The sequence below is a fragment of the Novosphingobium olei genome (assembly GCF_012927405.1).
Taxonomy (GTDB): Bacteria; Pseudomonadota; Alphaproteobacteria; order Sphingomonadales; family Sphingomonadaceae; genus Novosphingobium; species Novosphingobium olei.
Window position 1 is genome coordinate 55,131 of the sequence record NZ_JABBGM010000013.1, and the last position, 52,320, is coordinate 107,450.

At 67.6% G+C, this 52,320-nt stretch carries 48 protein-coding genes, 1 tRNA gene and 1 pseudogene (1 of these 50 cut by a window edge); 27 read left to right on the forward strand and 23 right to left on the reverse strand.

Features of this window, described 5'->3' with window-relative positions; genetic code table 11:
• From HHL27_RS19310 to glnE, 4 genes are all read right to left on the reverse strand, one after another.
• Positions 1–437: the 5' portion of a M23 family metallopeptidase gene (locus HHL27_RS19310; protein WP_169495030.1), read on the reverse strand. Its footprint begins 289 nt before the window's first position; the window shows 437 of its 726 coding nt (coding positions 1–437); the start codon lies at positions 435–437; its stop codon lies beyond the left edge, outside the window.
• A 172-nt stretch (positions 438–609) separates the two neighbouring features.
• Positions 610–1,413, reverse strand: coding sequence for a ferritin-like domain-containing protein (locus HHL27_RS19315; protein ID WP_169495031.1), 804 nt, complete (start codon positions 1,411–1,413; stop codon positions 610–612).
• Between the two features lie 28 nt (positions 1,414–1,441).
• Complete coding sequence (locus HHL27_RS19320) at positions 1,442–1,915, reverse strand: peroxiredoxin (RefSeq protein ID WP_169495032.1); 474 nt, start codon at positions 1,913–1,915, stop codon at positions 1,442–1,444.
• Positions 1,912–4,629, reverse strand: coding sequence for a bifunctional [glutamate--ammonia ligase]-adenylyl-L-tyrosine phosphorylase/[glutamate--ammonia-ligase] adenylyltransferase (glnE, locus tag HHL27_RS19325; RefSeq protein ID WP_420874083.1), 2,718 nt, complete (start codon positions 4,627–4,629; stop codon positions 1,912–1,914). Before glnE ends, HHL27_RS19320 begins: the two co-directional genes overlap by 4 nt.
• A gap of 135 nt (positions 4,630–4,764) precedes the next feature.
• On the opposite strand from glnE, the gene HHL27_RS19330 reads away from it, so the two are divergent.
• Both HHL27_RS19330 and HHL27_RS19335 read left to right on the forward strand, forming a co-directional pair.
• Positions 4,765–6,459, forward strand: a complete 1,695-nt coding sequence (locus tag HHL27_RS19330) for a M28 family metallopeptidase (protein ID WP_169495033.1) — start codon at positions 4,765–4,767, stop codon at positions 6,457–6,459.
• Positions 6,460–6,470: 11 nt separating this feature from the next.
• Positions 6,471–7,460, forward strand: coding sequence for an agmatine deiminase family protein (locus tag HHL27_RS19335; RefSeq protein WP_169495034.1), 990 nt, complete (start codon positions 6,471–6,473; stop codon positions 7,458–7,460).
• Positions 7,461–7,481: 21 nt separating this feature from the next.
• Here HHL27_RS19335 and HHL27_RS19340 read toward each other — a convergent pair whose 3' ends face one another.
• From HHL27_RS19340 to HHL27_RS19355, 4 genes are read right to left on the reverse strand one after another with little or no spacing between them, the layout of a single operon-like run.
• Positions 7,482–8,057: an ABC-type transport auxiliary lipoprotein family protein gene (locus HHL27_RS19340; RefSeq protein WP_169495035.1), complete on the reverse strand. Its 576-nt coding sequence runs from the start codon at positions 8,055–8,057 to the stop codon at positions 7,482–7,484.
• 18 nt (positions 8,058–8,075) lie between these two features.
• A complete protein-coding gene (locus tag HHL27_RS19345; protein WP_169495036.1) occupies positions 8,076–9,014 on the reverse strand; it encodes an MlaD family protein in 939 nt (312 codons plus the stop codon).
• 2 nt (positions 9,015–9,016) lie between these two features.
• Positions 9,017–9,877 (reverse strand): ABC transporter ATP-binding protein, encoded by an 861-nt coding sequence (locus HHL27_RS19350; RefSeq protein ID WP_169495037.1) that lies wholly within the window; start codon positions 9,875–9,877, stop codon positions 9,017–9,019.
• On the reverse strand, positions 9,874–11,004 hold the full coding sequence (locus HHL27_RS19355) for an ABC transporter permease (protein ID WP_169495038.1): 1,131 nt from the start codon (positions 11,002–11,004) through the stop codon (positions 9,874–9,876). Before HHL27_RS19355 ends, HHL27_RS19350 begins: the two co-directional genes overlap by 4 nt.
• 127 nt (positions 11,005–11,131) lie before the next feature.
• On the opposite strand from HHL27_RS19355, the gene HHL27_RS19360 reads away from it, so the two are divergent.
• Positions 11,132–13,858 carry a valine--tRNA ligase gene (locus tag HHL27_RS19360; RefSeq protein ID WP_169495039.1) on the forward strand — a complete coding sequence of 909 codons (2,727 nt, stop codon included), beginning with the start codon at positions 11,132–11,134 and terminating at the stop codon, positions 13,856–13,858.
• Positions 13,859–13,982: 124 nt separating this feature from the next.
• Positions 13,983–14,732 (forward strand): 7-carboxy-7-deazaguanine synthase QueE, encoded by a 750-nt coding sequence (locus HHL27_RS19365; protein WP_169495040.1) that lies wholly within the window; start codon positions 13,983–13,985, stop codon positions 14,730–14,732.
• 74 nt (positions 14,733–14,806) lie between these two features.
• Here HHL27_RS19365 and ssb read toward each other — a convergent pair whose 3' ends face one another.
• From ssb to HHL27_RS19390, 5 genes are all read right to left on the reverse strand, one after another.
• Positions 14,807–15,343 carry a single-stranded DNA-binding protein gene (ssb, locus tag HHL27_RS19370; protein ID WP_169495041.1) on the reverse strand — a complete coding sequence of 179 codons (537 nt, stop codon included), beginning with the start codon at positions 15,341–15,343 and terminating at the stop codon, positions 14,807–14,809.
• Positions 15,344–15,436: 93 nt separating this feature from the next.
• On the reverse strand, positions 15,437–17,293 hold the full coding sequence (gene feoB / locus HHL27_RS19375; RefSeq protein ID WP_169495042.1) for a ferrous iron transporter B: 1,857 nt from the start codon (positions 17,291–17,293) through the stop codon (positions 15,437–15,439).
• Positions 17,294–17,297: 4 nt separating this feature from the next.
• Positions 17,298–17,555 (reverse strand): FeoA domain-containing protein, encoded by a 258-nt coding sequence (locus HHL27_RS19380; protein WP_169495043.1) that lies wholly within the window; start codon positions 17,553–17,555, stop codon positions 17,298–17,300.
• An 80-nt stretch (positions 17,556–17,635) separates the two neighbouring features.
• On the reverse strand, positions 17,636–18,301 hold the full coding sequence (locus HHL27_RS19385; RefSeq protein ID WP_169495044.1) for a COQ9 family protein: 666 nt from the start codon (positions 18,299–18,301) through the stop codon (positions 17,636–17,638).
• Between the two features lie 25 nt (positions 18,302–18,326).
• Positions 18,327–18,923, reverse strand: a complete 597-nt coding sequence (locus HHL27_RS19390; protein WP_206069730.1) for an ankyrin repeat domain-containing protein — start codon at positions 18,921–18,923, stop codon at positions 18,327–18,329.
• Positions 18,924–19,043: 120 nt separating this feature from the next.
• Between HHL27_RS19390 and HHL27_RS19395 the strand changes: the two genes are divergently transcribed.
• The 7 genes from HHL27_RS19395 (at position 19,044) to HHL27_RS19425 (ending at position 26,072) form a co-directional block, all read left to right on the forward strand.
• Entirely contained in the window at positions 19,044–19,664 is a 621-nt protein-coding gene (locus HHL27_RS19395) for an SCO family protein (protein ID WP_240960053.1), read from the forward strand.
• A gap of 1 nt (position 19,665) precedes the next feature.
• Entirely contained in the window at positions 19,666–20,133 is a 468-nt protein-coding gene (locus HHL27_RS19400; RefSeq protein WP_338114960.1) for a YcgN family cysteine cluster protein, read from the forward strand.
• On the forward strand, positions 20,130–20,879 hold the full coding sequence (locus HHL27_RS19405; protein WP_338114961.1) for a M48 family metallopeptidase: 750 nt from the start codon (positions 20,130–20,132) through the stop codon (positions 20,877–20,879). The genes HHL27_RS19400 and HHL27_RS19405 overlap by 4 nt, the downstream gene beginning before the upstream one ends.
• Before the next feature lie 62 nt (positions 20,880–20,941).
• Positions 20,942–23,941 carry an L-glutamate gamma-semialdehyde dehydrogenase gene (locus HHL27_RS19410; protein ID WP_240960054.1) on the forward strand — a complete coding sequence of 1,000 codons (3,000 nt, stop codon included), beginning with the start codon at positions 20,942–20,944 and terminating at the stop codon, positions 23,939–23,941.
• Between the two features lie 45 nt (positions 23,942–23,986).
• A complete protein-coding gene (locus HHL27_RS19415) occupies positions 23,987–24,454 on the forward strand; it encodes a hypothetical protein (RefSeq protein ID WP_169495047.1) in 468 nt (155 codons plus the stop codon).
• Between the two features lie 9 nt (positions 24,455–24,463).
• The gene (gene ribD / locus HHL27_RS19420) at positions 24,464–25,435 is read left to right on the forward strand and encodes a bifunctional diaminohydroxyphosphoribosylaminopyrimidine deaminase/5-amino-6-(5-phosphoribosylamino)uracil reductase RibD (RefSeq protein WP_169495048.1); all 972 of its coding nucleotides are present in this window, start codon (positions 24,464–24,466) and stop codon (positions 25,433–25,435) included.
• 13 nt (positions 25,436–25,448) lie between these two features.
• Complete coding sequence (locus tag HHL27_RS19425) at positions 25,449–26,072, forward strand: riboflavin synthase (protein WP_169495049.1); 624 nt, start codon at positions 25,449–25,451, stop codon at positions 26,070–26,072.
• 75 nt (positions 26,073–26,147) lie between these two features.
• Here the strand turns inward: HHL27_RS19425 and HHL27_RS19430 are convergent, their stop codons facing one another.
• Together HHL27_RS19430 and HHL27_RS19435 are read right to left on the reverse strand one after the other, a co-directional pair.
• Complete coding sequence (locus HHL27_RS19430; RefSeq protein ID WP_169495050.1) at positions 26,148–27,320, reverse strand: amino acid aminotransferase; 1,173 nt, start codon at positions 27,318–27,320, stop codon at positions 26,148–26,150.
• Between the two features lie 127 nt (positions 27,321–27,447).
• On the reverse strand, positions 27,448–28,248 hold the full coding sequence (locus tag HHL27_RS19435; RefSeq protein ID WP_240960058.1) for a DUF1134 domain-containing protein: 801 nt from the start codon (positions 28,246–28,248) through the stop codon (positions 27,448–27,450).
• A gap of 235 nt (positions 28,249–28,483) precedes the next feature.
• Between HHL27_RS19435 and HHL27_RS19440 the strand changes: the two genes are divergently transcribed.
• The 3 genes from HHL27_RS19440 to HHL27_RS19450 all read left to right on the forward strand — a co-directional run bounded on the left by HHL27_RS19440 (position 28,484) and on the right by HHL27_RS19450 (position 31,244).
• Positions 28,484–28,576 (forward strand) — tRNA-Ser (locus HHL27_RS19440).
• Between the two features lie 119 nt (positions 28,577–28,695).
• Positions 28,696–30,186, forward strand: a complete 1,491-nt coding sequence (locus tag HHL27_RS19445) for a hypothetical protein (RefSeq protein WP_169495052.1) — start codon at positions 28,696–28,698, stop codon at positions 30,184–30,186.
• Between the two features lie 14 nt (positions 30,187–30,200).
• Positions 30,201–31,244 (forward strand): oxidoreductase, encoded by a 1,044-nt coding sequence (locus tag HHL27_RS19450; RefSeq protein ID WP_169495053.1) that lies wholly within the window; start codon positions 30,201–30,203, stop codon positions 31,242–31,244.
• Here the strand turns inward: HHL27_RS19450 and HHL27_RS19455 are convergent.
• Entirely contained in the window at positions 31,236–31,823 is a 588-nt protein-coding gene (locus HHL27_RS19455; RefSeq protein ID WP_169495054.1) for a VOC family protein, read from the reverse strand. The two genes, HHL27_RS19450 and HHL27_RS19455, sit on opposite strands and share 9 nt — an antisense overlap.
• On the reverse strand, positions 31,820–32,479 hold the full coding sequence (locus HHL27_RS19460; RefSeq protein ID WP_169495055.1) for a carboxymuconolactone decarboxylase family protein: 660 nt from the start codon (positions 32,477–32,479) through the stop codon (positions 31,820–31,822). The genes HHL27_RS19455 and HHL27_RS19460 overlap by 4 nt, the downstream gene beginning before the upstream one ends.
• 161 nt (positions 32,480–32,640) lie before the next feature.
• On the opposite strand from HHL27_RS19460, the gene HHL27_RS19465 reads away from it, so the two are divergent.
• From HHL27_RS19465 to HHL27_RS19505, 9 genes and pseudogenes are all read left to right on the forward strand, one after another.
• Positions 32,641–32,928, forward strand: a complete 288-nt coding sequence (locus tag HHL27_RS19465) for a DUF1330 domain-containing protein (RefSeq protein ID WP_169495056.1) — start codon at positions 32,641–32,643, stop codon at positions 32,926–32,928.
• Between the two features lie 84 nt (positions 32,929–33,012).
• A complete protein-coding gene (modA, locus tag HHL27_RS19470; RefSeq protein WP_169495057.1) occupies positions 33,013–33,780 on the forward strand; it encodes a molybdate ABC transporter substrate-binding protein in 768 nt (255 codons plus the stop codon).
• Positions 33,781–33,794: 14 nt separating this feature from the next.
• Entirely contained in the window at positions 33,795–34,487 is a 693-nt protein-coding gene (modB, locus tag HHL27_RS19475) for a molybdate ABC transporter permease subunit (RefSeq protein ID WP_206069724.1), read from the forward strand.
• Positions 34,477–35,130, forward strand: a complete 654-nt coding sequence (locus tag HHL27_RS19480) for an ATP-binding cassette domain-containing protein (RefSeq protein WP_169495058.1) — start codon at positions 34,477–34,479, stop codon at positions 35,128–35,130. Before modB ends, HHL27_RS19480 begins: the two co-directional genes overlap by 11 nt.
• A 222-nt stretch (positions 35,131–35,352) precedes the next feature.
• The gene (locus HHL27_RS19485; protein ID WP_240960061.1) at positions 35,353–36,144 is read left to right on the forward strand and encodes a thioesterase family protein; all 792 of its coding nucleotides are present in this window, start codon (positions 35,353–35,355) and stop codon (positions 36,142–36,144) included.
• A gap of 34 nt (positions 36,145–36,178) precedes the next feature.
• On the forward strand, positions 36,179–37,417 hold the full coding sequence (locus tag HHL27_RS19490) for a serine hydrolase domain-containing protein (RefSeq protein ID WP_169495060.1): 1,239 nt from the start codon (positions 36,179–36,181) through the stop codon (positions 37,415–37,417).
• Between the two features lie 77 nt (positions 37,418–37,494).
• Positions 37,495–38,730, forward strand: a pseudogene (locus tag HHL27_RS19495) (3-hydroxyacyl-CoA dehydrogenase); the annotation flags it as partial.
• Positions 38,731–38,752: 22 nt separating this feature from the next.
• The gene (locus HHL27_RS19500; protein ID WP_169495082.1) at positions 38,753–40,327 is read left to right on the forward strand and encodes an AMP-binding protein; all 1,575 of its coding nucleotides are present in this window, start codon (positions 38,753–38,755) and stop codon (positions 40,325–40,327) included.
• A 69-nt stretch (positions 40,328–40,396) separates the two neighbouring features.
• Entirely contained in the window at positions 40,397–41,572 is a 1,176-nt protein-coding gene (locus HHL27_RS19505; RefSeq protein ID WP_169495062.1) for an acetyl-CoA C-acyltransferase, read from the forward strand.
• Positions 41,573–41,609: 37 nt separating this feature from the next.
• Here the strand turns inward: HHL27_RS19505 and HHL27_RS19510 are convergent, their stop codons facing one another.
• Together HHL27_RS19510 and HHL27_RS19515 are read right to left on the reverse strand one after the other, a co-directional pair.
• The gene (locus HHL27_RS19510; protein WP_169495063.1) at positions 41,610–42,284 is read right to left on the reverse strand and encodes a Fe2+-dependent dioxygenase; all 675 of its coding nucleotides are present in this window, start codon (positions 42,282–42,284) and stop codon (positions 41,610–41,612) included.
• 18 nt (positions 42,285–42,302) lie between these two features.
• Positions 42,303–44,555: a TonB-dependent receptor gene (locus tag HHL27_RS19515; RefSeq protein ID WP_169495064.1), complete on the reverse strand. Its 2,253-nt coding sequence runs from the start codon at positions 44,553–44,555 to the stop codon at positions 42,303–42,305.
• Positions 44,556–44,756: 201 nt separating this feature from the next.
• Between HHL27_RS19515 and HHL27_RS19520 the strand changes: the two genes are divergently transcribed.
• Complete coding sequence (locus HHL27_RS19520; RefSeq protein WP_169495065.1) at positions 44,757–45,161, forward strand: VOC family protein; 405 nt, start codon at positions 44,757–44,759, stop codon at positions 45,159–45,161.
• Here the strand turns inward: HHL27_RS19520 and HHL27_RS19525 are convergent.
• The 3 genes from HHL27_RS19525 to HHL27_RS19535 all read right to left on the reverse strand — a co-directional run bounded on the left by HHL27_RS19525 (position 45,139) and on the right by HHL27_RS19535 (position 48,718).
• Positions 45,139–45,633: a protein tyrosine phosphatase family protein gene (locus HHL27_RS19525; protein ID WP_240960065.1), complete on the reverse strand. Its 495-nt coding sequence runs from the start codon at positions 45,631–45,633 to the stop codon at positions 45,139–45,141. The two genes, HHL27_RS19520 and HHL27_RS19525, sit on opposite strands and share 23 nt — an antisense overlap.
• 25 nt (positions 45,634–45,658) lie before the next feature.
• Positions 45,659–47,794: a PQQ-dependent dehydrogenase, methanol/ethanol family gene (locus tag HHL27_RS19530; protein WP_338114962.1), complete on the reverse strand. Its 2,136-nt coding sequence runs from the start codon at positions 47,792–47,794 to the stop codon at positions 45,659–45,661.
• An 87-nt stretch (positions 47,795–47,881) separates the two neighbouring features.
• Positions 47,882–48,718 carry an SDR family NAD(P)-dependent oxidoreductase gene (locus HHL27_RS19535; protein ID WP_169495067.1) on the reverse strand — a complete coding sequence of 279 codons (837 nt, stop codon included), beginning with the start codon at positions 48,716–48,718 and terminating at the stop codon, positions 47,882–47,884.
• 152 nt (positions 48,719–48,870) lie between these two features.
• Between HHL27_RS19535 and HHL27_RS19540 the strand changes: the two genes are divergently transcribed.
• Positions 48,871–49,797 carry a dienelactone hydrolase family protein gene (locus HHL27_RS19540; RefSeq protein WP_169495068.1) on the forward strand — a complete coding sequence of 309 codons (927 nt, stop codon included), beginning with the start codon at positions 48,871–48,873 and terminating at the stop codon, positions 49,795–49,797.
• On the opposite strand, the gene HHL27_RS19545 is transcribed toward HHL27_RS19540, so the two are convergent.
• Positions 49,789–50,319 carry an alpha-ketoglutarate-dependent dioxygenase AlkB gene (locus tag HHL27_RS19545; RefSeq protein ID WP_206069726.1) on the reverse strand — a complete coding sequence of 177 codons (531 nt, stop codon included), beginning with the start codon at positions 50,317–50,319 and terminating at the stop codon, positions 49,789–49,791. The genes HHL27_RS19540 and HHL27_RS19545 overlap by 9 nt on opposite strands.
• A 78-nt stretch (positions 50,320–50,397) precedes the next feature.
• Between HHL27_RS19545 and HHL27_RS19550 the strand changes: the two genes are divergently transcribed.
• Together HHL27_RS19550 and HHL27_RS19555 are read left to right on the forward strand one after the other, a co-directional pair.
• Complete coding sequence (locus HHL27_RS19550) at positions 50,398–50,814, forward strand: secondary thiamine-phosphate synthase enzyme YjbQ (RefSeq protein ID WP_169495084.1); 417 nt, start codon at positions 50,398–50,400, stop codon at positions 50,812–50,814.
• Between the two features lie 69 nt (positions 50,815–50,883).
• Positions 50,884–52,158, forward strand: a complete 1,275-nt coding sequence (locus tag HHL27_RS19555) for a Xaa-Pro dipeptidase (RefSeq protein WP_169495069.1) — start codon at positions 50,884–50,886, stop codon at positions 52,156–52,158.
• The last annotated feature ends 162 nt before the right edge of the window (positions 52,159–52,320 follow it).

Below are 52,320 nucleotides of genomic sequence, written 5' to 3' on the forward strand. Positions count from 1 at the left end.
CCGACAACGCCGTCCGCCGAAGCGTAGATCGGGGTGCCGGTGGCGGCGGGAAGATCGATGCCCTTGTGCTGGCGCAGGCCGCCGAGCACGGGGTGCACGCGCAGGCCGAAGGCGCTCGACATGGCGCGGCTGGAATTCACCGGCATCAGCGAGGGGATCGAGACCGTGCCCGAGCGGGCCGGAGCGACGGTGCCGGTAGCCGATCCACCATCGAGCGCCTGCCACGAAGCGAAGAGATTGCGGAACTGCTGGTCGCCGTTGTCGGTGCTGACGGCCCCGCTGCGGGCAGCTTCAGCGGCGCGGAGCGGCGAAGCGATGTCGGCCGAAGCGGCGCTGTTGGCGAAAGCGGGAACCGAGACCAGCGAGGCGATGGCGGCGATGGCTGCGAACGACTTGCGGCCAAGCGACTGGCGGACAAAGTTGCTGTTTTGCGACATTACGACCCGAACGACCTTCTTTTTAACCCGAAGCCCGCAAGCAGGCGACGGAGACGCGCTGACCCCCAGTGCGTGCCACCCCGGTTCGCAACGAACGGAGCAGATTTTTTTTGAGAAGGATCGGAACCCCCCGCCCAACTCTTGATTGGTGGGGTAACGGCAGGGCGTCAGTTCACGCAACCCCTGCCATCATTTCGCACGACAGACCGGCTGATCGGCGCGCCGAGTCGTTGAACGGCGGCTTAACAGCGCCGCGAAAGTGCCTCTCGACCAAGCTTTTCCAAAGCTGCGGTGGCGATTCACCGCGTTCCTGGCATACCCGCGCGAAGTGGGTTGTGCCGAAACGCACATGGCGGATTTCGTCGTCAAGGATTCGTTGCAGGATGCGCGCCGAACGCAGGTCTCCGGCGGCTTCGAACCGTTCGATCGTAACCGGAGTGACATCCAGCCCGCGCGCCTCGAGCACCATCGGCACGACCGCAAGGCGGGCAGCGATGTCGTGCGCGGTTTCGCGTGCGGCATCCCACAGTCCGTCGTGGGCCGGCAGGTCGCCGTAGAACGTCCCGAGGGTGCGCAGGCGGCGGGCGAGCAGCGCGAAATGCATCGCTTCGTCCGCGGCGACAGCCAGCCAGTCGGACACGAAACTTGGCCCGCGTTCGGCGCCGAAGCGGCCGGCGGCGTCGAGGGCAAGATCGATGGCGACGAATTCGATGTGGCAGAGCGCGTGGAGCAGCGCGATGCGCCCGCGTTCCGAGCCTCCGCGCCCGCGCTTGGGCATGGCGTTGGGCGGCAGCAACTGCGGCGTGTCCGGCCGGGCCGGCGCATCGGGCATGGCTACGTCGAATGCGAAGGCAAGCCGGCCCGCGCGCCAGTCCCTAGCGACCGCGCGGGCTGCCATCGCCTTTGCCTCTGGTTCGGCTGTGAGCATGGCGGCACGGATGGCGTGCGCCACCGATGGCGTTGCGGAAGACGGCATTTCAGAAGGCGAAAGGGGCACGCGCGGCTCAGAGCGCCTTGGCGGCGGCGAGCACGTCCTCGGCGTGGCCTTTGACCTTCACCTTGTTCCACACTTGCGCGATCCGGCCATCGGCGCCGACGAGGTAGGTGGTCCGCTCCATGCCCATGTAGGTGCGGCCGTACATCGACTTTTCGGTCCATATGCCGAGCGCATCGGACAGGCCGCCTTCTTCGGCATCGCTGGCCAGCGGGGCGGCAAGGCCATGCTTCTCGGCGAACTTCTGATGCTTCTTGGGCGGGTCCTTGCTGACGCCCAGAAGCGCGGTGCCTGCCGCGGCGAACTGGTCGGCCAGCGCGGAGAAATCCTTGTTTTCCGTGGTGCAGCCCGGCGTATCGTCCTTGGGATAGAAGAACACGACCAGCTTGCGCCCGGCAAAGTCGGACGGCTTGACGGTGCCGCCGTCCGGCGCAGCCATGGCAATGTCGGGGAAGGCGTCGCCGACGCCGATACGCTCGCTCATGCTAGGATCTCCAGCCTTTCGCCGAAAACGGCGTTCCATGCCTGCCCCACGCGCTGCCGCATGGCGGCGATGGCGTCAAGCAGCTCGCCCCACCGGGCAAGGCCGCAGGCGCGCGCGACGATCTCGCGGCTGGCGGGCGGGGGATATTCGCCATCGGGGGCGACGAGGCGGACCACCACCAGCAGCCGCGCCATCAGGTCGTGCGCTTCGCGCAGGCCCTGCGGCAGCAGCCCTGCATCCTCCAGCGCGGAAACCGCATCGCCAAGACCCGGTTCGAGCGCGACGTGATCGCGCAGCTGGAGGTAGTGGACCATGAATTCGATATCGACGAGCCCGCCGCGCAGCAGCTTGACATCGAGCGGCCCCTTGCCGGGCTTGTGCTTCTGCATTTCGCCCCGCATCGACAGGACATCGGCGCGAAGCTTGGCAGGATCGCGCGGATCGTGGAGCGCGCAGGCGACGATCGTGTCGAGCGCGGCGCGGTCGGGCGCGGTGCCGAACAGGGCGCGGGCGCGACACAGCGCCATGTGCTCCCAGGTCCAGGCTTCCTCCCGCTGGTAGCGCTCGAAGCTGTCGAGGCTGACCGCGATGGGGCCCTGTGCGCCAGATGGACGAAGGCGCGTGTCGACTTCGTAGAGCGCGCCCGCGGCGGTCGGCACCGACAGCGCGGCGATCACCCGCTGGGCGAGGCGGTTGTAGTAAAGCGTGCCGCCCAGCGGACGGCGGCCGTCGCTTTCGGCCATGTGATCGCCGCTGAACAGGAACACGAGATCGAGGTCCGAGGCGTGAGTCAGCGCCGAACCGCCGAGCCGGCCGAGGCCGAGGATGACGAGGCGGCTGTCGGGCACGGTGCCATGGACGCTTTCGAATTCGGCGCACGCGGCTTCGCCAAGGACGAGGATGGCCGCCTCTGCGACGCGGGACAGGGCCGCGGCAATCTCCAGCGGATCGCGCCCCGCTTCGATCAGCTGGACACCCAGGGCAAAGCGCAGTTCGCCGACCTTGCGCCGCACCGCATCGAGCAGGCGCTGGTAATCGTCGCCCGCTTCGTTGCGGCGCAGCTCGCCCGCGATGTCGGCAACGCTGCCGGGCAGGTCGAAGGCGGAGCGGTCGATCAGCGTGTCGAGCAGATCGGCGCGGCGGGCGAGTTCATCCGCCAGCGTGGGCGCGTGGGCGAGCACGCGCATGACGACGGCGAGCAGGCCCGGGCGCGCTTCGAGCAGGCGGAAGACGTTGATCGCCGAAGGGAGCGCGCCGATCAGCTGTTCCCAGCGCAGCAGCGCGCGATCGGGATCGGGCGCTTCCGACAGCGCGCGCAGCAGCTGGGGGCGCAGGCGGGCGAAGGCTGCGCGCGCCTCGTCGCTGCGCAGGGCGCGGAACTGGCCATTTTCCCAGGCTTCGATCCGCGCGGCGAGCTGTTCACAATCGTCGAAGCCGCATTCCGCCAGTTCGCGCACCAGCGGCCGCTCGGCGACCTGTACCGCGCCGGTGGGCGCATAGGTCGCGATCAGTGCATCGAAGCGAGTGCCGACGGCTTCGGATATGCTCGCCAGCTCCGCCACGAGCGCGGCGCCATCGGCAAGCCCATCGAGCCAGGCGACATTGTCGAGCGCGGCGGGATCGGCCGGAAGCGAATGCGTCTGCTGGTCGGCGACCATCTGCAGGCGGTGTTCGATGGTGCGCAGCCGGTCGTAGCTCGTGCCCAGCACTTGCGCGTCCTCGGTCGTGATGATCCCGGCGGTGGCCAGCGCATCGAGGCTCGCCCGGGTGCCGCGCAGGCGCAGCGCGGGGTTGCGGCCGCCGTGGATCAGCTGGTGGGTCTGGGCGAAGAATTCCACCTCGCGGATGCCGCCGCGCCCGCGCTTGAGGTCGTAACCGGGGCCCAGCGCCTGCCCGCCGATGTAATGGTCGCGAATGCGGGTGGTGAGGCGGCCGATCTCGTCAATCGCGCCGAAATCGAGGCTGCGGCGCCACACGAACGGGCGGATCGTATCGAGGAACGCTTGCCCGCGCGGCACATCGCCGGCGGCGGCGCGGGCGCGGATGTAGGCGGCGCGTTCCCAGGCGAGCGCGCTCGATTCGTAATGGGTGGTCGCGCCTTCGAACGGGATCGCCAGCGGGCTGACTTCCGAAGCCGGGCGCAGGCGCAGGTCGACGCGGAAGACGTAGCCTTCGTCGGTGACCTTGCCGAGCAGTTCGACCACGGTGCGAGCCACGCGTTGCGCTGCTTCGCCCGGATCGTCGCGATCGCGCCGGGGCAGGGCATCGGGTTCGTAGAGCAGGATGGGATCGATGTCGGACGAATAGTTGAGTTCGCCCGCGCCATGCTTGCCGAGCGCGATGGCGGCAAAGCCCTGCGGTTCGGCATCCGGCACGCGCTTGCGGATCGCGGCGGCGATGGCGAGGTCGAGCGCGCGGTCGGCGAAGGCGGAAAGCGCGCCGGTCACGGCGGCAAGCGGCATCGCGTCGGCCAGATCGGCGATGCCGACGGCGGTGGCGAGCGCCAGGCGTTCGCGCCGCAGCTGCACGGCAACATCGTCGGTGCCTTCACCGGCGCCGGCAGCCCAGGCCAGCGCTTCGTCCAGCCGGCCTTGGGCGAGCAGCGCTTCAAGCGCGCCCTGCCGGTCGAGCGCGCGGGCAAGAAAGGGCGAGCAGGTGCGGGCGCGGGTCAGCGCATTCTGCCAATCGGTCATGTCCCGGCGATGCCCGGTCATGGCGGGCGAGGCAAGCGCCGCGCGCACCCGGCGGGGCAGTGTTGCGTCGCTCGCCACGCTCTGCCAACGTCGCGGCATGTCCACAGCGACGCCGACACGGCGCTGCGGTGAATTGAGAACATGAAGGGAAATTCAATGCCTTACCGGGTCGATCGCGCCTTTCGCGCCGCGCTTGTCGCGGGCGCTGCCTGTGTCGCGCTGATTTCATCGGCAACTTTCGCCGCCGCGCCGGCGGCGCCCGCGAAGGTGCCCCAGGTCAACGTTCCGCTGATGCGGCAGGTGATCAAGACGCTGTCGTCCGACGAGTTCGAGGGCCGCGCCCCCTCGACCGCCGCAGAGCCCAAGGTGCTCGACGAGATCGTCGCGCGCTTCAAGGCGGCGGGCCTGAAGCCCGGCAACAAGGGGTCGTGGCTGCAGGACGTGCCGACGGTGGAGATCACCGCGAGCCAGTTTTCGCCGATGGTGGTGAAGGGCAAGGGCATTGCGCCGATGAGCTTCACGATCGGCAAGGACTTCGTTGCCGGGTCGTACCGCTTCGTGCCGCAGACCAAGGTGGCGGACAGTGAACTGGTGTTCGTGGGCTATGGCATCAACGCGCCCGAGCTTGGCTGGAACGACTATGCCGGGCTCGACATGAAGGGGAAGACGGCGGTCATCCTGGTCAACGATCCCGACTACGAGATGCAGGGCGAGGACGGGCCGTTCAAGGGTCGGCGGATGACCTACTACGGTCGCTGGACCTACAAGTTCGAGGAAGCGGCGCGCCAGGGCGCGACTGCCGCGATCGTCATCCACGATACGTACCCTGCCGCCTATGGCTGGAACGTGGTGCAGTCGAGCTGGACGGGCGCGCAGTACTTTGTCCAGTCGGCCAACGACGGCATGGACCAGACCGTGGCCAACGCCTGGGTGCAGAAGAGCGTGGCCGAGGCCATCCTCAAGGCGGCCGGGCAGGATCTGACCACCCTGACCGCCGCCGCCAAGCAGAAGGGGTTCAAGGCGGTGCCGCTGGGCCTCACGATGGACCTTTCTTTCGACAACGCGATCCGCAAGGCGACGTCGCACAACGTGGTCGGCCTGCTGCCGGGCAAGACGCGCGCGCACGAATACGTGCTCTACAGCGCGCACTGGGACCATCTTGGCCGTTGCGAGGCGGACAAGACCGGCGACGATATCTGCAATGGCGCGGTCGACAACGCGACCGGGGTCGGCGCGCTCGCCGCGCTGGCGGACATGAACCGCCGCGCCGGGCCGGCGGCGCGCAGCCAGGTGTTCCTTGCCGTGACGCTTGAGGAATCGGGGACGCTGGGATCGGAATACTATGCCGCGAACCCGGTGTTCCCGCTCGCCAGGACGGTCGGCGGGGTCAACATGGACGGCCTTTCGCCGACGGGTCGCGCGCGCGACGTGACCGTGACCGGGGGCGACAAGTCCGAACTCACCACGCTGTTGCGCAAGGTGGAAAAGGACATGAACCTGTCCGAGACGCCCGAGAGCCATCCCGAGCGGGGCTACTACTATCGGTCCGACCACTTCAGCTTCGCCAAGCTGGGCGTGCCGATGTTCGACGTCGGCCTGGGCGAGGATCTGGAAAAGGGTGGTCGCGCCGCAGGCGAGGCGGCTTCGGAGGACTATACCGTCAACCGCTACCACCAGCCCAGCGACGAATACTCGGACAGCTGGGACATGTCGGGCATGGCGCAGGAAGTCGAACTGTTCTACCGGCTCGGCCGGGGTCTCGCCGACGGCAGCGACTGGCCGAACTGGCACCCCGGAGACGAATTCCGCGCGATCCGCGACAAGAGTCTGGCGGACGCGGGCAAGAAGTAAGGACGAGACGCATGAGCGAGGCAGTGATGAGGATGCCCCCCGAATGGCATCCCCAGGACTGGCTGTGGATCGGTTTCCCCCATATCGCCGACGAATGGTCCGGGGTAATCGATCGCGCGCAGGAACAGATCGCCGCCTTCGCCAGCGCCGTTGCCGACAGCGGCCAGCAGGTGCGCCTGCTGGTGCGCGATGCCGCCAACGAGATGCGCGCACGGTCGCTGGTTTCGGCGGCGGTCACGCTCGAACGACGCGTCTATGGCGACGTGTGGGTGCGCGATACCGGACCGCTGGTGGTGCGCGATGCATCGGGCACGCGGGCTGCGCGGCTGTTCGGCTTCAACGGCTGGGGGGAGAAGTACCTCATGCCGGGAGACCAGGAGATCGGCGCGACGCTGGCCGCCGATGCCGGGCTTGCCGCCGACCGGTGCGACTGGATCCTCGAAGGGGGCGCGCTCGATGGCGATGGCACCGGCCTTGTCGCCACGACCGAGCAGTGCCTGCTCAACCCCAACCGCAACCCCCAGCTGGCGCGCGGCGAGATCGAGACGCGGCTCGAGCGCGACCTCGGCTACGACCGGGTGCTGTGGCTGGGCGACGGGCTGATCAACGACCACACCGACGGCCATGTCGACAATCTCGCGCGGTTCGTGGCGCCCAACCGCCTGGCGGTGCCGCGCGCAACCGGGCCCGATGATCCCAACGCCGCGATCTATGCCGACACCGCCGCACGGGCGCGGGCTGCTGGCGTCGAGGTGGTGGAAGTCCCCTCGCCAGGCCTTGTCGAGTGGGGTGGCATGGTGCAGCCGGCGAGCTACATGAATTTCGTCATCGCCAGCAACGTCGTGATCGTGCCGATCTTCGGCACGGCGCACGACGATGATGGCGTGGCCGCGATCGCAGAGCTGTTCCCGACTCGCGCCACCATCGGGCTGATGGCCGATGCGGTGCTGGCGGGCGGGGGCGGGTTCCACTGCTCCAGCCAGCAGATGCCGGCCGCCTGAATTGGCGCTGCGGGTCGGCGGTCAGCCGACCCAGTCGGCCACCTGCCGGGCCACGTCGTTTGCCGCCTGGTTGAGCGCGGGCGCGATGTCGTGCGCGTCCGGATCGATCCCCGCCACGCTGCCGCCGAAGCGTTTCGTCTCGATCGCTCCACCCGGACTTTCGCGGGTCGCTTCGAAGCCGACGACCACCGACTTGGTACGGGCATCATAGCCCATGTCGAGCAGGCGGCCCGAAAGGCGCGGTCCCCGCGTGCCGGCATCGTTCTCGGTCACGATACGATTGCCGCGTGCGCGCAGCGTTTCGGCCAGCAGGTGCTGGAACTGGCGCGACGGGCGCTCCACCCACATCGTCTTCTTGAGGTAGGCGACGCGGGTTTCGTCGATCTGCACCGGCACGCGCAGCACCGCGAGCTTGGCGGCCGCGGTCGGCTCCAGCACGGTGAGCGCGTCATTGAGCTTGCCGCGGGCCGTGGCGCCCATCGCAGGCGCGGCTTCGGCGCTCAGGCTGAGCAGGCTGGCCGGCGGCTTGGCGCCGATCGAGACGCAGCCGGCCAGCGAAAGCGGCAGCAGCAGCGAGGAGAGCAGGGTCTTGTTCATCGGATCGGTTCTCCCGGCTCAGGGCTTGTAATCGGGCAGCTTGGGGCTGCCGACGATGCTGGAAACGCCGCGGTCGTTGATGCGGTCGGTCACTTCGCGCAGCGAACGCGTCGTGGCCTGCAGTTCGCGAATGGCGGCTTCGGCAGCGGGCAACGTCCGTTCGTTGAGCTGCTGCACGCCGGGGCGCGCGTCCTTTGCGGTGGCCTGCAACGCATCGGCCGCGCCCTGCACCGACTGCAGCGTGGTGCGCAGCTGCTTGGCGATGCCGTTGCCTTCGTCGTTGAGCATGGAATCGGCGCTGCCGGCGACCTTCTCGAACGCGGCGAGGGTATAGTTCGCCTGGCGCAAGGTGGCCTGCAATTCGGCGAGCGTGCGCTTCACGTCGGGCGAGGCATCGGCGAGGTTGCCGGTCAGCTTGTCGGTATGGGCAAGGATGTTCTCGATCGACTTCTGGTTCTTGTCAGAAAGCACCATCGTGAGGCGTTCGGTCAGCGTTGCCAGCCGTTCGAGCAGCAGCGGCGCGTTGGCCAGCAATTCGCCCAGGCCACTGCGCTTGGTCGGGATCACGGGAGCGCCTTCGGGGCCGGGCTCGACGATCGGCGAGGCGCCCTTCATCGCGCCCTGCAGCTGGATCGTGGTGACGCCGGTGAAGCTGCCCTGCAGGCTGGCGGTGGTGCCTTGCAGGATCGGCACCTTGCTATCCACCTTGATCCTCACGCGCACGAGGCTGGGATCGCGCTCCCACAGCTCGATGTCCTTCACCTGACCCGAAGGCACGCCTGAAAACGAGACTTCCGAACCCTTGGCCAGTCCATCGACCGACTGTTTGAAGAAGATGTCGTATTCGTTCTGCGCGCCCTGGTTGATCCGGGCGATCCAGATCGCCAGCGCGGCAAATCCCGCCAGCAGCAGCAGCGTGACGGCTCCGACCCAGATGTTGTTCGAGCGCGTTTCCATGGTTAACCCTCTTGCTGCTCCTGCGCCGTCTCGTCGAGGGGCGCAGGAGCGCTGCTGCCAGCGGCGTCGGCCCTGGTATCGTTGCGATGCTTGGCCGACTGCGCGGCCCGGCCACGCGGGCCGTTGAAGTATTCCTGGATCCAGGGATGATCCAGCGCGAGCAGTTCCGGGATCGTCCCGCAGGCGATCACTTTCCTGTCGGCGAGCACGGCCACGCGGTCACAGATCTCGTACAGCGTGTCGAGATCGTGGGTGATCAGGAATACCGTCAGGTCGAGCGTCTGCTGCAGGCCCAGGATCAGCTGGTCGAACGCTGCCGCGCCGATCGGATCGAGCCCGGCGGTGGGCTCGTCAAGAAACAGCAGTTCGGGATCGAGCGCGAGTGCGCGGGCGAGGCCGGCGCGCTTCTTCATGCCGCCCGAAAGCTCGCTGGGGTATTTGCCGGTGGCGTTGGCGGGAAGCCCGGAAAGCAGCACCTTGTAGCGCGCGATTTCGTGGCGGAGTTCGTCCTTGATCTCGGGATAGAATTCGCGCAGCGGCACTTCGACATTTTCGGCGACCGTCAGCGTGGAAAACAGCGCGCCCCCCTGGAAGAGCACACCCCAGCGGCTGCGAATGTCGATATCCTCGTCATCGCGGGCGTCGGTAATCTTGCTGCCCAGCACTTCGATCTCGCCCTCGGCGGGTACCTGAAGGCCGATGATCGAACGCATCAGCACCGACTTGCCGGTGCCCGAGCCGCCCACCACGCCGATGATCTCGCCCTTGCGGACTTCGAGGTCGAGCCCTTCGTGCACGACATGATCGCCGAACACGTTCTTCAATCCGCGCACGCGAATGGGGAATTCCGAAGTCTCGCTCATCCCCAGCCGATCTCGGTGAAGAACACCGCGAAGAAGGCGTCGAGCACGATGACCATGAAGATCGCCATGACGACGGCCGCGGTGGTGCGGGTGCCGACTTCCTCGGCATTGTTGCGCACCTGCAGCCCCTGATAGCAGCCGGAAACCGCGACGATGAGGCCGAACACGGGGCCCTTGACCAGCCCGACCCAGACATCGTGCAGCGGAACCACTTCCTGGATGCGGGCGAGGAAGGTGAAGAAGGGAATGCCGAGCGTGAGCGAGGACAGGAACGCGCCGCCGATGATACCGAGGAACGAGGAGTAGATGCCCAGCAGCGGCATCATGATCATCGTGGCAAGGATGCGCGGGATGACCAGCGCCTCCATCGGCGAGACGCCGATCGTGCGCATCGCGTCGACCTCTTCGGTCAGCTTCATCGTGCCCAGTTGCGCGGCAAACGCCGAGCCCGAGCGGCCCGCGACCATGATCGCGGTCATCAGGATGCCGAGTTCGCGCAAGGTAAGGCGGCCGACGAGGTTGACGGTGTAGATCTCCGCCCCGAACTGTCGCAGCTGCACCGCGCCCTGCTGCGCGATGACGATGCCGACCAGAAAGCTCATCAGCGCGATGATGCCGAGCGCGTTGACTCCGACGAGCTCCATCTGGTGGATCAGCGCCTTGGTCCGAAAGGTGGACGGTCGGCGCAGCAGCGACCAGCAGGCCTGGACGTAGAGACCCAGAAATCCGAGCACCTGCAGGCCGCCGTTGGCGAGCCCGATCACGGTGTCGCCGATCACCGCAGGCACGCGTTCGAACAGCGGCAGCCGGTCGGCGCGTACGGATTCGCGGTTATCGTCGGCCTTCCTGATCGCGGCGATCAGCCGTTCGGCTTCAGGCTTGCAATTGACGATCCGGGCGCCGGTACGCTGGGCAAGATGCCAGGCGACCCAGGCGCCGACTGTGTCGATGCGCGTGACCCCGGTCATGTCGATCTGGGAAAGCGGATCGGAAATGTGGCGGATGCGCGCATCGATCGCGCCGAGCGATGCCACGGTCATCGGGCCGGAAAACGCCAGGGTGGCGCCGCCGTTTGTGCCGGACGAAGGATCGTCCGACGCGATCGTGAAGTCGGTCAGCGCCCGCATCGTGTCCGCTTCATGCGGGAAAAGTTCCGAGGCGACAAGTGCAGCACGTGCGACGTAACGCAGGAGCTGGCCGTAGGGTCCCGGGTTGCGCTTGCAGCGTGGCCCTCCGGGTGGCAGAGCGCCGCGCATGAGCGACCAGACCCCTGCAACGGATTCCGTGCCCGAAATCGCGACCGAGCTTGCCAAGACGTTCGAGCCTGCCGGCATCGAGGCGAAGTGGTATGCGCACTGGGAAGAGAACGGCCTGTTCCGCCCCGAGCGCCCCGATGCGCAGCCCTTCACGATCGTCAATCCGCCGCCGAACGTGACCGGTTCGCTGCACATCGGCCACGCGCTAGACAATACGCTGCAGGACGTGGTGATCCGCTACGAACGCCTGCGCGGCAAGGACGCGCTGTGGGTGGTCGGCACCGACCACGCCGGCATCGCCACCCAGATGGTGGTCGAACGCCAGATGGAGGCGCGGCAGGACAAGCGCACCAACTATACGCGCGAAGCCTTCATCGACAAGGTGTGGGAATGGAAGGCCGAGAGCGGCGGCACGATCACGCGCCAGCTGCGGCGCCTGGGCTGCTCGATGGACTGGTCCAGAGAGCAGTTCACGATGGACCCGCATTTCACCCGCGCGGTGGTAAAGGTCTTCGTCGACCTCTACAACAAGGGCCTGATCTACCGCGACAAGCGGCTGGTGAACTGGGATCCCAAGCTCAAGACCGCGATCTCCGACCTCGAAGTCGAGACGCACGAGATCAAGGGCGGGTTCTGGCACTTCAAGTATCCGCTGGCCGATGGTGTGAAGCGCGACGACGGGCTCGATTACATCGAGGTTGCGACCACGCGGCCCGAGACGATGCTGGCCGACATGGCGGTGGCCGTCCATCCTGAGGACGAGCGCTACAAGTCGGTGATCGGCAAGGAAATCCTGCAGCCGCTGACCGGCCGCCGGCTCAAGGTCGTGGCGGACGAGCATGCCGATCCCGAGCTCGGGTCGGGTGCGGTGAAGATCACGCCGGGGCATGATTTCAACGACTTCGAAGTGGGCAAGCGCGCCGGGATCAAGGCGGCCGACATGCTCAACATGTTCGATGCCGAAGCCCAGGTGGTCCAGACCGCCGACGGCCTGGTGCCCGAAAAGTACCTCGGGATGGACCGCTTCGACGCGCGCGAGGCCATTGTTGCCGACATGAAGGCGGCGGGCTTCCTGATCCCGCACGTGGTGAAGGACAAGGAAGGCAACGAGACCCTGCTCGACGCCGAACCGCGCACGATCCAGACCCCGTTCGGCGACCGCGGCGGCGTGGTGATCGAACCCTGGCTGACCGACCAGTGGTACGTCGATGCGGAGACGCTGGCCAAGGCCCCGATCGAGGCGGTGCGTTCGGGCAAGATCGAGATCGTGCCCAAGTCGTGGGAAAAGACCTTCTTCAACTGGATGGAGAACATCCAGCCGTGGTGTGTCAGCCGCCAGCTGTGGTGGGGCCATCGGATCCCGGCTTGGTATGCCGAGGATGGTTCGGTCTTCGTCGCCGAAACCGAGGAAGCGGCCCAGGCCTTGGCCGGCAATAAGAAGCTCACGCGCGACGAGGACGTCCTCGACACGTGGTTCTCCTCCGCGCTGTGGCCCTTCGCCACGCTCGGCTGGCCGGATCAGGACGCGCCGCTGCTCAAGAAGCACTATCCCAACGACCTGCTGGTGTCGGGCTTCGACATCCTGTTCTTCTGGGATGCGCGCATGGCGATGCAGGGCATCGAGTTCATGGGGCAGGTGCCGTGGAAGAAGCTCTATCTCCACGGGCTCGTCCGCGCGGCAGACGGGCAGAAGATGTCCAAGTCGAAGGGCAACGTGGTCGATCCGCTGGGCCTGATCGACAAGTACGGGGCCGATGCGCTGCGCTTCTTCATGTGCGCGATGGAAAGCCAGGGCCGCGACGTGAAAATGGATGAAAAGCGGGTCGAGGGTTACCGCAACTTCGCTACGAAGCTGTGGAACGCGGCCCGCTTCTGCCAGAGCAATGGCATCGTCGGCAGCACGTCGGCGACGGCTCCGCAGGCGACCAGCGCGGTCAACAAATGGATCGTGGGCGAAGTGGGCGAAACCGTCCGCGCGCTCGATCAGGCGATGGCCGACCTGCGCTTCGACGCGGCGGCCAACGCGATCTACCAGTTCACCTGGAACACCTTCTGCGACTGGTACATCGAACTGATCAAGGGCAGCTTCGATGACGAGACCCGTGCCGTTGCCGGCTGGGTGCTCGATCAGATCCTGGTCCTGCTGCATCCGTTCATGCCCTTCGTCACCGAAGAACTGTGGCACGCGCTTGGCGACCGGTCGGTCGACCTGATCGTGGCGCAATGGCCTTCGGCTGATGTCCCGGCGGACGCGGATGCCAAGCGTGAGGTCGAGTGGCTGATCGCGCTGGTGTCCAACCTGCGCACGGCCAAGAACGAGCTCGGCATTGCGCCGGGTGCCCGGCTCGATGCCTATTTGCCCGAACCTTCGGCACAGACGCGCGCGACGATCGAGGCCAACCCGGCCGCGATCGAACGACTGGCGCGGCTCAACGCGATCCGTTTCGAAGCGGCGCCTGCAGGCGCTGCGATGCAGATCGGTGCGGGTGACGCCAACATCATCGTGCCGCTCGACGGCGTGATCGACATTGCGGCGGAAAAGGCGCGTCTGGAAAAGGCGCTGGCTGTGTCGCAGAAGGAAGCCAAGGCGCTGGAAGGGCGTTTGTCCAACCCCTCGTTCGTCGAGCGCGCCAAGCCCGAAGCGGTCGAGAAGGCGCGCGCCGACCATGCCATGCACGCGGCCGAAGCCGAGCGGCTCGCCGCCGCGCTCAAGCGGCTGGGGTGATCAGGCCATGGCCCACCATCCTCCCCTGCTGGGGAGGTGGCGGCGCGCAGCGTCGACGGAGGGTTAGCGTGCGGGCAATACCCCTCCACCGCCTTCGGCGGTCCCCCTCCCCTTGCGGGGGAGGATGGGGGTGCTGACGCTCGCTACCGTCAATCCGGGCGAGGCTGAGATCTTCGCCTCGCTGCAGGGCGAGGGGCCTTCGATGGGCCGGCCTTCCACGTTCGTGCGCCTGTCGCGCTGCAACCTCGCCTGCCGCTGGTGCGACACGGCGTACACGTGGCGCTTTACCGGCGACAATCGGCCGCACCGCGACGACCTGGCGTTCGAACGCAGCGCGAACCAGCTGGTGTTGGACGAGGGCGAGGTGGCGTCGCGGATCGTGGCGTTGTCGCCCGACCGTCTGGTCATCACCGGGGGCGAGCCGCTGCTGCAGGGAGCGGCGCTGGCGCGGATGGTCGCGGCGGTCCGGCAAGCGCGGCCAGACTTCCACGTCGAGATCGAAACCAACGGTTCGGTCGCGCCGCATGCGGCGCTCGACGCGCTGGTCGATCAGTACAATGTCAGCCCCAAACTTGCGCATTCGGGCAATCCGGCCGAGCTGGCGCTGATCCCGGAACGGCTGTCGGCCTGGGCGGCCGAGCCGCGCGCCTATTTCAAGTTCGTGGTGGCGACGCCTGCCGATGTTGAGGAAGTGGCCGTGCTGCAGAAGGCCTACGCCATTCCCGGCGAGCGGTTGTTCGTGATGCCCGAGGGCACCGACAGCGCAACCTTGCGTGATCGGTCGAAATGGCTGTCGGATGCGGCGCTCAGTGCCGGGTGGCGGTTTACGGACCGCCTGCATATTCACCTGTACGGAGATACGCGCGGGACTTGAGGAGGCTTGGGGCCGGAAGCGACCCCAGCTTTCGCTGGGGTGCCGCTTCCGCGCCTGCGATCAGAACGGCCCGATCAAAACGGGATGTCGTCGTCCAGATCATCGCCGAAGCCGCCCGACGAGCCGCCGCCCTGGTTCCAGCTGCTGCCGCCCGACGCGCCGCCACCGCGCGAACCGCCCGACGAACCGCCATCGTTCCAGCCGCCGCCGGACGAACGGCCACCGCCGCCCATTCCGCCACCGCCGCCCGAGCCGCCCTGCGGGCCGTCGAGCATGGTCAGCACGCCGCCCATGCCGCCGACCGAGATTTCGGTGGTGTAGCGGTCGTTGCCCGACTGGTCCTGCCACTTGCGGGTGCGCAGCTGGCCTTCGATGTAGACCTTGCTGCCCTTCTTCAGGAAGCGTTCGACCACACCGACGAGACCTTCGGAATTGATCACCACGCTATGCCACTCGGTGCGCTCCTTGCGCTCGCCGGTGGCGCGGTCCTTCCAGTTCTCGCTGGTGGCGATGCGCAGGTTGGCGATGCGCCCGCCGTTCTGGAAGCTCTTCACTTCCGGATCGGCGCCGAGATTGCCGATCAGAATGACCTTGTTGACGCTGCCTGCCATCGAATCGTTTTCCTGAATGAGATTTGCGGGCTTGGGTAGAAGATGGAGGCCCGCGGGGCCAACCTCAAGCGCGGCACTTCTGGTGGAAAACGGCTATCCCAAGCCCAAGGCCACCGCGATCCAGTAGGTCGCCCCGGCAAAGACGTAGGCCAAGCCGAACAGGTAGGCCAGCATGAAGCCCGGCCACTTCCAGCCGTTGGTTTCGCGCCGGGTCACGGCAATGGTCGACATGCACTGCGGCGCGAACACGAACCAGGCGAGGAAGGCGAGCGCGGTGGCGAGGCTCCACCGGCCCTTGAGCTGGTCGCCGAGCTGGCGGCCCTGCTGATCGTCGTCGGTGGCGCCCACGGCGTAGGTCGTGGCGAGCGAGCTGACCGCAACCTCGCGCGCGGCCATGGCCGGGATCAGTGCGAGCGCGATGTCCCGGTTGAAGCCGATCGGTTCGACCACGACCGCCAGGCCGTTGGCGATATGCCCGGCGATCGAGGCGTTGACCTGGTCCTGTCCAGGCTCGGCGCGCGGGAAGTTGAGCAGCAGCCACAGCGCGACGGTGACGGTGAAGATCATCGTGCCGGCGCGGCGCAGGAACACCCACGCACGCTGGAACAGGCCGAGCGCCAGATCCTTGACCGTGGGCAGCTGGTACTTGGGCAGCTCCATGATGAAGCCCGATGCCGCGCCCTTGGTCACCGAGCGGCGCAGGATGAGCGCAACGACCATCGCGCCGATGATGCCGACGACATAGAGCGTGAACAGCACCAGCCCCTGCAGGCCGACGCCGGGCAGGACGGCGCGGTTCGGAATAAACGCAGCGATGATCACCGCGTAAACCGGCAGGCGTGCCGAGCAGGTCATCAGCGGGGCGATCAGGATCGTGGTCAGCCGATCCTTGGGATCGGTGATCGATCGCGTGGACATGATGCCGGGCACCGCGCAGGCAAAGCTCGACAGCAGCGGGATGAAGCTGCGGCCTGAAAGCCCGACGCCCGCCATCAGCCGGTCCATCAGGAAGGCGGCGCGCGCCATGTATCCGGTCGCCTCCATCGTGAGGATGAAGAAGAACAGGATCAGGATCTGCGGCAGGAACACCACCACCGCACCGACGCCCGCAATCACGCCGTCGGTAAGCAGATCGCGTGCGAGACTGGCCGGCAGTTCGGTTCGCACCCAGTCGCCGATTGCGGAAAAGGCGGCGTCGATCCCGTCGGCAAAGGGCGTCGCCCAGCTGAACACCGCCTGGAACACAACGAACAGCAGCGCGAACAGGATCGGCGGGCCGGCCCAGGGATGCAGCAGGACCTTGTCCATGCGCGCATGGATGCGGTGCCTGGCGGTTTCGGAAAGGATCGCCCCCTGCGCCATTTCGTGCGCAAGCATGCGCCGTTCGGGCAAGGTGACATGCGCCCGGGCGACCGGCTGCTCCGCCACCGCATCGCGCGCGGCGGCGACGGCTGCAGCAAGATCGTCGAGCCCCCGACGGCGCACGGCAACCGTCGGGATCACCGGAACCCCCAACGCGGCCGAAAGCGCCGCCGAATCGAGCACCAGCCCATCGCGCTCGGCCAGATCGACCATGTTGAGCGCGACCACCGTGGGCCGGCCGAGTTCGAGCACTTCCTGCGCGAAGACAAGGTGCTGTTCGAGGTTCGAGCTGTCGAGCACGATAACCAGCACGTCGGGCTGCGCCTGCCCGTGCTGTTCGCCCATCACCACGCGGCGCGTCACTTCCTCGTCGGGGCTGGTGGTGGCGTGGAGGCCGTAGGAGCCGGGCAGGTCGACCAGCTCGACCGGTTCGCCATTGGGCAGCAGCATGCGCCCGGCCTTCCGTTCGACGGTGACGCCAGGGTAATTCGCGATCTTCTGGCGCGCGCCGGTCAGCGCGTTGAACAGCGCGCTCTTGCCCGCATTGGGATTGCCGACGAGGGCGGCGACGCAGGGCTGCCTGCTCATCGTGTCAGGCCGCCTGCGTCTCGGGCACGGTATCGACCGTCATGGCGCGGGCGTGGGCGCGGCGCAGGGCAACGGTCATGCGCCCGATCTCGATCGCCAGCGGGTCGCGACCGAGGAACACCCCGCGATAGGCAAGCTTCACCTTCGCGCCTTCGTCGATCCCCAGCGCGCGCAGGCGCTGGGCTTCCTCGGGCACGAGCATGTCCCAGTCGACCGCGGCGATGCGGGCGCTGATGCCAAGGGGGAGCTGGTCGAGTGTCACGCCTGCGGCGCTGCCACAGCGGCTCAACAATTGCAAGTCATTCGCAATAGTTGATCGAGGTCAATTTGGAACGCTGTCCGTCAGGTCGCAGGGTAGCGCAGGCGACCGAGCAGCCGCGTCAGGCTGAGGCCTTCATCGCGCGGGCGCATGACGCGGGCTTTGGCCTTCTCGAACTTCATCACGTCATCGATACGGCGGGACAGGAAGGCGCGCGTCTCGTCGTGGTCCTCGCTCTTGTCCTGGGCGAAGAAGGTGAGCGTCGCGGCGTAAATGGTGCCGAGCGTCGCACGCTTGGTGTAGTGATTGTAGTCGGTGGCGGTATCGCCGGCGAGCCGCCACATGCGATCGGCGCTTTCCCAGCCGAGCCGCGCGGCGGAGGCCGCGTTCCAGGACTTGGCCATCTCGATCAGGGCCAGCCGCAGCGCTTCCTCGCGCCCGGCAAGCGCATCGAGGCGGAACTGGACAAGGCTGCGGATGCGTTCGCGGATCGGCAGGTTGCCGATGCGCTCGTTGGGCAGCTCGCGCGCCATGTCGCGGTCGATCGCATGGATCCACGCGGCAATCATCGTCATCGGCTTGCCTTCGAAGGCAAAGCGCGCGGCTTCCCGGTCGACGCCGGCCATGTCTGCGGCTGCATCGACCGCAGCGTTGCTCCATCCGTCGAACATCGCCGATTCCGCGACGAGCGGTGCAAGGTCCATGCGCAGGTCTTCGAGCGAAGCGTGATCGGCGGTTTCGGTGTCCATGGCGCAACCTGCTGGAGGAATCGGATCAGAACGTCGGGCCGTAGCTCTTCTTGGCGGGATTGGCAGCCTTGGCCTTGGCGGCATTCTCCAGCTCGTTCAGCATCGTGCTGCCCTTGCCGTCAAGCGCGGCGTAATCCCGTGCCGACCGGCCCGAATTGTCCGGGCGATCCGGATTGGCACCGGCCTTCAGCAACGCCCGCACCAGCGCGACATCGCGCCGGTGGACCGCGCTGATCAGCGGCGTCTCGCCGGTGTTGTTAGGCTCATCGACGCGGGCGCCAGCCGAAATCAGGAAGTCCACGCCTTCGAGATAGCCCAGATTGCAGGCCAGGACGAGCGGCGTGGTGCCCTTGTTGTCGCGGATGTTGACGTTGGCGCCCTTGCCGACGAGGAACTGCATCCACATCAGATCGCGCCGCGCGGTGACGATGTGCAGCGCGGATTCACCAGTGGTTATATCGCGAGTGTTGACGATCTGGGTGCCCGGCTCGTTCAGCGCATCGGTGACCTTGTCGGCTTCCTTCTTCTTCACCGATTCAAGAAACTTGTAGCTGTCCGAGAACTGCGCCGCTGCAGGCACAGCGATCCCCAGAGCAAGTCCGGAGAGCGCCACAGCGCCCAGCTTGGCATATCGCCGCGCAAAGCGGGTCCACCTGATCACGTCGTCGTCCTCCTGTTGGCGCCCCTTGGCGGGTATCGCCCCTTGCAAGCAGCTGGTTAGCAGAGCATGAACCGGCGCGCCATGCTCGACCAAGCCCCGCGCCGATCCTTCCGCCGACCGATATTCCTAACGCTTGCCAGCGCTTTGGCCTTCGCGCTTTCTGCCTGTTCGGGCAGCGGCCCTGCCGAGCGCCCACCGCTCGAAGGCGCCAGCATCGGCGGTGACTTCACCCTGATCGGCAAGGACGGCAAGCCGGTGCGGTACGCCGACTTTGCCGGCAAGTACCGCGTGGTCTATTTCGGCTACACGTTCTGCCCCGACGTCTGCCCGCTGGACGTCCAGCACCTGATGCAGGGCTATCACGCCTTCGCCAGGACGAGCCCGGAGCTTGCGGCCAAGGTCGTGCCGATGTTCATCACCGTCGATCCCGCGCGCGACACGCCCGAAAACGTCGGCAAGTTCGCCGCGAACTTCGGGCCCGAGCTGATCGGCCTGACCGGTACGCCGCAGCAGATCGCCGCCGTCGCCAAGAGCTTTGCGGTCTATTACCAGAAGCGCGAGGGCTCCTCGCCCGATGCCTATCTGATGGACCACAGCCGCGCCGCTTACCTGATGGGGCCCGATGGCAAGCCGCTGGCGCTGCTGCCGGCCGAAAAGGACGGGCCGGCCGTCGCGGCGGACCTGGCCAAGTGGGTGCACTGACGTGGCAGCGCCGGGCGAGCGGTTCTGGGAAAAGCCGATCGAGGCGCTGACCCGCGATGAGTGGGAAGCGCTGTGCGACGGCTGTGGCCAGTGCTGCCTGCACAAGCTTGAGGACGAGGACACGGGGCGGGTCTATCGCACCAATGTCGCCTGCCGTCTGCTCGACACGCGCAGCGGGCGCTGCAGTGACTATCGGCACCGCAAGGCCTTGGTGCCCGATTGCCTGCGCCTGACCCCACGATTGGTGCGTGAAGTCGCCTGGTTGCCGCCCACCTGCGCCTATCGCCTGCGCGCTGATGGCGAGCCGCTGCCCGATTGGCACTACCTGGTCAGCGGGGATCGCGAGGCGGTCCATGCCGCCGGCGTTTCGGTCAAGGGCCGCGTCATCAGCGAAGTGCTGGCCGGCCCGCTGGAGGACCACGTGATCCTTGAGCCCGAGGATCTCGGGGGCGAGGACTTCTTCCTGTGATCGACTGGCTGCGCCGGCCCTTGCGTGAGCCTGCCGCGCCCAAGCCGATCGCGCCGCGCACGATGACGATCGACGGGCGCGAAATGCCGCTGGTGATCCGTCGCCTCGCGCAGGCGCGCCGCATGACGCTGCGCCTCTCGCCCGATGGTGGCGAGGTGCGCGTCTCCATCCCACGATGGGGCCGGGTGGGCGATGCCGAAGCCTTCGCGCGCGAACGCGCCGACTGGCTTGCGCTGCAGCTGCGCCGCATGCCCGAGCGCGCGAGCATTACCGCGGGCAGCGTGGTGCCATTCCGCGGTGAGGCGCTGCAGGTGCGCTGGCTGGCCGATGCACCGCGCAAGCCGGTGCTCGACGATGGAATGATCGTGCTCGGCGGCCCGCAGGACGGACTGCAGGGACGGCTCGCCCGCTGGCTGGAAGGCGAAGCGCTGCGACTGATGGCCGAGGATCTTGCGCACTACTGCGACCGCGCCGGCAAGGCGGTGCCGCGCCTGGCGCTGTCGCGCGCGCAGCGCCGCTGGGGCAGTTGTGCCGCCGACGGCTCGATCCGGATGAACTGGCGACTGGTCATGACGCCGGATTTCGTGCGACGCTCGGTCGTCGCGCACGAAGTGGCGCATATGACCCACTTCGATCACAGTCCCGCATTTCACGCCCATCTTTCAGCGCTTTACGAAGGGCGGATCGAGGACGCCAACCGCTGGCTCAAACGCGAAGGGCGCGGGCTTTACCGCCTGTTCGGCTGACGGCGGAACGCATGTTGGCAAATCCGGTCGCAAGTGTAACCGGTTTGCGCTAGGGGCGCTGCATGGACAGCCGCTTCGACTTCACCCCCGCCATGGCGCTCGCCCGCGCCGAAATGCGCCGCCTGCATCGCCTGGCCGAACCCGACGTGGTCCGCCCGCTGGTCGCCGCGTTGCCGCGCGAGGGTGAAGCCGCGATCATGGCACGCGGCAAGGCGCTGATCGCCGAACTGCGCAAGGGGCAGGCGAGCGGCTGGGTCAACCGCTTCATGGCCGAATACCGCATGGACAGCGCCGAAGGCCTTGCCCTGTTGAGCCTGGCCGAAGCGTTCCTGCGCGTGCCCGATCCGGAAACCGCCGACCTGCTCATCGCCGACAAGATCGGCGAGGCGGACTGGCGGGCGCATTCGGGCAAGTCTTCCTCGATGCTGGTGAACTCCGCAACATGGGGCCTGGTGCTGGGGCGCGCGGTGATCGGCGTCGAGCCGCAGGCGGGCGTGCTGCGCCGCCTGATCGCCCGCAGCGGCGAACCGTTCGTGCGCCAGGCCGTCGGCGCGGCCATGAAGCTGATGGGCGAGGTCTTCGTCATGGGCCGCACCATCGACGAAGCCATGGCGCGCATGCGCAAGGGCGAAAACCGGGGCTTTACCGCCAGCTTCGACATGCTGGGCGAAGCCGCGCGCACGTTCGGCGATGCGCATCGCTATTTCGAAAGCTACGAAGCCGCCATCGCCGCCGTGGGCAAGGCTGCGGGCGAGGGGCACTCGATCTCGGTCAAGCTCTCGGCGCTCCACCCCCGCTACGAAGCGGCGCAGGCCGACGCCGCGATACCGGAGCTTACCGCGATGCTGCTCGACCTGGCGCGCGGCGCGGCCAGGGTCGGCATCCCGCTGACGGTCGATGCCGAGGAAAGCGAACGGCTCGACCTTTCGCTCGACATCATCGCCGCTGTTGCCGCCGATCCCGCGCTCAAGGGCTGGGACGGGCTCGGCATGGCGGTTCAGGCCTATTCCAAGCGGGCGCGCAGCGTCTGCCGCTGGGCCAATGGCCTGGGCGAGGCGACCGGGCGCCGGATCAAGGTGCGGCTGGTCAAGGGCGCGTACTGGGACAGCGAGATCAAGGCGACGCAGGAACAGGGCCTGCCCGACTATCCGCTGTTCACGCGCAAGGCACATACCGACGTATCGTACCTCGCCGCCGCGCGCGAGCTGCTGGCGAGCCCGCACGTGGAGCCCGCGTTCGCAACCCATAACGCGCGCACCGTCGCCACGATCGTCGAATGGTCGAAGGGGTTGGGCAAGACCGGCGCCGACTTCGAATTCCAGCGCCTCCACGGCATGGGCGAAGGGCTCTACGAAGCGCTGGTGCGCGATGAAGGCTATCGCTGCCGCATCTATGCCCCGGTCGGGGGCCATCGCGATCTGCTCGCCTATCTCGTTCGCCGCCTGCTGGAAAACGGCGCGAACACCAGCTTCGTGCACCAGCTGGCCGACACGGACCTGTCGGAAGAGGACTTGCTCGCCGATCCGGTGGCGAAGGCGCAGGAAAGCGGCGGACTGCCCCACCCGTCGATCCCCTTGCCCATCGATCTGTTCGAGCCGGTACGCGGCAATTCCGCAGGCGTAGACCTCAACGATCGCGCGGTGCTGGCCGATCTTGCGGCGAAGATCGCGCGGGTCCCGGTTCTGCCAGCACCTGCCGAAGCGGATGCCGGGACGCTGATCGGCGCGGCCGCCGCTGCGGCTCCGGCCTGGGCGTCGGTGTCCATCGATGCCCAGGCCGACGTGCTCGACCGTCTGGCCGACCTGCTCGAAGCGCGCCGCGAAGAAGCCTTTGCGCTGCTGGTGCACGAAGCGCGCAAGACGCTGCCAGATGCGCTTGCCGAAGTGCGCGAAGCGGCGGACTTCTGTCGCTATTACGCGCGTCAGTCACGCGATCTGATGCAGCCTGTGCCCCTGCCGGGACCGACCGGCGAAACCAACGTCCTGCGCATGCTGCCGCGTGGCGTCTGGGCGGCGGTCGCACCGTGGAACTTCCCGCTGGCGATCTTCCTCGGGCAGGTCGTCGCGGCGCTCGTCACCGGCAACACCGTCGTCGCCAAGCCCGCGCCGCAGACTCCTGCGATCGCGGCGTGGGCGGTGGCGCTGGCGCGTGAGGCGGGTGTTCCCGAAGGCGCGCTGCAGCTGCTCGTCGGCGGTGCCAAAGCCGGCCACGCGCTGGTGTCCGATCCCCGCGTCGCGGGCGTGGCCTTTACCGGCTCGGTCCCCACCGCCAAGCGCATCGCCCGCGCGCTGCTGGCAGACGACGACCGCCCGATCGTCCCGCTGATCGCCGAAACCGGCGGCATCAACGCGATGGTGGTCGATTCGACCGCGCTGCCCGAACAGGTGGTGCGCGATATCGTCACCAGCGCCTTCCGTTCGGCCGGGCAGCGCTGCTCGGCGCTGCGCCTGCTGCTGCTGCAGGAAGACATCGCCGATCGCACGCTCGAAATGCTGGCGGGTGCGATGGACGCGCTGGTGGTCGGCGATCCGGCGCATCCTGCCACCGATGTCGGTCCGGTGATCGACCGGGCGGCCTATGACAAGCTGATGGCGCGCCGCGCGGAGATGGCCGGGCGGATCGTGAAGACGGTCGCCGTGCCGGACAGCGGCCTGTTCGTGCCGCCAACCGTCATCCGCCTCGATTCGCTCGACCAGCTCGATGCCGAATGGTTCGGCCCGCTGCTGCATGTGGCCACATGGAAGACCGGCGAACTCGACGACGTGATCGCGCGGGTCAACGCCAAGGGCTTCGGTCTGACGATGGGCCTGCACAGCCGCATCGCGCGCGTGGCAGAGGCGGTGGAAAGCGCGGCCAAGGTTGGCAATCTCTACGTCAACCGTTCGATGATCGGCGCGGTCGTCGGCAGCCAGCCGTTTGGCGGCGAAGGTCTATCGGGCACTGGCCCCAAGGCCGGCGGGCCGCACTACCTCGCCCGCTTCTGCGTCGAGCGCGTTACTTCGACCGACACCACCAGCGCTGGCGGAAACGCATCGCTGCTCAGCCTCGACGAGGAAATGTAACCGCAACTGGCGCAAACGGGCACAGGCCCCTATCTAGGGGACACGATGAAGGGTTTCTTTTCCAACGTTTCGCCCAAGCGCGCGATCAAGGACCTCTGGCAGGTCCTCGGCGCGCCCAGCGAGTACCGGATGCGCGCGCTGCTGCTGGCTGCCTGCGTCACTGGCGGTATCTTCTACCTGATGACCCAGCAGGGCGGGCGCGGGCTGCCGCGGCCGCCCAAGGTGATCTACATCGAAAGCTGGCGTGCCGATCGCAGCGACAAGGAAATCCTTGCCGGCAACATCGCCGCGCAGAAGAAGCTCGACGAAGAGCAGGCCGAGGAAGACCGCCGCGCCGAGGACATCCGCAAGATGTACAAGGCGGTCGGCGCGGCCACCGGGATCGACACCCAGAAGATGTACGACAAAGGCACCGTCGAGCGCGAAGCCGAGCGCAAGGCCGAGCAGCAAAAGAACGAGGCGCTGCTGCGCCAGATCACCGGCAAGCCGGTACCCGCCCCGCCCAAGCCTTGAGGCCCGGCGATGGGGGGGCACAGCGATCATGACTGGCTGAGCGCGGCGGCTGCGCTTGGCGAACGCGGGCGTCCGTTCAGCCGCCCCAACCCGGCCGTGGGCGCGATCATCGTGCGCGATGGGCGCGTGGTGGGGCGCGGGTTCACCCAGATCGGAGGTCGCCCCCATGCCGAAGCCATGGCACTGGCGCAGGCAGGCGAAGCCGCGCGCGGCGCGACGCTCTATGTCACGCTCGAACCCTGCGCACACCAGAGCGAGCGCGGGCCGTCCTGCTCATCGCTGGTAATCGCCAGCGGCCTTGCCCGCGTGGTGGTCGGTTGTCCTGACCCCGATCCGCGCACGGCCGGCATCGGCATGGAAAGCCTGCGCGCCGCGGGGATCCAGGTGGACCCGACGCCTTCGCACGCGGCGCAGCACTCGCTTGCCGGCTATCTCACCCGCGCCCGCCTCGGCCGACCGCACGTCACGCTCAAGCTAGCGACCTCGCTCGACGGCTGCATCGCTCTTGCCGATGGCTCCAGCCGCTGGATCACCGGCGAAGCATCGCGTGCTCACGTGCACGTAGAGCGTGCGCGCGCGGAGGCCATCCTCGTCGGCGGGGGTACGCTCCGCGCCGATTCGCCCCGGCTCGATGTGCGCCTGCCCGGGCTTGAGGCGCGCAGTCCGGAACGCTGGGTGCTTACACACGCCCCTGCACCCGAAGGCTGGCGCGCAATTGCCGACATCACCGCGCCCGATGCGTTCGGCGATCTGCAGTATCTCTATGTCGAAGGCGGCGCGGGCGCTGCAGCCACGTTCCTGGCCGCCGACATGGTCGACCGGCTGATGATCTACCGCGCACCGATCGTCATCGGCGGGGGAAAGCCCTGCATCGCCGATATCGGCCTCGCCACGCTCGATGCAGCGCACGGCCGCTGGAGCCATGTGTCCCGTGGCCAGCTTGGCAGTGACACGCTCGACGTCTACGAGCGCAGGCGCTGAAGGAGAGAGAGCAATGTTCACCGGCATCGTCACCGAAATCGGCGCGATCACCCGAATCGAGGACCGCGGCGACAAGCGCATGACCATCGCCTGCGCGATGGATCCCGCCAGGATCGCCATCGGCGCCTCGATCGCGTGTTCGGGCGTGTGCCTGACGGTGGTCGATCGCGGTGGTACCGCCGGCGACGCCTGGTTCGCGGTCGACGTGTCCGGCGAGACGATTTCGTGCACCGCGCCCGCACATTGGCAGGAAGGCGCCAGGCTCAACCTCGAACCTGCGCTCAAGCTCGGCGACGAGCTCGGCGGTCATATCGTGACGGGCCATGTCGATGGCGTGGGCCACGTCGTCGGCCTGTGCCCGGAAGGCGGCTCGACGCGCATCGGCATTTCCGCTCCGGCCGAACTTGCGCCCTACATCGCGCCCAAGGGTTCGATCACCGTCGATGGCACCTCGCTCACGGTCAACGAAGTCGCTGACCAGGACGATGGAACCTGCCATTTCGCGCTGAACATCATTCCGCATACCGCCGAAGTCACCACCATCGGCACGCTCGCCGTGGGCGATGCCGTCAATCTCGAGATCGACGTGCTGGCGCGCTATCTCAAGCGGATGCAGTCGCTCGCCGCCAAGGGCTAAGCTGTTTCACACAGGCGCGAAGAAGGGCGGGCCCTCGCGGCGCCCGCCCTTCTTGTTTGCAGGCGTCGCTGGTGATCAGCCCGCGACGTCGCCCAGCGCGGCGATGAACTTGTCGATGTTGCCGGTGGTCAGGCCCGCCGCGTTGATACGGCCCGAACCCGCCATGTAGATGCCGTGCTTTTCGCGCAGCGCCAGGATCTGCTCGCCCGAAAGCGGCAGCATCGAGAACAGGCCCTTCTGGATGCCGAGCGGCGCCATGTTCACGCTGCCGACCTGCTGCGCGGCGGCAAGGCGTTCGCGCACCCACGCCATGCGGTCGCGCATCTCGTCGAGCTCGCCCAGCCACAGCTTGGTCAGCTCCGCGTCCGAAAGGATCAGCCGGACGGCAGCCGCGCCGTGATCGGGCGGCATCGACCACGAAGCGCGCGCCACGGTTGCGCCATTGGCCATCGCGTTGGCAAGCGCGGTCGCATCCGACGTCACGGCATAGAACGCACCGACACGGTCGCGATAAAGACCGAAGTTCTTGTCGCACGAATAGGCGACCAGCGCTTCGGACACAGCGCCCAGCACCTTGCGCAGGCCATAGGCATCGGCCTCCATGCCATCGCCCAGGCCCTGATAGGCAAGGTCGATGATCGGCAGGACCTTGCCGTCGGACAGCGTGGCGGCGATCGCGTCCCACTGCGCCTCGGTGTAATCGACCCCGGTCGGGTTGTGGCAGCAGCCGTGCAGCAGCACGGCATCGCCCGGCTGGGCTGCCGCGAGCGCGGCCTGCAGCGCGTCGAGATCGGCAAGGCCGTCGGCGGTGGTGTGCTTGAACGTCACCAGTTCAAGCCCGACCGCCGCGACGATCTGCGCATGGTTCGGCCACGAAGGCGTGCCCATCAGGATCCGCTTGATGCCCGAACGCTTGGCGACTTCGATGGCAAGGCGCACCGCGCCGGTGCCGCCCGGCGACTGCATGCCTTCGACGCGTGAACGGTCGAAGTCCTGCCCGAAGACATAGGGGATCAGCGCGTGAACGAAGCCCATGTCGCCCTCGGGGCCGAGGTAGGCCTTCGAATCCTGGTCGGCGAGCAGCTTCTGCTCGGCCGCCTTGATCGCCTTGAACACCGGCGTCGCGCCCTCGGCGGTGCGATAGACGCCCACGCCCAGGTCGATCTTGTCGGCGCGCGGATCGGCGTTGTAGAGCTTGATCAGGGCAAGCAGCGCGTCTGCGGGCTGGGCGGCAAGGTTTTCGAGCATGGGCGGACCCTCCTGTCCGGATTGCGAAAAATTCGCGGGCGCCATGCCGCCGCAGGCCCCGCGCCGCAACCCCTGATTTGGCGCGGGTCCCGGTTTTACGGTTGCGTTACCGTCCTGCGATGCCGGATCAGAACGGCATCCACTTCTGCGTGCGGCTGAACTTCATGTAGCCGGCATTCACGCCAAGGCGCAGGCCAGCGCCCATCCGCACCGGGATCAGCACCACGTCGTGGCTGCGCAGGTAACTGACGTTGAAACCGCCGACGAGGTAAGCCTGGCCTTCGCCCGCGCCATAGCGATGGAACAGCTCGGCGGTGTCATGCAGGTTGTACACCAGCACGAACGTGTTGGCCGCGTTCGCGCCCAGGTCGAAGCCGACCGAAGGCCCGGTCCAGTAGACCGGAAGTTCGCCCTCGATCTTGTGGTGCAGCGTGCCCGAACCATAGCGCACGCCCACGACCACCGCGCCACCGGCTTCACGGCCGGTGATGTAGCCGATCGGTTCGCCCTGCTTTTTCAGGATGTCCTTGATCATCAGCGCAAGACCGCGCGCGCCCTTGCCGAACACGCCTTCGGCCGCGCCGATCAGGTCGTCTTCCTTGTACGTGCCTGCAGGCGCGCCTTGCGATCCGGCGGGCGGCGGCGGGGCCATGTTGGTCATCTGCGCCGGGGGCGGCACCGTGCTCGATGGCAGCGGCGCATTCGGATCAGCGAGCGGGGGCAGCGGCTTGGGCGCTTCCGACCCGACGGGCGATGCCTGGTCGATACGGGCTGCCGGAGTGGGGGCGGGCGTTGTCGTCGCGCGCGGGTTGAGATCCGAATCGATCGCCTGGTTGGGGTCGATCGTCTGGACTTGTGCCTGCGCGGCAGCACCGGGAACGAGCGCGAGCCCGGCCAGCGCCAGCAGAAGTGTGCGGTGCAGTTTCATGTTCGCTTGTCCCATCCCGTCGTCCGCCCCCAAGCGACGCCCTGCGCGCGAAGGTAGCCCGTCCAAAGCACTGCTGTCGATGCTTGCCCGCGCACAATGAACGGGCGATGAGCCGAGTCGAAATTGCGCCCGGACGCGCGCGAAGCGGGCGGAAACGCCGGATGCGAAGTTTTTCCGGACCAGCCTTGCCGCCCCCGGAATCGCTCGCTATAGCGCGCCCTCGCCGCTGCGATCCGGAGACGTGGGTGAGTGGCTGAAACCAACGGTTTGCTAAACCGTCGTACTGGTAAATCCGGTACCGAGGGTTCGAATCCCTCCGTCTCCGCCACCATTGTGCCTTGGCTCTTCCCTTGATGCGGCTGGCGCGCGGGGCTTTCTCTCACTAGTCTGGCTCTCGCGTGCGGTGCGTGACGTTTGCCGCGCGGTGGTTCGGGCGCGGGGGTGAAAGTGGAGCGTGCGCGCCTTTACGGGCTGGTCGTCACAGCGGCTGCGGCATTTGCCCTGGCAGCCTTCGTCGGGGCGATCCTTTCCACGATCTATGGCTTTGGCCCGTGGTTCGACGAATTCTTCACGACGTACGTGGCGCGGCCGGTCATCCCCTGGCGCGAAGCACTGGTCGATCACTGGCTGACCGATAACCACCCGCCGCTCTATTACGCGCTGGCGCGGACCTTCTGGTGGATCGGCGACACGATCGAGCACAGGCGACTGGTCAATCTGGTGCCGTTCGTGGCCGCGCTGGGCGGCGGGCTCGTGCTTGCCCGCCCGCGCGCGGAACTGCACCGGCTGGCCGCGCTGCTGGCCATCTCGCTCGCCGCGCAGGGGGTGGTCGTGCGGATCGCGGCCGATTACCGCTCCTACTTCCTCTCGGTCAGCGCGATTGCCTTGCTGGTCTTCGCGCTCGCGGCGTTCCACGCCGATGCAGCGCGCTGGCGCCGGCGGGACAGCGCGGTGCTGTGGTGCGTGGCGATCGTGGCGCTCAACACCCACATCACCACCACGATCGTCGCTTCCGCCATCCAGATCCCGTTCCTGCTGCGCTATCTCGTCCGGCGGGACTTGGCGCGCTTCTGGCGCCTTGCGCTGCCCTCGCTGGTCGCCGGGCTGCTGTTCGTGGCCGTGTCCGCGGTGCAGGCGCAGCACTGGCTGGCCAATACCACCGCATTCTGGCTGCCCGCAGGCTGGAACGTGGCGCGCTGGACGCTCGAACTGCTCGTTGTCGAGGTGGCGCAGGCGAACCCCGTGCTGCTGGTTGCCGCTTTGGGCGGCTTCGCTGCGGCGGCGGTGGGCTTGATGCGCCGGCGAACGGCGGATGCGCAGCTCGAAACCGCGATCTTCCTCGGCATCGGCTGGATGCTGGCGATCGGGATCATCCTGGCAATCCACGCCTGGCGCCCGTTCATCTACGAGCGCTACCTCGTCGGCCTGGTGCCCGTCATGGCGATGATCCTTGCCTTGGGCAGCGAGCAGGCGCTGCGTCGCATTGGCCTGCAGCCAGCGCTGGCGGTCCTCGTCCTTGCCGCGCTGGTTTCGGCGGCCAGCGCCTGGCACGCGGCCAGCACCAAGCGCCAGAACAGCGACTGGGGCCCGAGCGCGGCGCTGGTCGGGCAGCTGGTCGCGGCGTGTCCCGCCAGCCTTGTCCACACCGATCCGCTGTGGAACCGCGAGGTGCTGGACCTGGCGCCCGACGACAACCGCGCGGTCGTTCCCTTCGCCTATCGCATGATGGCCGCCCGCTACCACTTCGCGCTCGAAGACGATGCCTCGCGCCGGCTCGCCAAGGGCTGTCCCACGCTGTTCTGGGCCGAATGGACCCGGCCGCAGGAATGGTCCGCACCAGAGATTCTCGCCCGCATCCGCCAGCGCGGTTTCCCGGTTTCCAGGATTCGCGTCACTCGCTTCCAGCGCAGCTTCGTGGCAGTGGCCGATCCGCAATAGGACAAGGCCGGCCCATGCAGACTCCACCCATCAACGTCGCGATCGTCGGCAACGGCATGGCGACGCGCGTGTTTCACGCCCCCTACATCGCCGCGACGCCGTCGCTGCACCTTGCCGCCGTCGTCGCCCGCCAGCCCGACGCGGTCATCCCGGCGGGGGCGGCACGGCGCGGCGACATCGCCGCCGTTCTTGCTGACCCCGCCATTGCCGTCGTCGTCATCGCCACGCCCAGCGATACCCACGCCGCGCTTGCCGCGCAGGCGCTGCGCGCGGGCAAGCACGTCGTGGCGGAAAAGCCGCTGGCGCTGTCGCTGGACGAAGCGCGCGGCCTGGCAAGGCTTGCGCAGAAACAGGAGCGGCTTCTCGTCGCGTTCCACAATCGCCGCTGGGACAGCGACTTCCTTGCCGTGCATCAGGCGATCGAAGCGGGGCGGATCGGCCGCGTGGTCCATTTCGAATCGCACTTCGACCGCTTCCGTCCGCAAGTGCGCGATCGCTGGCGCGAACAGGCGGGGCCGGGGGCAGGCGTCTGGTTCGATCTCGGCCCGCACCTTGTCGATCAGGCGCTTGCGCTGTTCGGCATGCCGCTGGGCGTCAGCGCCGATATCGCCGCCCTGCGCGACGGCACCGGCGCCGCGTCCGCCGATGATTGGGCGAATGTCGTGCTGCGCTACCCCGATCGGCGTGTGGTTCTCCACGCCGGGATGTGCGTGGCGGGCGGCTCGCCCCGCTTCATCGTCCATGGCACGCAAGGCACGCTGATCAAGCGCAGCTTCGATCCGCAAGAAAGCCAGTCGGTCGCCGGGTTGCGGCCGGGCGACGCGGATTGGGGCATTGATCCCGATCCGCTGCAGCTGATCGACGGCACCGGAGCGGAAACGCAGCTGCCCGCGCCGCGCGGCTGCCAGCAGCACTTCTATGCCGCGCTGGCGCAAGCGCTGCGCGGCGAAGGACCGCCGCCCAACAGCATCGACGAACTGCTCGCGGTCCACGCCGTGATCGAGGCGGCGCAGATCTCGGCGCGCGAAGGGCGCGTCGTCGATCCGTCGCTATTGTAGCAGCGCGTCCTTCACGATCATGCCCACTGCCTTGGTGCCGTCGGCGCGCATCGGATCGTGCCGCACGTGGGCATCGCCGCCCAGCTGCGCGGTCCACGCCGCGAATTCCAGGCACACGCCGTCGGGATCGAAGAAGTAGACCGAGCGGACGAACACCCCATCCTGCATCTGCGGGGCGACCTGCCATTCGGAATCGTCGTGGTTCAGCACCATCGAGGTCTGCACCCCGCGTTCGTGGAGGCGCGCGACGTATTCGTCGAACTTTTCGGCGGGCACGTTGAAGGCGATGTGGTTCATCGATCCGTGCGCGCTCTTCATGTCGCCCATCGCGGGCAGGCCCGATGGCGCGGCGATACCCGGCGCGGCGGGCGGCGCATCGGGAAACCAGAAGAAGGCGATGGAATCGCCGTTGCCGATGTCGAAGAAGAAGTGCTGGCCCATGCCGCCGGGCAGGTCGATCGTCTTGGTCAGCGGCATGCCCAGCACGTCGCGGTAGAACTCCACCGTCTTGGCCATGTCGCGACAGACCAGCGCGAGGTGGTTGACCCCGCGGATATCGAACACCGTGTTCCCGCTCATGCCTCGCTCTCCTGCTGCTGCTTGCGCCGCCCGCCAAGGAAGTCTGCCGCGTCGAACCCTTCGGGTGCGGCCACTTCCACGATCGGCTCCTCGCGATCGTCGAATTCCATGCGCAGCGCGCGGGTGATCACGGCGTGCATGTCGTAAAGGCAGGTGATGTAGGTGAATTCGAAGATCTGCTGGTCGTCCCAGAAGGTCTTGAGCTTGTCGATCACCGCCTTGGGCGTGCGGCCATTGGCCTGGCACAGGCAGTCGGCATAAGCGAGCACGGCGCGTTCCTGCTCATTGTAGCAATCGGCCACGGCCCAATGCGGCACCGCGGCGATCTTCTCCTCGCTGCAGCCAAGCCCGCGCAGGCTCTTGCAGTGCTGCGAGAACACGAACTGGCTGCCCTTGACCCAGCCGGCGCGCGTCTGGCCCAGTTCGCGTAGGATCGGGTCGATGCGCCGCTCGGGGCTGCGGTAGAGGGCAAAGCCGCTCACCGCGTGGCGGAAGATGTCGGGCGAAAGCGCGAAGACGCTCCACCAGTCGCCCGGCGTGCCGGTCGCCGTGCCGGGCTCCACGGTGGGGTCGCGGTCCCCGAACAGATGCTGCATGTAACCGAGAATTACCTCGTCGGTGATCTCGCTGCGGGGTACCTGGCGCAACAACGGCATGGGGCGTTCCTTCCGGGCGGAACGGCCGTTTGCCGGCCTTGCTCCGCGCATCCTCTCACAAACCTATCATTTGACAGGTTGCCTCGTCCGCGGCGGATTGCCAAGCCCCCTTGGCTTGCCTATCGCTCTTTAGCTAATCGGTTAAAAAAGGAGAGAGAACCATGGCAGCTTACGCGATCTTCATCCGCAACTCGATCAGCGACCCCGACAAGTTCGCCGAATACGGCCAGAAGGCCGGCGGCACGATGGCCGGCCACAAGGTTGAACCGCTGGTCGTCTACAACCCCTGCGAAACCCCCGAAGGCGAACCGGCCGAAGGCGTGGTCATGGTCAAGTTCGACACGATGGACGAAGCCAAGGCCTGGTACTTCGGCGATGCCTACCAGGAAGTCGCCAAGCTGCGGAAGGCTTCATCGGACTACCGCGTGATCCTGACCGAAGGCCTCTGATCCCTACCGCCTGACAACACGGACAGGCTGACAGGGCAGACAGGGCGATTGCGCCCGGCGACATCAAGCTATATCCGTCCGTATATGGCTAGACTGTCGCGCGCGATCGCCCTTTTCCTCGTCCTGCTGGCAGCGCTCGGCGCGGGGCCCGTGCTGGCCCGCGCGCCGGTTGTGCTCGCGGCGGCCAGCCTGCAGGAAGCGATGACCGCCGCCGCAGATCGCTGGACGGCCAAGGGCCACGAACGCCCGGTCCTCTCCTTCGCCGCCTCCTCCGCGCTGGCACGGCAGGCCGAAGCCGGCGCACCCGCCGATATCTTCGTCTCGGCCGACGAACAGTGGATGGACCATGTCGCCGTCGCCGGCTTCCTTGCCGCCCGCACCCGCGCGCCGCTGCTGACCAACCAGCTCGTGCTCGTGGCCCCGGCGAACAGCCGGATCGCGCTTGCCATCCGGCCGGGCTTCCCGCTTGCCCGCGCGCTCGGCAATGGGCGCTTGGCGATGGGCGACCCGGACGCCGTCCCAGCCGGCATCTACGGCAAGCAGGCGCTCACCCGCCTCGGCGTCTGGCCGCAGGTGGCGGGCAAGGTCGCGCGCGCCGAAAGCGTGCGCGCCGCGCTGGCGCTGATCGCGCGCGGCGAAGTGCCGCTCGGGATCGTCTACGCAACCGATGCCCGCGCCGAACCGCGCGTGCGCGTGGTCGGCACATTCCCCGCATCGAGCCACGCGCCGATCGTCTACCCCGTCGCGCGCCTGCGCCAGGCGCGCAGCGCCGATGCCGAACCCTTCCGTCGCTTCCTGCTGTCGGGCGAAGGCAAGGCGATCTTCCGCCGCTTCGGTTTCGGCACGCGCTGACGGCCTCCGCCACGATGGCGCTGCTGTCCCCCGCCGACTGGGCGATCGTCGCGCTCTCGCTCAAGGTCGGCGTCGTCGCCGTTGCCGCGACGCTGCCCGTCGCCTTCGCGCTCGCCTGGGTGCTGGCGCGCACGCGGTTTCCGGGGCGGATCGTGCTCGATGCGGTGGTCCACCTGCCGCTGGTCCTGCCCCCGGTGGTGATGGGCTGGCTGCTGCTGCTGGGCTTCGGCGCTTCCGGCCCGTTCGGCCGCGCGCTGGAAGCCGTGTTCGGCACCAGCGTGATGTTCCGCTGGACGGGCGCGGCGCTGGCCGCCGCGGTCATGGCGCTGCCGCTGATGGTCCGCGCCATCCGCCTGTCGCTGGAAGCGGTCGATCCCCGGCTCGAATCCGCCGCGCGCACGCTCGGCGCGGGGCCATGGCGCGCCTTCGCCACGGTCACGCTGCCGCTGACCCTGCCGGGCATGATCGCGGCGACGGTGCTCGGCCTTGCCCGTTCGCTGGGCGAATTCGGCGCGACGATCACGTTCGTCTCGAACATTCCGGGCGAAACGCAGACGCTGCCGCTGGCGATCTATTCGGCGCTGCAATTGCCGGGCGGCGATGTGCAGGTTGCCCGCCTCGCCGCGATCTCGGTTGCGCTTTCGCTCGCCGCGCTGATCGCGTCCGAAGCGCTCGCGCGCCGCACGGGACTGCGCCATGTCGCCTGACCCAGCGCTCAGCGTCGATATCGCCGTCCGGCGCGGCGACCGGCTGATCGAGACGCGCTTTGCCGCCACCGCCGGGATCACCGCGCTGTTCGGCCCGTCGGGTGCGGGCAAGACCAGCGTGCTCGATGCCATCGCCGGGCTGGTTCGACCCGCGCGCGGCCGCATCGCGCTGGGGGGCGAGGTGCTGTTCGACGCGGCGCGCGGCATCGATCTTGCGCCGGAAAAACGCCACTGCGGCGTCGTCTTCCAGGACTTGCGCCTGTTTCCCCACCGCACCGTGCGCGACAACCTGCTCTATGGCCAGCGCCTTGCCGATCCCGCCGCGCAGCTCCTGTCGCTGGACGAAGCCTGCGCCTTCCTCGGCATCGGCGCGCTACTTGATCGCCGCCCGCGCACGCTTTCCGGGGGGGAGGCGCAGCGCGTCGCCATCGGTCGGGCGCTGCTGCGCGGGCCGCGCCTGCTCCTGCTCGATGAACCGCTGTCCTCGCTCGATGCCGCGCGGCGGGAAGAGATCATGGTGGTGATCGAGCGCATCCGCGACCAACTCGCCCTGCCGATGGTGCTCGTCAGCCACCGCGTGGACGAAGTCGAACGCCTGGCGAGCGAGGTCGTTTCGCTCGACGTCCTCGCCGAACCTGCCTGAGCGCCGCGAGCGCGCGCCCGCACCTCGTCGCAAGGCCCGCACGCCACGTCCGCCATGCCGTAGGGGAAGGCGCGAAAACCGCAGGGACGCGTGCTTTTTTCGGTTGACCGCGGCGCCCGGTCGGCTCTTTCCTGCGTCCCAGACGGGCATGCGATGCCCCATGGGAGAGTGACTTCAAATGCTGACGAACCTTCCGCGCCCGGCGCTGCCGGAGCACGCGGAATGACCCAGACCGCACGTTCGCTGGGCGAACTCGCCGCTGCCATCGAACGCCAGGGCGATCGCTTCGTGCTGCACGGCGCGGCCGGCTGGATGCAGGGCCGCACGATGTACGGCGGCGCGTCCTCGTTCGTCGCGTTCACCGCCGCGCGCGCGGCCTTTCCCGACCTGCCGCCCTTGCGCGCGGCGCAGATCGGCTTCGTCGCCCCGGTGGGAGAGGACGTGGAAATCGCCGCCCGCGTTCTTCGCGCCGGCAAGAGCGTGGCCCAGGTCGAAACCGAGATCAGCGCGAACGGCGAACTGCTGCAGCGCGCGCTGTGGATCTTCGGCAGTGCCCGACCCGACAACGGCGGCGTGCCGCAGCGCCGCCTCGAAAGCTTCGTGCCCCACGATCAGGCGGTACCGGCCAGGTCGCACCCGGATCCTACCTTCTTCACCCATCGCATGGAACTGCGCCACGCCGCGCCCAAAGGCGAAGTGCCGGTCGGCACGATCCGCCGCTGGGTGCGGCTGAAGGATCGCGCCGGGCTCGATCCGGTGGGCGAGCTGATCGGCATCGGCGATACCCTGCCGCCCGGCGCGATGACCGCGCAGGAACGCATGGGTCCGCTGTCGTCGATCAACTGGTCGCTGACCCTGTTGACCGACAAGCCCGAAACCGACGACGGCTGGTGGCTGCTCGAAACCAGCTCGAACGCGATGGCGGCAGGCTTTTCCAGCGAGACGCTGCGCCTGTGGAACACCGACGGCGTGCAGGTGATGCACGGCCTGCAATCGGTGGCGATATTCGGCTGAATGGCCCGCGAAGGCCGGAGAGGATAATGACAGCATGACCGTCCAGCTTGCCGATCCCGCCACCCTTGGCCTCGATGCCGCCCGCCTCGCGCGGATCGCGGCCCTGCTCGACGAACGCTATGTGTCGAAGGGCAAGCTGAAGGGCGTCGACGTGCTCGTCGCGCGCGATGGGCAGGCCGCGTATCGCGCCACGCTCGGCGCAATGCGCGACGATGGCACGCCGGTTGCCGAAGACACGATCTACCGTATCGCTTCGATGACCAAGCCGTTGACCTCGATCGCGCTGATGATGCTGGTCGAAGAAGGCGCCATCGCGCTGGAAGATCCGGTGACCAAGGTCTTGCCCGAATTCGCCGGGCTTGCGGTCTATGCCGGCGGCGGCGGCGATGCGCCGTTCATGCCGGGGCGCCCCGCGCACGGCATGCGCATCGTCGATCTGCTCACCCACATGTCGGGCCTGACCTACGGCATCCAGAACCGCACCAACGTCGATGCCGCCTACCGCAAGGCGCGGCTCGATGGCCATGCCAGCCTTGCCGGCAACGATCACTTCATCGCCGAACTGGCCAAGCTGCCGCTGGAATTCGCGCCGGGCGAAGGCTGGAACTATTCGGTTTCCACCGATGTCTGCGGCGTCATCGTCGCGCGGCTTTCGGGGATGAGCCTGGGGCAGTTCTTCAAGGCGCGCATCTTTGATCCGCTGGGCATGGTCGATACCGGCTTCTCCTGCCCGCCCGAAAAGCTCCACCGCCTTGCCGATGCCTGGGCCTATGTGCCCGGCGGCGCGCCGCACCTGATCGACAAGGCCGAGACCAGCAACCTCGTCCGCGCCCCGCAGTTCGAAAGCGGCGGTGGCGGCCTGCTCTCCACGGTGGCCGATTACCACCGCTTCGCCAGCGCGCTGGTGGGTGGCGGCGCGGTTGACGGGGTCCGTCTCGTCAGCCCCAAGACGCTGGCGCTGATGGCCAGCAACTTCCTTCCCGGCGGCGCGGACCTGACCCAGATGTCGAGTTCGCTGTTCAGCGAGGCGAACAACGCCGGCACCGGCTTCGGCCTGGGCTTTGGCGTCACCATCGATCCCACCCGCGCGCTCGTGCCGGGCTCGGCGGGCGAATTCTTCTGGGGCGGCATCTTCTCGACCGCGTTCTTCGTCGATCCGGTGGAAAAGCTGCACATGGTGTTCATGACCCAGCTGATGCCTTCGTCGGCCTACCCCATCCGCCGCCAGTTGAAGACGCTGATCTATGCCGCGCTGACCGACAGCCGCGCCTGACCCGCCATTCGTCCTCCCCTCCGAAAGCAGCCCTCAGCTAACAGGAGCCAATACCGATGTCCGACCCCATTCCCGGTGCCAAGGAGCACATCGACGCCGCCCGCACGCTCGCGGCCACGATCGACGACATTCCCGCCGATACCCAGCTGCTGCCGATCGAACGCGTCGGCGTGATCGGCGCCGGCACGATGGGCGGCGGCATCACCATGAACTTCCTCACCGCCGGCATCCCGGTGACGATCGTCGAAATGACGCAGGAAGCGCTCGACCGCGGCGTCGCGACGATGCGTAAGAACTACGAAAACACCGTCAAGCGCGGCAAGATGGACGCCGCCCTTGCCGAAGCGGCGATGGGTCGCCTCAACCCCACGCTCGATTTCGATGCACTGGCGCAGGCCGACCTCATCATCGAAGCGGTCTACGAGAACATGGACGTCAAGAAGGAGGTCTTCGGCCGGATCGACAAGATCGCCAAGCCCGGCGCCATCCTTGCCAGCAACACCAGCTATCTCGACATCGACGAGATTGCCTCGGCCACCAGCCGACCGGAATCGGTGCTCGGCATGCACTTCTTCTCGCCCGCCAACGTGATGAAGCTGCTCGAAGTCGTCCGCGGCAAGGCTACCGGCAAGGCGCAGCTCGCCACGGTGATGGCGCTGTCGGTGAAGATCGGCAAGGTGCCGGTCGTCTCGGGCGTGTGCCATGGCTTCATCGGCAACCGCATGCTCTCGCCCCGCCAGGCGCAGGCCCATGCGCTGATCATGGAAGGCGCCAATTACTGGGACGTGGACGAAGCGCTGCTTGAATTCGGTTTCCCGATGGGCCCGTGGCAGATGGCCGACCTCGCCGGCGTCGACATCGGCTGGCACCGCGATCCCAACCGCATCGAGAGCTTGCGCGATGCGCTCTGCGCCGTGGGCCGCTGGGGCCAGAAGACGAAGAAGGGCTTCTACGATTACGACGACAACCGCCAGCGCACGCCTTCGGATGAAGTAAAGGCGATCATCGCCGACTTCGCCAAAAAGGAGGGCAAGCCGCAGCGGTCCATCGACAGGCAAGAGATCCGCGAACGCCTGCTCTACCCGATGATCAGCGAAGGTGCGCTGATCCTTGAGGAAGGCATCTCGCAGCGCGCCAGCGACATCGATACCGTCTGGCTCAACGGCTACGGCTGGCCCGCGTGGACCGGCGGCCCGATGTTCTGGGCCGACCATATCGGCCTGAAGACCGTGGTCGATGGCCTTGAAAAGCACGGCCTGCCGGTCGCCCCGCTGCTGGCGAAGAAGGCGGCGGCCGGGGAAACCTTCAATTAAAGACGGGAGAAGCGCCATGGCGGTGACCATCGAGGAAATCGCGGAAGCCGAATTCATGCCGCTGACCACGATCCTGCGCGCGCACGCCGCGCGCAGGGGAGGGGCGATCGCACTCGCTGACGAACAGACCCAGGTCAGCTGGCGCGATCTCGACGCCACGATCGATCGCGTCGCCGCCGCCCTGCAGCGCGAAGGGGTGGAACGGCACGAGCCCGTGGCCATCGCCGCGATGAACTCGGTCCCCACCGCCCTGGCCTTCCTCGGCGCGATCCGCGCCGGCGCGGTCGCCGCCCCGCTCACCTCGACCGCCACCGCCGAAACGATCCTCGCCATGCTGGTCGACAGTGGCAGCCGCGTGCTGTTCCTAGATGCGGACATCGCCGCGCGGCTTGAAGGGCTGGATTTCCCGGCAGGCGTCAAGCGCATCGCGCTCGATGGCGGCGCCCACGGCGTGCCCTTTGCGCAATGGATGGCGGAGGAGGGCGCGAAGCCGGAAGAACGCCTTCCCGCGCCCTGCGATCCCTTCAACATCATCTATTCCTCGGGCACCACCGGCGCGCCCAAGGGCATCGTGCAGAGCCACAAGATGCGCCACGAATACGCCCGGCGCACGATCGTCGGCGGCTATGACGACGATACCTGCGTGATCTGTTCCACGCCGCTCTATTCGAACACCACGCTGGTCAGCTTCCTGCCGACGCTCACCGCGGGCGGCAAGGTCGTGCTGATGAAGAAGTTCGACGCGCGCGGCTTCCTCGTCCTGTCCGAACGCGAACGCGTCACCCACGCCATGCTGGTGCCGGTGCAGTACCGCCGGATCATGGAAGTGCCCGATTTCGACCGCTTCGACCTGTCGTCCTACAAGCTCAAGTCCTCCACCAGCGCGCCGTTTCCCGCCTGGCTCAAGGCCGATGTGCTGAAGCGCTGGCCCGGCGGCCTGACTGATGGCTACGGCATGACCGAAGGCGGCGCGACCTCGATCCTCGTCGCCCACGCCCACCCGGACAAGCTGCACACCGTCGGCCAGCCTAGCCCCGGCCACATCATGAAGATCATCGACGAGGACGGCAACGAACTGCCCCAGGGCGAAGTGGGCGAAATCGTCGGCCATTCACCGATCATGATGAACGGCTACCACGGCAAGGACGACAAGACGCGCGAGGTCGAGTGGTACGACAGCGAAGGTCGGCGCTACATCCGCCACGGCGACGTCGGCAAGTTCGACGAGGACGGCTTCCTCATCCTGATGGACCGCGCCAAGGACATGATCATCTCGGGCGGGTTCAACATCTACCCCTCCGACCTCGAAAGCGAACTCACCCGCCAGCCGGAGGTGCGCGAAGCCGCCGTCGTCGGCGTGCCCAGCGATGCCTGGGGCGAAACCCCGCTCGCCGTGGTGGTGCTGGCCGACAAGACCGCCGATCCCGCCGCCATCCTGGCCGAAGCCAACCGCAGGCTCGGCAAGACGCAGCGCATTTCCGCCATCGAAGTGGTCGACGAACTGCCGCGAAGCCCGATCGGCAAGGTGCTCAAGCGCGAGCTGCGAGATCGCTTCGGCGGCAACCCGATCGCGCCGCAAGGTTACGAAAAGGCCTGAGTTTTCACCCGTTCCCTCAACCTCCCCGGGAAAGCCTGACCACAGGACCACCCCAAAGGAGAACATACCATGCGTGATGCCGTCATCGTTTCCGTCGCCCGCACCCCTATCGGGCGGGCCTACAAGGGCGCGTTCAACGCCACGCCCGGCGCCACCCTCGGCGCGCTTTCGCTGTCCGCCGCCGTGGCGCGCGCCGGCATCGAGGGGGCCGAAGTCGACGACGTGCTGTGGGGCGCTGCGCTCCAGCAGGGCACGCAGGCCGGCAACATCGCCCGCCAGGTCGCGCTGCGCGCCGGTCTTCCCATCACCACGTCGGGCATGAGCATGGACCGCCAGTGCTCGTCGGGCCTGATGTCGATCGCCACCGCCAGCAAGCAGGTGGTGATCGATCGCATGAACGTCGTCGCCGCGGGCGGCCAGGATTCGATCAGCCTGGTGCAGACCAAGGAAATGCGCGTGCAGCCCGATCCTTCGCTCAAGGCGATGCATCAGGCGATCTACATGCCCATGCTGCAGACCGCCGAAATCGTCGGCCAGCGCTATGGCATCAGCCGCGAAGCCTGCGACGAATATGCGCTCCAGTCGCAGCAGCGCACCGCCGCCGCACAGGCCGCCGGCAAGTTCGATGACGAAATCGTCGAAGTGACCGCCACGATGGGCGTGGCTGACAAGGCCACCGGCGAGATCTCGATGAAGGAGATCACGCTGAAGAAGGACGAAGGCAACCGTCCCGAAACCACGCTCGAAGGGCTGCAGAGCCTCAAGCCCGTGATCGAAGGCGGCATCGTCACCGCCGGCAACGCCAGCCAGCTGTCCGATGGTTCGGCCGCGGTCGTCGTGATGGAAGCCGGCCTTGCCGCCGCCAAGGGCCTTACCCCGCTCGGCCGCTATGTCGGCATGGCGGTTGCCGGCACCGAGCCCGACGAGATGGGCATCGGCCCGGTCTACGCGATTCCCAAGCTGCTCGAACGCTTCGACCTGAAGATCGGTGACATCGGCCTGTGGGAACTGAACGAAGCGTTCGCGGTGCAGGTGCTCTACTGCCGCGACAAGCTCGGCATCCCGAACGATCTGCTCAACGTCAACGGCGGCTCGATCTCGATCGGCCACCCCTATGGCATGACGGGCGCGCGCTGCACCGCGCACGCGCTGATCGAAGGCAAGCGCCGTGGCGCCAAGTACGCGGTCGTCACGATGTGCGTCGGCGGCGGCATGGGCGCGGCCGGCCTGTTCGAGATCTTCTGATCGCCCGGTCCGGCGCAGGCGGCAGAACTCTAGGGGTTCAGGCCGCCCAGCGCCGGATCAGGTTGTGGTAGACCTTGGCGAGGCGCAGCACCTCGCCATCGTCGCCCCCGCGCTCCATCGTCAGCTGCTGTATCGACTGGTCGAGGTCGAACAGCATCTCGCGCGCATCGGCATCGCGCACCAGCGATTCCAGCCAGAAGAAGCTCGAAATCCGCTCGCCGCGCGTCACCTCGGTCACGCGGTGCAGGCTGGTGCTGGGATAGAGCACCATGTCGCCCGCCGCGCACTTGTACGCAACGCGGCCGAAGCCGCCCTCGATCACCAGCTCGCCCCCGTCGTAATCCTCCGACAGAAACAGCGTCGCCGAAAGATCGGTGCGCAGCCGCGTGCCACTGGCCGGGTCCAGCCGGATGGCGTTGTCGATGTGATCGCCAAAGCCTTCGCCCACGCCATAGCGGTTGAACAGCGGGGGATAGATCGCCTTGGGCAGCGCGGCCGAAAGGAACAGCGGCGATGCGGCCAGCGCCTGCTGCACCCGGGCCCGCGCCGCCGCCGCTGCCGGGCTTTGTTCCGGCAGCTGGCGGTTGCGCTTGGCGAGCGCGGCCAGCGCCCCGCTCGTCACATTGCCGTCCACCCAGTCCGCGGCGGCGATCCGGCGCCCGAGGGAAAGCGCCTCCTCGCGCGGCAGGACCTGGGGGACGACAATCAGCATCGGACGGGACTTCCTGCCTCAGTAGCGCACGGTGAAGGTCAGCATGGCCGACCGGCCGGGCGCAACATAGGCGAACGGCGTCGCCGAACGATAGATCGCATCGTAGTAGGTCTTGTCGGTCACGTTGTTGACGTTGAGCCGCGTTTCCAGCCACGTCGTCGGCTTCCACCGCGCCACGATGTCGAAGCGGGTGTAGCCCGGCACGCGCGCCGTGCCCGCCGCGGCGGTGCCGCCGAATAGCTCGCTGCGATAGGTCGCCTGCCCGCCGAACTCGAAGTTGCTGGTCACCAGCAGCGTCGCCAGCAGGCTGGCGCTGTGCTTGGGAATGTTGGCGAAGATCTTGCCGACGTTGGCCGCATTGGACGACGCGACGATCTTGGCATCGGTGTAGGTATAGCCGCCGAACAGGTTGAGCCGTTCGAACAGCGTGCCGTTGACGCTCGCCTCGAAGCCCTGCGAGCGCAGCTTGCCGACCAGCTGGTAGGTGCCGTCACCCTGCAACTCGCGCGCGTTTTCCTTGGTGATGCGGAATGCCGCGGCCGAAAGCAGCAGCTTGCCGCCCGCCGTCTCCCACTTCACGCCGCCTTCCCACGCTTTGTTGCGCTCGGGCTGCAGGTTGACGTTGGCGGTGCCCAGGCCATCGTACCCGGCGCTGGTCGCATCGATCTGCTCGCCCGAAGGGTTCGAGCTGGTGGCATAGCTGCCATAGATCGTCAGCGCTTCCACCGGCTTGTACGTCAGCGCGCCCTGCCAGTTGAGGAAGCCCGTGTCGCTGCGCAGCGCCATCGGCTGGTTGCCGGCAAGGGCCGAATTGCCGTCTTCGGTATCGTAGTCGATCGTGAAGGTATCGCCGCGCAGGCCCAGCGTCGCGGTCAGGCCCTTGGCCAGCGTGATCGTGTCGATGGCATAGGCACCCAGCGAGCGCACCCGGTTGTGCGACACCACGCCCAGGCCCACCGGGAAGTCGAACGGGACATAGTTGTCCGGGTTCTGCAGGTCGAGCACCACACCGAAGCGGCTGGTGTAGACCGGGTTGGTTGCCGATCCGTTCGATGTCGACGTGATGGTATAGGGCTGGTTGCGCACCTTTTCGTCGGAAAAGTCGCCGCCGAACACGATCTTGTGCTGGAACGGCCCGGTCGGCACCTCGGCCACGGCATAAAGGCTCGCCGCGTAATAGCGGTTGTCGCGGTTGGAATTCTTGGGGTTCGCGGTCACCGTCCCGGCGGTCAGGTTCGGGTTTTCGGGCGCGCTGACGATATAGCGGTTGTAGGTTTCGCCATAGCGCACGGTGCCATGGATGGAGAGGCCCTCGGTCGCCTCCCAGTCCGCCGCCAGCGTGCCGACATCGGCGCCGTTCTTGATGAAGTCGCGCGCCAGGATGCCATAGAAGTTGTCGCGGTCGACCTTGGCCGGCTGCTGGATCGTCGCGTCGAACGGGTGGCCATAATCGGGCATGCCGTCCAGCTGGGTGTGGTAGTAATCGGCACGCAGCGTCAGGCGGTCGGTCACTTCGCCGGTCAGCGCGGCGGCCACGCCCCAGCGGCGCTGCCACACGTGGTCGCGGCCCGGCGTGTCCGCGTCATGGAACATGCCGTTCACCCGCAGCGCCCAGCCATCGGCGATCTTGGCATTGCCGTCGATGGTGAAGCGCTTGTAATCGTCGGTGCCCAGCCCCGCATCGGCCACCAGGAACGAACGGTCGGTGGCGGCGCGCTTGGACTGCACCGAAACCAGCCCGCCGGTGGTGCCGCGCCCGCCGTAGGTGGCGGACGGACCCTTGACCACTTCGATCTGTTCCACCGCGAACACTTCGCGGCTGGTCACGCCCGGATCGCGCAGACCATCGATATAGACGTCGTTGCGCGCTTCGAAGCCGCGGATGAAGATTCGGTCGCCGAACGCGTTGCCGCCTTCGCCGGTGCCCAGCGTCACGCCGGGGGTGGAACGGACCACTTCGCGGAACGATGTCGCGCCGATGTCCTCGATCACTTCCTTGGGGATCGCGGTGATCGTCTTGGGGGTATCGCGCAGCGGCTCGGTGAACTTGCCGTTCTGCGACTTGTTGACCTTGTACGGCGCGCCGTCCTGCGCGTTGGGATTGGCATCCTCGGCGCGCTGGCCGAGCACCACGATCTGCGGACGGCCATTGCTGTCGGCGGCGTCGGCCGCTTCTTCGGCATGGGCGGTCGCACCTGCCGGCGCCACCAAGGCAGCAGCAAGCACCGAGCCGAGCAGCGCGCCGGTGGCACGCGATTCATTGGAACGCATGGATTTTTCCCCTTGATCTTGCAGGGGCTACTATTGCGAGTCGTTTGCAATGACAAGCTATTTGAGAATGCGTCTCAATAAACCTTGTATGAACGGCCGGTGAGCGGTGAATCGCTGTGTAAGGCCCCTCGCCAGATCTGGCAGTTGCGCCGCGCGGCCCGTGCCCCCAAGCTGCGGCAAAAGCTTCCGAGGGGATTTCCGATGCAGGTCAACGCGCTCGATCACGTCAACATCATCTGCGCCGACCTTGACGCCAGCGCCGCCTTCTATGCCGCGCTGCTCGGCCTTGAACGGCGCGACGGGCCGCCGCCGTCCCGGCCCGACCAGATCCAGTGGATGCACGACCGGCAAGGGCGGCCGATCCTCCACCTCAATTCGGTCGATTGCCCGCGCGCCTACGATCGCGCCGCCGTCGCCGGGGGAGAGACCGGGGCGATCCACCATGTCGCGCTCAATTGCAGCGAACCCGATGTGGTGCTCGCGCGGCTCAAGGACATGGGGCGCGATTGCCAGCACAACCGGATCGATTCGATCGGCCTTACCCAGGTGTTCACGCTCGATCCCAACGGCGTGCTGCTGGAACTCAACTTCTGGGATGGGCAATGAACGCCGCCCAGGCGGGGGCGTGGGGATTGCTGTTGGTTTCGGGCACCCAGTGCCGCTCCATCAGCGCCCGCGCTTCGCGCTCGGCCATGCCTTGGGCGATGTGGCGGCGGTAGAAGAAGGCCGAAACCCGCCAGTTCATGATGCAGTGCACGTGCACCGGGCCGCCGGCGGCCTCCATCGCGGCGTCGAACGCGGCAAGGTGGTCCTCGCCCGGCGCGTCGAACGGCACCGGAATGTGGGTATAGCCGATCCCGGCGGCGGCGCAGCGCTCGGCTTCGTCCGCCAGCGCCTCGGGATGGTCGGCCAGCGCCAGGTTGATCACGTGCGCCACCCCGATCGCGGCCAGGCGGTCGATATCGTGCGCTTCCAGCCGGCCCGAGGTGGTGATTTCCTTGCTCAGGCGATGGAAAGCGCGGATGTCTTCGGGATCGTTGGCGGAAACGGCGGTCATGCCCGGCAGGGTGCCCGGCATGACCGTGATCCGCAAGCGGACGGGATCAGCCGCCCTTCTTTTCTTCCAGTGCCTTGTCGTCGTTGGCTCGCTTGATCAGGAACTGGCGCAGGTCCTCGGCATCCTCGGGCTTCAGCGCCGACTTGAACGAGACCATGCCGTTTTCGTGCAGCACGCCGTCGATCACGATCGACTTGATCGCCTCTTCCGAGCCGAGCGCGCCCGAATGGCGCAAGTCGGGCACAAGGCCGCCGGCGATCGCCGCGTCGCCGTGGCAGACCGTGCAGTAGCGGCCATAGAGCTGGCTGCCGCGCGCGACCTGCTCGGGCTTGCCGGTGAACGGCGGCGGATCGAGCACCGCCTGGTTGTCGGGCTTGGGCGCGGCGGGCAGCGTGCCCTTGGCGCCCAGCTTGAACACCATCAGGCGGCTGATGTTCTTGTAGGCGCCGCCGGTGTGGGCAAGGATGCCCGCCGAAAGATCCCACACGCCGCCCCAGCCGACCAGGATGGCGACATACTGTTCACCGCCGATGGCATAGGTCATCGGCGCGGCGATCACGCCGCTCTGCGTGCCATAGGACCACAGCTTCTGACCCTTGTCCGCGCTGTAGGCGACGAACTGGCCGGTGGCGTTGCCCTGGAACACGAGGTTGCCCGCGGTCGACAGCACGCCGCCGTTCCACGGCGTGGGCATCGGCACGCGCCAGGCTTCCTTCTTGGCGGCAACGTCCCAGGCGACCAGCGCGCCGACCGTTGCAGCCTTGGCGGCGGCGCGGCCTTCGGCGGGCAGCGAGGTCTGCGACGGGTCGATGCCGAACTGGTAGCCGATCGCGCTCGGCTTCCAGTCCTTGGCCGCGACATAGCCCTGCGCGGCGACGTTGGTCGGGATGTAGAGCAGGCCGGTCTTGGGGCTGAAGCTCTGGGCGTGCCACGAATGCGCGCCGATCGCGCCGGGCAGGCCCACCCAGGGCTTGCCGGTCTTGTCATAGCGCGCTTCGGGATTGATCGTCGCCTTGCCGGTCTTGGGGTCGAGCCCGGTGGTCCAGTTCACCGGAACCCACGGCGTGCCCGAAAGGAACTGGCCGGTCTTCACGTCGATGACGTAGACGTGGCCGTTCTTGGGCGCGTGGATGGCAACGTGGCGCTTCTGCCCGTTCACCATCACGTCGGCGATGGTGATCTGCGCATCGGAATCGAAGTCCCAGCGGTCTTCCGGCGTTTCCTGGAAGTGCCAGGCATATTCGCCGGTTTCGGCATTCACCGCCACGATTGAGGAGGTGTAGAGCGCATCGCCTTCGCGGCCCATCGCCGCCGGGTTCCACGGCTCGGCATTGCCGGTGCCGAACAGCACGAGGTTGGTGGCGGGATCATAGGTGATCGAATCCCACACCGTGCCGCCACCGCCGATGGTCCACCAGTCGCCGGCCCAGCTCTTGGCCGCGGCTTCCATCGCCTTGGCGTTGCGGCCTTCCTTGGCAAAGCCGTCGGCCGGGTTGCCCGGCACGGTGTTGAAGCGCCACACTTCGGCGCCCGTGTTGGGATCATAGGCCGCGAGATAGCCGCGTGCCCGGTATTCGCCGCCGCCCGCGCCGATCAGGATGCGGCCCTTCACCACGCGCGGGGCGCCGGTGATGGTGTAGTTCTGCTGATCGGGCACGACGACCTTGGAGAACACTTCCTTGCCCGTCTTGGCATCCAGCGCGACGAGGCGGCCATCGAGCGTGCCGACGTAGATCTTGTCGCCATAGATCGCCACGCCCCGGTTCACCGCATCGCAGCAGGCGCGGACCAGCGTTTCGCGCGGGACCTTGGGGTCATAGGCCCACTTGGGCTGGCCGGTCCGGGCGTCATAGGCCTTGACCATCGACCATGCGGTGGAAACGTAGATCACCCCGTCGTGCACCAGCGGGGTCGCTTCCTGCCCGCGCGCGGTGTCGAGATCGGCGTACCAGGCAAGGCCGAGCTGGCCCACGTTCTGGTCGTTGACCTGCGTCAGCGGCGAAAAGCGCTGCTCGCCATAATCGCGGCCATAGCTCAGCCATTCGGCATCGGGTGCCGCGGCGATCATCGCGTCGGTCACCCCGGCCGTGGCCCCGGCCTTGACCGGGTCCGCCCCGCCGATCTGGCAGGCGGCGATGGCCAGCGCCACCGTGGAAATCGCGACGGCCGAAAGCTGTTTCATGCGCATTGTCGGATCCTCTCCATCCGCCGGGCTTTTGCCCGGTACGTTCTTTCCCATCGTGCACCCCCGGCAGGGTGCGCGTCAGTTTCAAAGCATGTAGTAATCGCCCGCGCCGCGCACGGTGATCTCCCCGATCGAAACGCCCCAGGGCTGGTCGATCGCGTGGAGCACGGCATCGGCGATGAAGCGCGGTTCGAGATTGGCGTAGTCGATGTTTTCGGGGTTGAGCCGCGCCGGATCGATCGAACCGTCGGCCATTTGCGCGAACACGGCGTTCGCCTCGGCCGCGTTGAGCCCGAGGATGCCGGCAAGTCCATCCATGTTGACGACCGTTCCGGCCAGCCCGGTACCGGCAACGCCGGTCGGCTTGACCGTGGTCACCTTGATCTTGCCCCGCGATTCCAGCCGCAGCGATTCGCCCAGGATGTTCACCGCCGCCTTCGTCGCGCCATAGACGCCCGCGCCCACGGTCGGAAAATTGCCGTAGATCGACGATACGTTGATCACTTGGCCCTTGCCGCCCGCGATCATCGGGTCATAGGCGGCGACCATGCCGTTGAGCACGCCCTTGAAGTTGATGTCGATGCAGCGGACCCACGCGTCATAGGCAGAGGCATGGTCGGCAAAGAACGCCAGCGGCATGACCCCGGCGTTGTTGACCATCACGTCGATCCCGCCGTGGCCGCGAACGGCGAGGTCGACGAGCGCCTTCATCGCGGCAAGATCGGTCACATCGGTCGCCAGCCCCTGCGCGGTGCCGCCGTGCCCACGGATTTCGGCGACCGTGGCATCGAGCGCTTCGCCGTTGATATCGCCCAGCGTCACCTTCGCCCCGCGCGCCGCCGCCTTTTCCGCGACCAGCTTGCCGAAGCCGCCGCCCGCACCGGTGATGACGATAGACTTTCCGGCGATTTGGTCGGCCACGGGATTCCTTTCAGGGTGCTTGTTTAATCCATCAGTTAAATCGGTTGCAGGCGCTCGGCAAGGGGAACCTAGGGTGTGCCCAAGGGCAGCATTGCACCGCTTCGCCAGCACGCTATCGTGCGGGGCGACGGGCAGGCGAAGGAGCGGACACGATGTGCGATGAACTGACCGAAAGCGACAACGAGCGCTTCCTTGCCCAAGTTTATCCAGCCCAGGGACATCCGGCCCAGGGCTATCCCGTCGACCGGCGGCGCTTTGCCGCGCTGGGTGCGGGTGCGGCGGTCCTGGCGGTCGCGCCCGGTTGCGTCGCCAATCCGGCGCCCGATGCCGGTGCGCTGCCCACCGCCAGCCGCGCGGTGACGATCACCACCCCCGATGGCAAGGCCGACGCCTTCTTCGTCTATCCCAAGTCGGGCAAGCATGCGGCGGTGATCCTGTGGCCCGACATCGCGGGCCTTCGCGATGCCTACCGCACGATGGGCACGCGGCTGGCGAGCGCGGGCTATGCCGTGCTGGTGGTCAACCAGTACTACCGTTCGGCGCCTGCGCCGATCATGTCGAGCCTGTCCGAGTGGCGTACGCCCGCCGGGCAGGAGAAGCTGAAGCCGATGATCGCCGCGATCACGCCGGCGGGCACCACCAGCGATGCCGGGGCCTTCGTCGCCTGGCTCGACGGGCAGGCCGAAGTGGACACCAAGCGCAAGATCGGTTCGGCGGGCTATTGCATGGGCGGGCCGTTCACCGTGCGCACGGCCGTGGCAAGCCCCGTCCGCGTCGGCGCGGCGGCGAGCTTCCATGGCGCGAACCTGGTGAACGATACGCCCGACAGCCCGCACAAGCTTCTGGCGAGCACGCAGGCGAGCTACCTTTTCGCCATCGCCCAGAACGACGACGAGCGCGCGCCCGGCGACAAGGACGCGCTGCGCGCGGCAGCCAAGGCGGCGGGGCGTGCGGCCGAGGTGGAAGTCTACCCCGCGCAGCACGGCTGGTGCACGATCGATGCGCCGATCTATGACCAGGCGCAGGCCGAAAAGGCGTGGGGCCGGATGCTCGCGCTGTTCAAGACAGCGCTAGCGTAATGTCCTGAAGGTGAGCGACCAGCGCGTGGCGGTGGCGGGCAGGATCGAATGCTCCCATGCGCTGCGCGCGGGTCCATCGAGGCGGTAGGCTTCGCGCGGGATAAGCGGCACCTCGCACCGATCGAAGGTGCCGTCGGCGCGGCGGCGGCGCAGGCGGAACCGGTCGGGCGCGCCGAGCGAAAGGCCGAGCACCAGCCCGTATTGCGGCCGGTCGCGATGCCAGCCGATCCCGGCGCCCGGATCGTACCGGATGGCCAGCGCCTGGACGAGCGCGGCAGGATCGAGCCCGGCCCATTCGGCCATGCGGGCGCGCAAGGGCAATAGCCAGTCGGGGATCGGCGGCGCGGAGAGGACGGTGCCGCGCTGGTAGTCATAAGCGCTGCCCCACGACATGGTCAGCCGCTTGCCCAGCCACCCCTGGAATGCGAACGGGGTGAGCGGGGATGCATCGATCCCGGCGATCAGCGCGGCTTCTTGCGCACCATCGACCATGCCGGGGTGCAGCGCCATGCCTTCGGGCATTGGGGCTCCGACTTGCGCGCGGGGGCTGTCGTCGAACAAGTCTGGCTGATGCGGGGGCATCTCTGCCATATGGGGACGATGCAGCAGGCGACCACCACTTTCACGATCGAGACTCCGGGCCGGGGCCTGCACGAGATCACCGGCGTGGTGTCCGACTGGCTCGGCGCGCAGGGGATCGGCAAGGGGCTGCTGACCTTGCTGTGCCGGCACACCTCGGCTTCGCTGTGCATCCAGGAAAACGCGGCGCGCGAAGTGCGCGGTGACATCGTGCGCTGGCTCGACCGGCTGGCGCCCGAGAACGACGGCTATGCCCACGATGACGAAGGGCCCGACGACATGCCCGCGCACCTCAAAGCCCTGCTGACGGGCGTGACGCTGTCGATCCCGGTGCTGGGCGGGCGGATGGCGCTGGGGACGTGGCAGGGGATCTACCTTGTCGAACATCGCCGCGCCGCGCACCGGCGGCAGGTGGTGGCCCACCTGATCGGCGAATAGAGATTCGGCGAATAAAGAGTCGGCGAATGGAGGCTGGCGCCGGGCGGGGCGCGCGCTAGTCTGCGATCCATGCTTCGCCTGCTCCTCGCCTCGCTCGCCCTGCTGCCCGCCGCTGCGCAGGCGGAAACACTGTACGTCCGCGCCGGGCGGCTGATCGATCCGGAGAGCGGGCGGGTGCTGGCGGCCCAGGTGCTCCGGGTCGAGGACGGGCGTGTCGCCGCGGTCGGGCCCGATGGCGCGGGCGCGGTGCCACCGGGCGCCAAGGTGGTCGACTGGTCGGGCCTCACCGTGCTGCCCGGCCTGATCGACTGCCACGTGCATCTGGCCGACGTCGACCAGTCGAACAACGTGGCCGAGCCGCTGCTGCATTCGCCGATGGAGATCGCCTTCATCGGCGCGCGCAATGCGAAGAAGACGCTGCTCGCGGGCTTCACCACGGTGCACGATGTCGGATCGTTCCGCGCCTATGCCGACGTCGAACTGCGCAACGCGATCGAGCGCGGCGACGTGCCGGGGCCGCGGATGAGCGCGGTGGGCGCCTATGTCACCATCCCCGGCGGCGGGGGCGAAGTGACCGGCTTCGCGCCCGACGTGACCGTGCCCGCCGACATGCGCGCGGGCGTGGTGCGCGATGCGGCGGACGCCACGCTGGTGGTCAACCGCCTGTTCCAGAACGGCGCCGATTCGATCAAGCTGATCGCCACCGGCGCGGTGCTGGCGCAAGGGACCGAGCCGGGGCAGCTGGAGCTTTCGCCCGAGATCATGAAGGCGGCGGTCGACGTCGCCCGCCAACGCGGATCGTGGGTGACCGCGCACGCCCACGGCGCAGGCGGCATCAAGGCGGCGATCAACGCGGGCGTGCGCGCGATCGAGCACGCCAGCCTGATCGACGACGAAGGCATCGCGCTGGCGAAAGCGAAGGGCGTGTGGCTCGACATGGATATATACGACGGCGACTGGATCGCCGACGTGGGCCGCCGCGATCACTGGCCTTCCGACATGCTGCGCAAGAACGACGATACCACCGAGGCGCAGCGCCAGGGCTTCCGCAAGGCGGTGAAGGCGGGCGTGAAGTTGAGCTTCGGCACCGATGCCGGGGTCTATCCCCACGGGCTCAACGCGCGGCAGTTCAAGTACATGGTGCGCTACGGCATGACGCCGATGCAGGCGATCCAGTCGGCCACCACGGTCAGCGCCGAGCTGCTGGGGCGCAGCAAGGACGTCGGCGCGCTGTCCCCCGGCCACTATGCCGACATGGTGGCCGTGGCGGGCGATCCGCTGGCCGACATCGCGGCGCTGGAAAACGTCGCCCACGTGATGAAGGGCGGCGAGGTGGTGAAGTAGGGCCTGCCTCGCGTTCACAGAGGGATATCCGGCGGCGAACCCGGACGATAACGCCGTTGGGAAGTGTACGGACCTGCGCGACCGGCGCGGGCGCCATGCGTGGCGCGTGCGCGTGGAGGGCAAGAGGAACGCTGTGGCGAGTGGCCGGCGGGGCGTTGGCTA

Coding starts and splice junctions, on each gene's coding strand:
- HHL27_RS19315 (WP_169495031.1), bottom strand. CDS start 1,413: ATGCCGTCTTCCGCAACGCCATCGGTGGCGCACGCCATCCGTGCCGCC.
- HHL27_RS19320 (WP_169495032.1), bottom strand. CDS start 1,915: ATGAGCGAGCGTATCGGCGTCGGCGACGCCTTCCCCGACATTGCCATG.
- glnE (WP_420874083.1), bottom strand. CDS start 4,629: ATGACCGGGCATCGCCGGGACATGACCGATTGGCAGAATGCGCTGACC.
- HHL27_RS19330 (WP_169495033.1), top strand. CDS start 4,765: ATGCCTTACCGGGTCGATCGCGCCTTTCGCGCCGCGCTTGTCGCGGGC.
- HHL27_RS19335 (WP_169495034.1), top strand. CDS start 6,471: ATGAGCGAGGCAGTGATGAGGATGCCCCCCGAATGGCATCCCCAGGAC.
- HHL27_RS19340 (WP_169495035.1), bottom strand. CDS start 8,057: ATGAACAAGACCCTGCTCTCCTCGCTGCTGCTGCCGCTTTCGCTGGCC.
- HHL27_RS19345 (WP_169495036.1), bottom strand. CDS start 9,014: ATGGAAACGCGCTCGAACAACATCTGGGTCGGAGCCGTCACGCTGCTG.
- HHL27_RS19350 (WP_169495037.1), bottom strand. CDS start 9,877: ATGAGCGAGACTTCGGAATTCCCCATTCGCGTGCGCGGATTGAAGAAC.
- HHL27_RS19355 (WP_169495038.1), bottom strand. CDS start 11,004: ATGCGGGCGCTGACCGACTTCACGATCGCGTCGGACGATCCTTCGTCC.
- HHL27_RS19360 (WP_169495039.1), top strand. CDS start 11,132: ATGAGCGACCAGACCCCTGCAACGGATTCCGTGCCCGAAATCGCGACC.
- HHL27_RS19365 (WP_169495040.1), top strand. CDS start 13,983: ATGGGGGTGCTGACGCTCGCTACCGTCAATCCGGGCGAGGCTGAGATC.
- ssb (WP_169495041.1), bottom strand. CDS start 15,343: ATGGCAGGCAGCGTCAACAAGGTCATTCTGATCGGCAATCTCGGCGCC.
- feoB (WP_169495042.1), bottom strand. CDS start 17,293: ATGAGCAGGCAGCCCTGCGTCGCCGCCCTCGTCGGCAATCCCAATGCG.
- HHL27_RS19385 (WP_169495044.1), bottom strand. CDS start 18,301: ATGGACACCGAAACCGCCGATCACGCTTCGCTCGAAGACCTGCGCATG.
- HHL27_RS19395 (WP_240960053.1), top strand. CDS start 19,044: ATGCTCGACCAAGCCCCGCGCCGATCCTTCCGCCGACCGATATTCCTA.
- HHL27_RS19410 (WP_240960054.1), top strand. CDS start 20,942: ATGGACAGCCGCTTCGACTTCACCCCCGCCATGGCGCTCGCCCGCGCC.
- HHL27_RS19415 (WP_169495047.1), top strand. CDS start 23,987: ATGAAGGGTTTCTTTTCCAACGTTTCGCCCAAGCGCGCGATCAAGGAC.
- ribD (WP_169495048.1), top strand. CDS start 24,464: ATGGGGGGGCACAGCGATCATGACTGGCTGAGCGCGGCGGCTGCGCTT.
- HHL27_RS19425 (WP_169495049.1), top strand. CDS start 25,449: ATGTTCACCGGCATCGTCACCGAAATCGGCGCGATCACCCGAATCGAG.
- HHL27_RS19430 (WP_169495050.1), bottom strand. CDS start 27,320: ATGCTCGAAAACCTTGCCGCCCAGCCCGCAGACGCGCTGCTTGCCCTG.
- HHL27_RS19435 (WP_240960058.1), bottom strand. CDS start 28,248: ATGAAACTGCACCGCACACTTCTGCTGGCGCTGGCCGGGCTCGCGCTC.
- HHL27_RS19450 (WP_169495053.1), top strand. CDS start 30,201: ATGCAGACTCCACCCATCAACGTCGCGATCGTCGGCAACGGCATGGCG.
- HHL27_RS19455 (WP_169495054.1), bottom strand. CDS start 31,823: ATGAGCGGGAACACGGTGTTCGATATCCGCGGGGTCAACCACCTCGCG.
- HHL27_RS19460 (WP_169495055.1), bottom strand. CDS start 32,479: ATGCCGTTGTTGCGCCAGGTACCCCGCAGCGAGATCACCGACGAGGTA.
- HHL27_RS19465 (WP_169495056.1), top strand. CDS start 32,641: ATGGCAGCTTACGCGATCTTCATCCGCAACTCGATCAGCGACCCCGAC.
- modA (WP_169495057.1), top strand. CDS start 33,013: ATGGCTAGACTGTCGCGCGCGATCGCCCTTTTCCTCGTCCTGCTGGCA.
- modB (WP_206069724.1), top strand. CDS start 33,795: ATGGCGCTGCTGTCCCCCGCCGACTGGGCGATCGTCGCGCTCTCGCTC.
- HHL27_RS19480 (WP_169495058.1), top strand. CDS start 34,477: ATGTCGCCTGACCCAGCGCTCAGCGTCGATATCGCCGTCCGGCGCGGC.
- HHL27_RS19485 (WP_240960061.1), top strand. CDS start 35,353: ATGACCCAGACCGCACGTTCGCTGGGCGAACTCGCCGCTGCCATCGAA.
- HHL27_RS19490 (WP_169495060.1), top strand. CDS start 36,179: ATGACCGTCCAGCTTGCCGATCCCGCCACCCTTGGCCTCGATGCCGCC.
- HHL27_RS19505 (WP_169495062.1), top strand. CDS start 40,397: ATGCGTGATGCCGTCATCGTTTCCGTCGCCCGCACCCCTATCGGGCGG.
- HHL27_RS19510 (WP_169495063.1), bottom strand. CDS start 42,284: ATGCTGATTGTCGTCCCCCAGGTCCTGCCGCGCGAGGAGGCGCTTTCC.
- HHL27_RS19515 (WP_169495064.1), bottom strand. CDS start 44,555: ATGCGTTCCAATGAATCGCGTGCCACCGGCGCGCTGCTCGGCTCGGTG.
- HHL27_RS19520 (WP_169495065.1), top strand. CDS start 44,757: ATGCAGGTCAACGCGCTCGATCACGTCAACATCATCTGCGCCGACCTT.
- HHL27_RS19525 (WP_240960065.1), bottom strand. CDS start 45,633: ATGCCGGGCACCCTGCCGGGCATGACCGCCGTTTCCGCCAACGATCCC.
- HHL27_RS19530 (WP_338114962.1), bottom strand. CDS start 47,794: ATGAAACAGCTTTCGGCCGTCGCGATTTCCACGGTGGCGCTGGCCATC.
- HHL27_RS19540 (WP_169495068.1), top strand. CDS start 48,871: ATGTGCGATGAACTGACCGAAAGCGACAACGAGCGCTTCCTTGCCCAA.
- HHL27_RS19545 (WP_206069726.1), bottom strand. CDS start 50,319: ATGCCCGAAGGCATGGCGCTGCACCCCGGCATGGTCGATGGTGCGCAA.
- HHL27_RS19550 (WP_169495084.1), top strand. CDS start 50,398: ATGCAGCAGGCGACCACCACTTTCACGATCGAGACTCCGGGCCGGGGC.
- HHL27_RS19555 (WP_169495069.1), top strand. CDS start 50,884: ATGCTTCGCCTGCTCCTCGCCTCGCTCGCCCTGCTGCCCGCCGCTGCG.